This is a genomic window from Sinorhizobium meliloti (assembly GCF_017876815.1).
GTDB classification, from domain to species: domain Bacteria; phylum Pseudomonadota; class Alphaproteobacteria; order Rhizobiales; family Rhizobiaceae; genus Sinorhizobium; species Sinorhizobium meliloti.
The window spans coordinates 1479078-1536748 of the sequence record NZ_JAGIOS010000003.1; the positions used below are offsets into that span (position 1 = coordinate 1479078).

A 57671-nucleotide genomic window follows, 5' to 3' on the forward strand; every position below is an offset into this window, starting at 1 on the left:
ATGTTGTACTCGATCCCGGAAAATTCCATTAGGTGAAATAGGAAGAGTGGCGCATCGGCATAGGCAAAGGCGGCCTGGTTCATCAGCGAGCTTGCGCCGGATATGCGCGGATTGAGCTCGCCGAGATAGCCTTCGTTGTTCTCATCAATGAGGAAATCGAGGTTGAAATAGCCGCGATAGCCTTCCTTGCGCAACTGGTTGCCAAAGCGGAAGGCCATGTCGCGCGTCTTGGCGCGGACATTTTCGGAAAAGGCGCCGGCGAAGATTTCATTGCCAGCCCAGCCGCCCTTGTAGGGCGTCAGCTCCGGCTTGCCGACGACTTCGGTCATAAGTGGGCCGACGAGCGTGCCGGAGGCCGTGGTGCAGGCCTCCATGGTCGCGCTGCGGCAGTTGACGCGCTTCATGATCTTGACCTCCTCCTCGGCGGAAATCTCCGCGGCGTGACGGTTGTAGTCATCCTCGCTGGCGATCAAGAAGGTCGTGCGGCCGCTGTCGCCGAAGCCGGTCTGCACCACAAGATCGGTGCCGAGGCCACCCCTTCTCGCCGAACAAAGAAGTTCCTCATAGGTGCGGGCGGGGCCCAGCGTGTTGGGGACGGAGGGCACGCCCGCTTTGTTGCCGATGCGCACGGTCTCCATCTTGTTGTCGCAGCGCTGACGCAACTTGGCCTTAGGATGCCAGACCTCGATGCCGAGTTCCTTGCAAAGTTCTTCGGTCGTCTCGTCGAACATCAGGAAGACGGCGGCCGGGCGGCCGCCGCGCCTAGCGATATGGTCGATCACTTCCTTGCGCTGGAGCAGGTGGTTGTTGATGCCCTCAATGCTCTTGCATCGGGTATGGGGGATTTTGGAGGGAGCGAAGACGTTCGGATGCCGCCCGTCGAAGGGGTCGATGTAGTTGATGAACTTGAAGTTCCCCACCCATTCGTCGATCCCCATCAGATTGAAATTCGTCCCGGAGACGAAATAGATCGGGCGCTTGTTGCGGTGCATGACGAGGCGAATGTCGGCAATATTTCTGATGCGTTTCATGATTGGCCCTCCTTCTCTTCGAGTGTTGCGCATGATCGCGCTTCCTGTCTTCTTCTCTTCTTCGACATACCCTGCCCCTGATGTGCACACTTCCGGAGATTTTCACTGCCGTTTGGGCATAGGGAGATGGGGCCAAGACTGTCGAGATAGGCGGATGCGCCGCCTTTCTCGTAGGTCGAGGAGGCGACGTTGCGGTCGCAGAAGGACTTCAGCACCTGGCGCACCCGGAAATGGGGAGGAAGCATGGATCGACTCGCTAGCGCAAATCGGTACGCGCAGATGTGATTTGGTGCGTGAAAACCCATTGTTTGAGGGAGCACACTCAAGACGCGCCTCCATGCCCGGGAGACGGCTTTTGTGCGTCCAGAACTCTGGTAAGCGCTTTCTCCGTGAAAACCCGAAAACCCTGTTCCGGCCGGAAGCCGTGTATTTCGCGAACATCGAGCGCGCGCAGATATTGCAGTATCGCGGGACTTATGACCTGGCCCGGCACGAGAATGGGCGAGCCCGGTGGGTAAGGGGTAACGAGACGCGCAGAGACCAGTTCGCGGCCCCGTGCGATGGCGCCTTCGGCTTCGATGAGGTTGAGATACTCGCACTTTGCATTGTCATAGGACAGGTAATAGGCCGAGCGTATGTCGCCATCTCGGCTTCCCATGTTAGTAAAAGAGTCCGTCGCGCGGAACGCCGAATGGAAGGCTGAAAAGGTTGGCAGCGGCGGCTGTTTCTGCGTCAGCGAGAGAAACTGTTGATCGTGGATGCTGCGCTCGATCATGGAGAGATCGCGCACTTTATCGTCGATGTCGCGCGCGATCTTCACCAGCACCCCGATGAGATGGGCTAGGTCGGAGCGTGTGCAGCCGATATTCACTATGAACAACACCGTGTTGGGCGAGGTCTTGTTGATCTGGATCTTGTGTTCATCCATCAGCTTGTTCTTGAATGGGTCGCCACTGAGGCCTGTCGCGCCGATTTCCAGCGTTACGCGTGTCGGATCGAGCGCGAATTCGTCCGTCCGCCAGGCCGCCTCAAAATTGCTCCAGCCGGTCTTCTCGTCGAAACAGGATTCCGCGTTCGACTGGCGATATTTCGGCGGCACGAGATCGTCGCCGCCGAGGACTCGGAAATACTTCGTCAGCAGCGGATGGCGGAACATCTGCTCGCGCAGGCTCATGGCGAGTTCCAGCGTGCGCTGCACGAGTTTATAGCCTTCCATTTCCACCTGCCGGCGGCCGACGTCGAGCGACGCAAGGATCTGGTAGTTTGGTGAGGTCGAGGTGTGCGTCATATAGGCCTCGTGGAAGGCCTCCTCGGTCTTTTCCTTGAACTCCTGATCCCAGATGTGAATCATTGACCCCTGCCGCAGTGCCGTCAGCGTCTTGTGCGTCGACTGGGTTGCATAGACCCGCACCCGCGCCTTCGACGGATCTGGAAGGAGTTGCGTGTTCAGGATCCTTTCGTCGTCCTTCCAGGCCCCGGCGTCGAATTCGGCGCTGAAGGCCTCGTAGCGGGTGGCGTAGTCAGGAGCCTGCAGCATCGCGGTAAGATTGGCGGCAGCTTTCATAGCCGTGCGCTGCCGGAGTATCGGATGCGCGTAAGCGAAGGCGAACCAGGCCTCGTCCCACACGAAGACGAGATGCGGCGCGATCGCCAGGCACTCCATCATCACGCGCTCTACGTTATAGACGATGCCATCGAAGGTGCAGTTGGTGAGCAGCAGCAGACGAACACGGTCGAGCGTGCCGGCGTGCTTGTAGGCGAGAAGGGTCCGCTTCAGGTCCCGCAAGGGCACTCCGCCATATATGGAATAATCGTTCCGCGGATAGGGATCCAGATAGTCGACCCGCGCCCCCGCCAGCACCAGCCCGTAATGGTGTGATTTGTGGCAGTTGCGGTCGGCCAGCACCACGTCGCCTGGCCTGACAAGCGCCTGCAACACGACCTTGTTGGCGGTCGAAGTCCCGTTGGTGACAAAGAAGCTGCGCTTGGCGCCAAAGGCGCGCGCGGCATATACCTGCGCAAGCTTCAATGGGCCGGTCGGATCGAGCAGGGAATCCAGGCCGCCTGAGGTAGCGGAGGTCTCCGCCATGAACAGGTTGATGCCATAGAACCGCGCAAGATCGTCGATCCAACTCGAATTCACGATCGACTTGCCGCGGGAGACCGGCAAGGCATGGAAGACGCTTACCGGCTGTTTGGCGTGGTTGCGCACGGCATCGAAGAAGGGCGTCTGGTAGCGCAGCGCGACGCCGCGTGTGATGGAGTAATATAGTTCGTCTTGGTGCTCATCGCGGAAGAAGACGCGCCGGAACGTTTCGCCCATGCGCGCAGCGATGTCCTCGACATTGCCGTCAGTGACGAGATAGAGGTCGAGCTCTGGCCGAAGCTGCGCAATCTGGCGGCCGAGCAGCGGGCCGCGCTCGGATTCCGGAACGGCATCGATGCCGGCGACTAGCCCGTCGAGGACCCGACGCCACGTGGCCAGATGATGGTCCTGCGAGCGGGAGGGAAAACCGTAACGGACAACCACGGCCTGGAGGTCGAAGTTGACGAGCGTCGCGATCAGAGCGTCCTCGAAGGTCGGCACGATGACTATGTCAAAGACGAAGTCGTCATCGATGCAGCGTTTGCGCTGTACGCGCCGGCGTAGAGCCTCCTGCTCGGAGCCCGACATCTGGCCAACTATCAGCACCTCGAAATAGTGGCGAGCCTGCCGCTGTTCGTCAGTTTCGATCTGGGAGGGCAGGTCGCCTTCGGTCTCCGATAACACGCTTTGGCGGCGATAGGTCTGCCTGGCGAGCATCTTGTGAATCCGCCGCGCGGCGAGATGGGCCTGGACCAGTTCCCGTCGTTCGACCAACCCTTTCAGTTCGGCGAAGGAACGTGCACCGGGAAAAGCCCAGTAGGTCTCTATGGGGGACAGAGTCTTGATAGCGTGGGTCACCCGCTCAAGGGTTGTAATGAAATCGGAATGGTCCGGGGAAATAGTCGAGAGCAGCCCCAGATCGTCCACCAATAATGTCCAACTGTCAGAGCGAAGCTCCGCGATGCTGCGGCAGCTATGTAGCGATATTTCGACGGTATCCGTGGTGGCGATAGTCATGGTCTTCCAAGCTCCCGTCGGTGGCTGAGTGCGAGATGATGCCGCGACATCGGACGCGGCTGGTTCCCTCGAAGCAATGGACACGGCACCCGCTTGGGCTTGTGTTTCTTGCAGTGGAACGCGATCTGACGCAGAGCTGCCATCTTGCTTCCTTTGTTGTTTAATTATTTGGGTTGTTCGGAGGGTTGATCGTGCAAAAGTCATGCCAGGCCGCAGGAGTGACTGAAGCAATGCTAATTGCTTTCTTTCAGATGGTTAGATCGGGAAATTGACGACACGGTCGAAGGAACAATCGGTGTCGCAAAGCCGACAAAGGTGACGAACAATGTCGTATGGGTGGTCGTCACGCGTCCGAGCATGTGGAGGCGTGGGCGCTCTTCCGAAACTTTGTTTAGCTCACCGAGCGTGGTGCCGTCCTCTAAGTGCTGACGGCATCGGTCGGAACGCACAAGCCCGTCGCCGCATGCGCGACATGACGTTGATGCGGCTCTGGAAGAGCACTTCGTTATCCGACGGGAAGCCAAGGCTCTCGTCTTCGACGGTGGACTCAGTTATGGTCTTCACTGGAGTCTGTACGGCGCAGGAGGATTTGTGGAGGCCGTGGTGCTCCACGGAGCGGGGTCCATACCTGAATGCCAAGTGCGTCATCGATTCCCTGCTATGAGAGTTTTTGGATCTACAAGATGTTGCCGTCCGGTGAACCTTGGCGAACAGCGAACGTCGTCGGCTCATCGTCCGCGACACCAGCATCGTAGACGAGGCGTTCCCGTACCGAATTGTCTCGGTTAAATGTCAGCACCCGCGATTTGATCTCCGCGATCTGATTTTGCTCAATATAAGCGGAGGAGCAAATGATGACCTCATCTCCAACCTGGCAGGTGCGCGCAGCGGCCCCCTCGTAGACTTGCCGATACCCCCTTACCGTAGAACGCGATCTGACGCAGAGCTGCCATCTTGCTTCCTTTGTTGTTTAAACTAATTCGTTTGTTCGGGACAATTGAATGCGCACAGCATGCGCGCGCCACTGGGTGATCTTGCAAAAGTCGTGCCAGGCCGCAGGAGTTACTAGAGTAATGCTAATGGCTTTCTTTCACATGGTTAGATCGGGAAGTTGGCCGCATGGTTGAAGGAAATCTGTGTCGGGGAGCCGACAAGGGCGGCGGACAATGTCGTATGCTGTGCAGTCATCCGTTTCGACACCGGGGCTTCTTCGCCTACAGGATCGAGGTGATGGGGCGGAGAAATGCCGCGACATGAGTCAGGCGCAAATGCTGGAGGCTTTTTCGTCCGGGACGGTCGGGGTCTTTGCGTCCTACAGTGCAGCGCTCGGCCAGATTGAAAGCAGGTGGCGGGCAAATTTGCACTCAAGGCAGCGCCTTGGCCGATCATGTCTAAAGGTGGACGTGTTCCGGCAGGCGGTCGCGTGATCATGATTTATTCGAAGGATCCAAGCAAACAGAAGGCCGAAAACGCAAAACCTGCTCGCCACATCCTACGAGCTGAATCCAAATCAGCGAGCCGCGCTCGACTCCGTTACGCCTGACGAAATGGCTTTCGTATCCCGGTGACAATGGATCAATCAAGGTCAGCGAGGTCATTCGTGATCAGCTTCGGCGCATTCTTATCGGCCATGAGGAGCCGGCAGCTGTTCTGGCCAACAAAAGGCTGCCGTGCAGCCGCACGTTGCCGCAAACCAACCCCTCGTCCAAATAAAATCGGAACATAGAAGAGGCCCTGCAGGGGGCCTCTTGCGTTTTATTGTGTAGATTGTCCCGGTCGTCGATCATGTCCCAGGGAGTTCTCTAATCGCGGTTGTCAAGTTGATCGCAGAGGGTGTCACAGGTCAGGCTCATGGTTCTCTTCGAGGTCGGCACTTGGGCCGCCTCATCATGGCGTTGGATAGGCTCAGTCGACCAATGTGGTGTTCGCGGTTACCTGCATGAGCCGGCATTCGCATTCCTGGGATCGGTCTTGACTGCGCCATCGTCCTGACCGGACGATCTCGCTAATCTCAGCTAATCATGGACATCATTGTAATCATGCCAGCCCGCTCGGCTCTTGCGATGACCAACGGAAGGGTTCGCCGGATATCACATGGCGTGGAGGATGACGGCGAGCTTTCGGGCTACCGCCACCTTAGCCTTTCGATAGCCGCCTCGCCGCGCGATGCGCAGCCTCCAGCTCTTTAAAGCGGAGAACCGTGGAATACGAGTCAGCAGCGAATTGGCTGCCTCATACAGGCTGCCTCGAAGAAAGTCGGCGCCCCGTTTCGAGACGCGCCCGGATCTCATCGTCTCACCGGAGGCATAGATGCGAGGTGTCAGGCCAAGGTAAGCTCCGGTGCTGGACGATCGTTTGAATCGTGTCGGATCATCAATGGTCGCGGTGAAGCCGAGCGCAGTGATGGCGCAGACACCAGGGACCGACATTAGGCGTCTTACGACAGCGTTCTGCCGCGCTATCGAGCGAACCTTCGCATCGAGGAGACCCACTCGGAAGCGGGAGCTGGTGAGGGGCATGTGCCGAGATTGGATGATCTCGATCCGCGTAGTTGCGGTCCACTCGACTTTGATCCACCGACCTCTTCTTGCACTTCCGCGCCACAGCTATCGAGGTGATCCGTGACGCAAACGCTGCCACGGGTGTGCCGCCACGTTGGCTACCGAAAACGGTTAATGTCGATCAGGGTACGGAATTTGCGCCCCCGATCGCAACCTTTAGGCCTATGGACACGGGCGTGATCCTGGACTGCCACGGGTAAGCCTACGGACAGTGCCTACATCGAAGCATTCAACAGCCGGTTCAGAGCCGAGCGCCTGAACCAGTACTGGTTCCTGCCCCCTGCGAACGCTCGCGAAAAGATGGAGCATTGACACAGAGATCACAATGAGTTTCGGACACATGGTGGATCGGCAACAAAGCGCCGATCGCACCCTCCGGGAAGCGCCGCCAGTCCGCTTCCCTGAGAAGGCCGCCCAGTCCCTTGAGCCGTCTAAACAAGCGCAACGACAAGCGCTGCTGTTGGGGTGCAAGGCCGTTTGATTGCTACTCTTCCCGATTTCCTGAGATTTCCGAGGCGCGGACCTCAGCCGATGAATGCCGCCAATCTCAGCCGTATACGCCGATTATTTCTATTTCACGCATCTCGGCCGGCGTGACGAGCGGCTCGGCCAGGAATTTCTCGGCTTCCAGCGCCGCCATGCTTCCCATGCCGGCGGCGCTGATCGCCCGACGGAAGACCGGGTCGATTACATCACCGGCCGCGAGTATCCCCGGAACGGATGTCTTCGTCGACCAGGAGCCAACCTTGATGTAGCCGGCCCGGTCCATGTCCAACTGACCGCGAAACAAGGCGGTTGCTGGATCATGACCTATGAAGAGGCCGTGCGTGGGCAGTTCCTTCGCGTCGCCGGTATTCACGTCACGAATTCGAACGCCGGTCACCGACTTCCGCGGCTCGCGCTCGCCGATAACTTCATCGATGACGTGGTTCCAAATGACGTCAACATTCGGTCTGGCCAAAAGGCGGTCCTGCAAGATCGGCTCCGCTCGAAAACGATTTCGGCGATGGACGACTGTGACCTTGGAGGCAAGGTTCGACAGATAGAGCGCTTCCTCCACGGCTGTGTTCCCGCCGCCGACAACGACCACTTCCTTGTTTCGATAGAAAAAGCCATCAGAGGTTGCGCAGGCGGAGACGCCGAATCCAGCAAATATCTTCTCTGAGGGAAGGCCAAGCCATCGGGGCTGGGCTCCCGTCGCGATGATGAGTGCGTCGGCGAGATACGTGTCGCCGGAGTGAGCTTGGAGACGGAATGGCCGCTTCCAGAGATCGACAGAGGTGATGATGTCGTACATCAACTTGGTGCCGACATTTTCTGCCTGCTGCCGCATCTGCTCCATCAGCAAGGGACCTTTGACCGGCTCAGCGAAACCTGGGAAGTTCTCGACATAAGCCATGGTGGTGAGCTGGCCGCCGGCCTGCCGGCCGGTTACGAGGAGTGGCTTCAGGTTGGCAAGGGCAGCGCAGATGGCAGCGGTATAGCCCGCCGGTCCGGCCCCGATGATCAGGACCCTGGCGTGGTGGGTGTTCATGATGTGATCTCCTCCTACGTAACGGTCCGGTGGGTCGGCCGTGACGCGGCCTCGGGGTAGTTGGTGTAGCAAAGGCAGCTCCTTGCGCATTGTGAAGCACTCAGCAGATCGAAAGGGCTTGGGGCTTGGGGTTTGGGTTCTGCGTTGGGGCTGAGACAGCGGTTCTGAACCAATCTGGTGAGAGCAATCGTGTCGGCCGGGTTTCGCTGTGTGGTGACACAATGATGCTGCCAAGGGTGATATCGGACAGTGCCGCTGGTCAGCTTTGGAAATTGCAGTCTAATGCCGCATTGGCGCGCCCGCTTAGGCGCAACTTCAGTGGGACATCAGCACTGGCGCCCGAAGGGCGTACCGAGACGGCCTTGGGCCTCCCGATCGACGAGCAGCGTCACCGTGCGATCGGGACTGCGGAACAACCTCGCACGACTGATGTTGAGGACGGTCTCAGAGGTGGTCGCTATTTGAACGGGACGGTGAGCGGCCTCGATGACCTCGACATCCAAGATCGAGTGGTCGCACAAGACAATGGGAGACCAGGCGGGAGGGCACCCGATGGCCTTGCCTGTGACGGCCATGAGCGAAGATCCGAGCGGGAGGAGCGGCCCCCCGAGCGTACGATTATAGCCGGTGCTGCCGATTGGCGTCGTCAACACGAGACCATCCCCGTTGATGTTCATCGGGTCCCCATTTCCGCGGACGGCAACGCTTAACTTGGCTTGCTGGAATACCTGCCGCTCAAGGACGATCTCGTTGATAGCGAAAAGCTCTCGGCTGCGCCCTCCCACCTGCTCGATCTCGGCTTGCAGCACAGGCAGTTCCTCGCTGGAAGCCGCTTGCAATCGCTCCGTCAAATCATGCGTCCGTAGTGAATTGCAGAGAATTCCGGTGGAGCTGTCGGTACGCATGGCGAATACGGGCTTTGCCGGCATTGCCGGCATTGCCAGTGCCTCATGAAGCGCCTCCAATGCGGTACCGTCTCCACCGATGGCCACGATGAATTCGGCTTCTGCCGCCGGGGTCTGGCCGTAGCGCCCCGAAAGTTCCTTGAGTGCCCCCTGAGCGCGTGGTCTCGGTGATGCCCGGAATGCGATCTTCATGGTTGAGCCTTTAATTCAAGAAGGCTGACTTCCCCATTCAAAGGGGGGTTGAGCAAAGCTGGCTGGGCGCTAAGATCTCGCAACAAGCCGCGCTTAGACGCGACCATCCGTTGCCGCTGCTTCCCAATACGGATGAAAATATCAGCGCGAACTAAACACGCTTTTTTCAGCCACCTGATCATGCCGTTCTCACTCATGATTGCCTCCCTCTTTGTGGCCGTTGTAGGCGGCCACGCCATCAGCACCGTTTCGGGGCCTCAGCCCATGAGGAAATGCTGCGTGCCTTGCGCTTCAATGGCCTCCGCAAGCCGAGAGAGCGCGTGCACATAAGCGGCGCTGCGCAGGGTAATGCCTTTCTCCTGGGCGAGCGTCCAGACCGCGTCTCCTTCCTGCTCCATCCTTGTCTTCAGCCGCGCATGCACCTGCTCGATCGGCCAGGAATCGCCTTGCCGGTTCTGCACCCATTCGAAATACGAAACGGTGACACCACCCGCATTTGCCAAGATGTCAGGGAGCACAACGACGTTCTTGGCGTTGAGGATTTTATCAGCTTCAAGGGTTATCGGCGCGTTGGCGAGTTCGAGGATGACGTGAGCCTTTACGCGTGCGGCATTTCCTGCGTGAACCATGTCCTCCAGGGCGGCCAAAACGAGCAGCTCGCAATTGACAGAAACAAGCTCGTCGGCAGGAAGCGTGCAGACGCCGTCTGAGCCTGCAAGGCTGGTGACGCTCCCCTGCCGCTTTGCGGAAATGAGCTTATCGACGTCGAGTCCCGAGGAGCACTGGACCCCCCCCTTCGAGTCCGTGACCGCCACGATCTTGAATCCGGCGGCTCCAAGCAGCTGCGCAATGTGCTTGCCCGCATTGCCGAAGCCCTGAATCGCCACCCTCGCGCCAGGCCGCAATCCGAGCTTTTGCGCCTGGTGTAGGAGGAGATAGTAGCCGCCGCGGGCCGTCGCGTCCTCCCGTCCGAGCGAGCCGCCGAGGGCGATGGGCTTGCCGGTGATCACCGCCGGGGTCACCTCGCCAACGATAGCGGCGTATTCGTCGGCCATCCAGGCCATAATCGTCGAATTGGTATAGACGTCCGGCGCCGGAATGTCCCGGTTCGGACCGATGACCTTGGCGAAACATTGAACATACCGGCGGGCGAGGCGCTCCTGTTCGGTCGCGGACAGATTGTGAATATCCACCTGCACGCCGCCCTTGGCACCGCCAAGCGGCAACTTGATAACCGCGCACTTCATGGTCATCAGGAAGGCGAGCGTCTCGACCTCGTCGATAGTCACATCCGGGTGGAAGCGAATGCCGCCCTTGGTGGGGCCGAGCGTGTCGTCATAGCGGCAGCGCCAAGCGGGGTAGGACTTGCTCGCGCCGTCGTCCATGCGGATGACTAGACGGGCTTGCGTGGTCTCGCGCGGCGATTTGAGTTTCTCGAGAACGTCCGCGGTGATGTTGAGGTACCCGGCTGCTTCGTAGAGACGTGCCCGGGCTTGGTCTAGCATAGTCTTGGGGACCATTTGATTCCGTTCCTTGTGTTCGTTGCAGCTATCGCGGGTCTGGGCGACATGAGCGGCGGTTGGCAGCTGCCGCCCGCAAGAGTCGTTTTAAAAATTTCGTCGATTTGGCGGTCGAGCCTCAGAGGCATGTTCTGGTTATCCTTCAGGGACTTGCATGAGAGTTGGAAGACGTAGTCATTGTTTTCCCCCATGTCTGGCTGCGCTATCGTAGTTGTTAGCTGCTCGCGACGAGGCTGAGTCACTCGCGCCGCTGACGATGTCGGTTTCGACGACGGCGAGCGTTTTTGCTGACTATGTCCCAGTTTGTGGAACTCCATCTGAAGCAAACCTGACATCTCGTTCTCTCCTTCATTCATCGGATCGCGGGCGGCGTTAGGTGTTTCCGATTTTGCTGCCAAGTCAGGCGGCGAGCTAAAGACAGACGCCAAGGTTTTCTTTTCAGTTGCTTGCTTTAGGGTTTCCGCTTGGACTTACCACCACGGCCCTTGCCGAAATCGGTCTTGGCGTAATCGGCTTTGCCGAAACCGCCCTTGCCTTCCTTGAAGCTGCGGGCGGAACGCGGAAGCCGTCGCCGCCGCGCATGCTCGCCATGACCTTCATGCGGCTGTGGAAGTGCATCTCGTTTTTTGACGGGGAGCCGAGGCTGCGATCTTCGATGGGCGCGGTTACCGGCTGAGCCTTTCGCTTGGGCTTGCCGGTACCACCCTTGCCGTAGAACGCGATCTGACGCAGAGCTGCCATCTTGCTTCCTTTGTTGTTTAAACTATTTCGGTTGTTCGGACACATGAATGCGCAACAGCATACGCGCCCAGCAGGGCTGATCGTGCAAAAGTCGTGCCAGGACGAAGGACTGGCTGGAACGAAGCTAGTTGCTTTCTCTCAGACAGTTAGATCGGGAAATTGACGACACGGTTGAAGGAACAACCTGTGTCGAGGAGCCGACAAAGGTGATGGACAATGTCGGATGGCTGCGGCAGTCATCCGCTCGGCGCCGGGGCTTCTTCGCTTAGGGCGCTGAAATGATGGAGCGGAGAATGCGGCCCTTGCAACGGCGCTCACTTTGAAGAGAGCAGAGCATGTCAACTCGCCCGGCGGCTGACTGCGGGCCTCGCGGCGAGGGCGCGATGAAGGCCCCTCAAGGCGTGGGGGTTGATAGCGGTCGGCACGCCCTGGTGCATGATCGTGTTCGTCACCGGATGGATGCTATTTGCGCAGCATCCGGCGCCTGCTTGATACAGACTACGAGGTGCATGGTATGTCTCCCAGCTGCAATCATATGTGGCTAAGGTTTCCGTCTCTTCCAGCATCAACCGAGCCAACCACTGACGTGACCCACAAACCATTGATTTGATCGACGTATTTCCTTCTTTAGAGATTCCGGCGTGTTATAGTTTTGTCGTATTGCGTACAGGATCGTGTTCTTCTAACTGGCACTGCAAGGCGTAAGCGGTGAAGGCCCATCCTGACGATGTGAACCACTAACTTCTTTACCGGAACTGTTGGAGACCTGGCCAACTTCAAGAGCGATGCGGCAATTGGTCGTGCTTTCGTTTCGCACGCCTTCTGAAGGCCGCTACGCAGCTTGTTGACGACGGGCCTTGCAAGACTTCGCCTTCGGCTGCTCAGCGATAAGGAGCGACTTTGCCCGGCAGACGGCCGACAACGTCCGCTTCTTCCATTTGGCCCACCGTCTCTGATTGATGTCATAGCGCTCTGAAAGCGCCCTCACGCCGGCCTCACTATTTTGCATTGCTCGGCGACTGCCTGCAGCAGCGTTCAATCGATGCGGGGTTTGGTCCCGGTAGACCGAAATGCTGACAGAGCTTGGCAGCGATCGCATAGAACGCCTCCCTAGGGCTCGTAATGCTCGCGATCTCATGGGTCGCACCTATCCGGGAACATTCGCGGACAAGCGCATCGAGACTGCCGGTATCCACACTGACGGCCTCGATGTTTTCCGTTGCAAGATAGTCATACTGAGCTGGATCAGCTGACAGGACAATTGGATGCAATCCAAGACTCTTGGCCGCTTGGACGTAGAGCTGACCAAGACCTCTTATACCGCCTTCAACTAGGATGAGCACTTTCGTTGCCATTTGCTGTTAACCTCGATATTGTTTGTTTCACTGCGGTCCGAGAGCGGAGATCGGGATCAGCTGCGTTAGCCGCCCCCAGCTCGACAAGCGCGGCGAGTGTATTTTGGCAGGCCGTAGACTTGCCGATACCTCCTTACGTAGAACGCGATCTGACGCTGAGCTGCCATCTTGCTTCCTTTGTTGCTTAAACTAGTTCGGTTGTTCGGACACATGAAAGCGCGACAGATGCACGCCAAGGGGCGATCGTGCAAACGTCGTGCCGGACCGCAGGAGTGACCAAAATAAAGCTTATAGCCTTCTTTCAAATCGTTAGATCTGGAAATTGACCATATGGTTGAACGAACAACTTGTTCGTTCCGTTCCACGGCACATTGCCTGCCGATCAGCAGAAGATGCTGCTGAGCCCGTGCCATGCCGGTTAAGGTGAGCGCGAGAAGCTCCCGCGAACGCTCCTGGGCGCCCGAAGACGGCCAGTGTTGTTTCCGTGATGGCTTCGGCGAAAAAAGAATGGTTGGATCCCGCTTCGAAACCGAACATTCGCCTGGGAGGTGAAAGGATACGACCTGTCGGCGTCCATCTGAAAGGAGGCGGTAGACACGCACGGCTCCGGTCGAAACCTGATAGCACTTGTAGTTCAGATCACCGTGGGCATAGATCTCGCACCCCGGCTTGTAGGTGGCGACAAGATGGGGCCGAGGAATTGCGGCTGGTCCAAGGTGTTCGGCCTCGATGGACTGTGGTTTGGCTTGTGCAGCGGCGTACATGGACTATCCCCCGTTTGATGTGGGGACAGATTGGCAATTCGCGTGACTTGGAGAAATTCGGTTAGATCACTAAGCGTAACTACCTAGCTGCTTCAGAAACGGGGTTCTCGTCACGGGCCTGAGAATGCCTGACATGTCCGGCGAAGAGCTTCTGCGCAATCTCGACGATCACAAGATCAATATACCGTCGATCGTGATTACCGGGCACGGCGACGTGCCCATGGCGGTAGAGGCCATGAAAGCGGGGGCGGTGGATTTCATCGAAAAACCTCGCCCGTGAGTTGACGTTAAGGGCTCGCTCTTGTGGCTAAGGAGATTGGCAAATGACTTCGGCTGCTTTGGAATTCGTGTCCGTAACAAAACTTCCTTAGAAGAAGACAGCGGTCATATCTGGCCAGCGAGACGTTCGCCGGGCACCGAGTAAAATCTCGTCGCCGATGCCCGACGTAGCTATTGAAGAGAATATTTGACAGAAACTATGGAGACAATGTTCTAACTTTACATGGACCCACGAAACAACGATCTCCGTTGCTAGCGCCTGGGTATCGAATTCTCTAAGCCATCCAACTCTGGTTCTCCACAGGCGACACATGGCCTCAGCGTTCAGCCGTGCCGCCCGCTCGGGTCGCAGCAATCACGGAGCAACGACGCCCGGCCGGCCGCCTGTCCTGGAGGCGATCCTCACACTCCCGCTTGAGACTGACGCCATTTATTTCGGTTGGAATTCAAAACACGCAGCCCTTCGGCGGTCTCGGAGCGGCAGCTGGCGGAGATCGTGTCCGTCGAGATAGAGCGGATCAAGAGTATCCCTACGGGCAGAGCCGCCTTGTTTCATTGAGGAATTGAGGTTGTTTTCGTGAGGCTGGCGTTTCGCCACGTTGCTAACCACGAGGGGGTAGGGGCAGGATACGTGTAAAAACCGGTCATAGTGGCTCGGTCTACCGTCTGAGGTCTTCGATGCTGAGTTCTTTCCAGAGCCATAGAAAATCATAGGTTGCCATGGGGCCTTGCGGGTTTGGTCCGGCCGAGGACCGCAGTTCGAGATATTTGAGCCAGTCGGCAACTTTCAAGCGACCGTCTTTGGTGCGGGCTGCGGCGCGTGGGGAGATATCGCCGAGCATGGCGACGGGCTGGTCCAATGTGGCGCGATATTGCTTGTCGAACATGGCGTGGACGAGTGGGGTTGCGACTTCGGGCGGGATATCGTCTGCCGATGGCCTTCTGCCCTGATGCGCGGCCTTCAACTGTTCGATGGTCTGGATAGCGGAGAGAGGCGTGCGGACCATTTTTCCGAGGATGTTTTGCACGAGCTCGGCGCCCCTTTGGGCTCGCTCGGCAGAATTGACCATGAGGACGAGAAAACGTCCCTTGATTTCGAGGTTGCCGAGGACAGGCGTGCCGTCTTCCAATGTGACACCGGCGACAAGCGCATTCGGGTGTTCGGGCCTGGCTGGGCCCATGGCCGGCGGTCGGCCGAGCCAGTTCCAGAATTGCGGATTTTCCTGACGCAGGTCGTCCAATCCGGCAAAGCGGTCGGCGATGTCTTTCTCAGTGATGCCGACTTCGAGGGGGAAACGCACCTCATGAAACACGATGTTGTCGCCATCGCTGTTGCAGATGAACGGCTGAACCTCGCCGAGCACCCTGGGCAAGGTATCAAACAGCCAGGCATGAGTGAACAGCGGAGCTGCCGGGCGCAACGTGTCGTTGTCAAGGATCAGCTTTTTGCGGGATCGCTTCTTGCCGGACATTTCCCTGAGCCCTTCGAGAAGGGCTTCGGACGCCTCCGGCGAATAGGGCAGAATACCACCGGTTATGATGTTCGTGCCACCGACCTCCACGATGCGGGCGGCGATCTTTTCCCACTGCCGCAGGGTCTGGGTGGCGGTTCCCTCGCTGACCGTCACGGGGTCGCCGCCCCGCAAAAGGTCGCGCGCCAGGAAGGATTTGCCGGGCACGATCTCACAAACCTCGTAAAGGCTGATGACGGAGGTGCTGATCGCCTTCAAATAAGTCTTGCTACGTGCGGTTTCCTTGAATCCCCGGCTCTTGAGAAAGATATCGACGAAGGTCCGGCCGTCTGGTTCGAAGACCTGGGTGAGGAAATCCTCGAAGGCGCATCCCCAAAGGGTCATGGCCCAATGGTCGCCGAGAACCTCGCCAATCTCCTCGTGATCGAGGCCGAATTCGTCCATGACGGGCCAGAAGTGGTCGCCCATCACCTCCTCGAACTGAAGCGCCCAGTCGTCACGGCCGAGGAATTTGACAAGTGCGCTCAGATTGAAGCCGTTTGCGTTCATGGATGGTCCTCCGGCGCTATAGGGCGCGTGCCACTTTGATTGTGTGATCGTGCCTGTCTGACGATCTCGCCGATACGGCCCCGGCTGGCCCGACCATCGACTGCCTCCTGTATCTTGCGAATGCTGAGAACAGTGGATGTTGCGAGCGTCTCGATTTCCTCGACCAGACGGGAGCTAAGCCTTGGCCGGCCGAGATGCTTGCCGCGCGATCGGGCCGCCTGCATTCCGGCGGTGACGCGCTCGCTGATCAGGGATGATTCCAGTTCGGCCATGGCGCCGATGATAGTGAACATCGCCCGTCCCATGGGACTTGCGGTATCGATCTGGTCCTGCAGGCTGATGAAGCGCACGCCGAGATGGTCGAATTCCTCGAGCGCCGTCAGGAGATGGCGGGTAGAGCGGGCGAAACGGTCGAACTTCCAGACCAGAACGCAATCGAGTTCACGGTTCCTGGCGCGGGTCATCAGGGCGTTGAGCTTGGGGCGTCCTTCGCGGCGGCCGGAAACGGCGATGTCACAATATTCCCCGACGATGGTGAGGCCGGCGCGCTCGGCATAAGCACGCAGTCCGTCATATTGCAGGTCCGGTTTCTGGTCGGGCGTGGAAACGCGCAGATAGAGCGCCGCATGGTTTTTCTGCGGTGTGGATGTTGGGCTACGCCGTCCTTTAATGTATTCCTTTCCGGACGGCGGATCGCTATGTCCCGAAGCCTTTATTTTGCGCACTTTTTTCCATCCCTTCGGCAGACCCTTTTCTGGACATCTTATGACAGCGATCGACCGCACGGCCTACCCACGTTCTGCAGAGCGCCTCACCCGGCAGGAACTGGAGCACCGGTACAGCCTGAGCGAAGCCGATTTTGTCTTCATTGGTGGCAAGGCGCGTGGCCCTTCCGGTCGTCTGGCGTTGGCAGTTTTGCTGAAGGCTCGCCAGGATCTCGGTTTCTTTGCGTCGCCGGCCGACCTCCACGCAGAAACGATCGCACATTTGGCGACACAACTCGGTTTGACCGAGCCGCTGGCCTGCGTTGTTGAAGGCACCGGAGACAAGACGCTCTACCGGTATCGGATGGCGGTCCGGACCTTTCTCGATATCGTGGCCTACGACGAGGGGGGCGAGGATCTGTTGACGGCCGTTATCACGGAAGCGGCGTCGACGATGAGCGACCCGGCCGACCTGATCAATCTGGCGATCGAGGTTCTGGGCAAGGCATCGATCGATCTGCCGGCATTCAGCACATTGGATCGGCTCGCCAATCACCTGCGCACAAAGGTTCATACGACGATCTACGCCCGGACCGCGGAGCGTCTGGGCGAGGAAGATGCCACCTTGCTGGATGGGCTGCTGGTCGTTGCGCCCGGGGCGGTGACAACCAGCTTCAACCGTCTCAAGCACGCCCCAGGTCCCGCGCGCCCCGAAACCATCAAGCTTTGGACGGAACGGCTTGGATGGCTGACCGGCATGCTCGATCCCGATCCTCTCCTTCAGGACATAACCCACACCAAGCGCCGTCAGTTTGCCGCCGAAGCCCGCAGCATGGAGGTGAGTGATCTTCTGGACATCAGCCGACCTGGCAAGCGTCACACTCTTCTTCTCTGTCTGATCCAGCAGGCCCGCGCGCAGTGTCGCGACGAACTGATCGAGATGCTGCTGCGCCGGGTGCGCAAAACCCAGAACGCCGCCAGGGAAAAGCTCAAGGCCCTGCAGGACCAGCACCGGGAGATCGAGGAGAAACTGATCACGGTGTTGGGACAGGTGCTGGAGAACGCCAGGCAGAGCGAAAACGACACGGAAGTTGGCCGTCGAATCAGGGCCGTATTGGCGGAACGCGGCGGCCTCGATGCTTTGTCGGAGCAATGCGAGACTGTCTCGGCCTTTCACCACAACAACGACCTGCCGCTCTTGTGGTCGATCCATGCCAAGGTCCGTGCCCTGCTGTTCAGGCTGCTCGACCTCATGGACATCCGTTCGACGACGCAGGACCTCAGCCTGCTGGAAGCGCTGAGCATCGTCATCGATAACAGGAGCGCTCGCCGCGACGAACTGGCCTATGACATCGATCTGTCGTTCGCCTCGCAGCGATGGCAAAGCTTTGTGGTGAGACGGCGCAAGACGGGCGTCAATCTGGATCGGCGCGCGCTTGAAGTCTGTGTGTTCGTCCATCTGGCCGATGCGCTGCAAGCCGGCGATCTCTTTGTCGTCGGGGCCGAGACCTTCGATGATTACCGCACCCAGCTCCTGTCCTGGTCGGACTGCGCGGCACGCCTGGCCGACTATTGCACCGACCTTGGACTGCCGCGCTCCGGGGAGGAGTTTGCCACGTGGATGAAGGAGCAGCTGATGGCAGCAGCCACCGCGGTGGACGCAGGCTTTCCGGAAAATACGGAATTGAGCATCGACGCAGTCGGCGTGCCGCGCCTGAAACAACAGAAGGCATCCAGCCGGCCAGAAGGAGGTATGGTCTTCGAAGCCGAAGTTCATGCCCGCATGCGCGAACGGCACCTGCTCGATATTCTCAAGGACAGCACCAGCTGGACGGCCTTCACCCGCCACTTCGGCCCGCCATCGGGGGCCAATCCGAAGATTGCCAGGGCGCTGCAGCGCTACATTCTCACCGTGTTCGGGTATGGCTGCAACCTCGGTCCGGTCCAGACCGCCCGTCACGCTGTCGGCATCGCCAGCGCCGATACTTTGCGCCGGCTCAATGCCCAGCATATCGACGCGGCCAGGCTTGAGGCCGCGATGACCGATTTGATCAATGCCTATGTTCGTTTCGAACTGCCGAAGCTCTGGGGCGCCGGCCAGTCGGCGATCGCCGATGGCACGCATGTGCCGCTGCGCGAAAACAATCTCCTTGGGTCCCAGCATATCCGCTATGGCGCCTATGGTGGCATCGCTTACCACCACATCGCCGACAATTACGTCGCGTTGTTCACCACCTTCATTCCGTGCGGGGTCTGGGAAGCCATCCATATCCTGGACGGGCTTCTGAAGAACCGCTCCACCGTTCAGCCGGACACCCTGCACGCCGACACGCAAGGCCAGAGCGAGCCGGTCTTCGGTCTGGCGCGCCTGCTTGGGATCAAGCTGATGCCGCGCATGCGTAACTGGGGAGATGTTACCTTCTACCGTCCCGATAAATCGATGCGGTACGATCATATCGACGCGCTCCTCACGCGTGAGATCGACTGGAGGCTGATCGCAACGCACTGGCAGGATATGATGCAAGTGATCCTCTCCATTCAGGCGGGTCTGGTTCTGCCCTCGATGTTGCTGCGAAAACTCAGCTCGCACAACCGCAAAAACCGGCTCTACCAGGCCTTCCGGGAACTTGGCCGGGTAGAAAGGACACTGTTTCTGTTGCGCTATATCTCCGATCCGCAGGTCCGGCGCTCCATTCGCGCCGAAACGACCAAGATCGAATCCTTCAACGACTTTCTCGACTGGATTACCTTCGGTGGCCCCGTCATCAAGAGCGGCGATCCGGTTGAGCAGGAAAAGCAGGTCAAATATGCAAGCCTTGTCGCCAACGCCATCATGCTATCCAATGTCGCCGACCTGACGGACGTGATCAACTCCATGGCTGCCGACGGTCTGCCCGTCACGCCGGAGCTGGCTGCCTCCCTAAGCCCCTATGTTCGAGCGAAAATCCGACGCTTCGGGAAATACTCCATCGACATGGAGGATATACCAAAGCCGCTCGCCCCAGTCCCTCTGCCGTTCGATATGCCCGTGTGACCGGTTTTTACACGTATCCTGCGCCTACCCGCACCAAGCGCGACGTCGACCAGATCCGAAAGCAACCTCTGCGCAGAGGAGATTTCCCGCCTGGGCGCTCCATCCGCAGTGCGCCACCAATCCAGCGCCAGGTCTGCTTCCGTCCTGATGCTGCTGGGATCTCCGACCTTTAGCAGTCGAGACAGGCGGTACAGATTGCGCGAGATGCTTGCGGCGGGATGATGAGATTTCAGCAGCGCCTTGAGTTGTGGTGCTTGCTCCTGCAGCGCTTGAACTTCGTCATCACTAAGGTCCCCAACTTCGATAATTTTCGGGGTGCCGAGGGATGCAAGCGCATCGTTCGCGAGCCAAACCCGCTCAGCGATCGTCCTGAAGACCGATGATTTGCCAACGCCGGCATTGCCGCGCAGATGGATGAGCCTATGGCCATCCATTGCTTCATCGATCGCATCGACCACAACCTGCCGAGGCAAATGCACCCCCCCGACATCTCGTCCTATGTCTGCCAGGGCGTGAGTGCTGGCCTCAGCCAGTTTCGCCCTGGCTGGCGCGAGATTCCTGTCGCCTGACAAAGAATAATGCAGCCGGGTCAGCATTGCTTGGAGCTGTGCCTTGTCGAGCGAGCCGCCGGCTTTTCCCTGGGAGATCGCTATCTCGATTAAATTGCCCCAGAGTGCTTCTGTCCGATGCTGATCCTGCGCCGACAACACGTGACGAGCGACGAGCAGCGCGTGGTCGCGGGCCTGTGGTGCCCCAGATTCGAAATCAAATTCCAGTATCCGGAAGCGTCGCAATAGCTTCCAGATCGTCTGATCGTCATCAGCAATGCCATTCGCAACGACATTGGCGCGGAATGTAGTCACAAAGTCCCGCATTGCTTCAGATGCGATGCCGGTGGCGGACAATCTGGCAAAAAAGTCTGCACTGTTTGCGACTGCGCGGGCCCACTCCAGAACGTCCTGATAAGGCCCCGAAATCTTGGCGCTCGTCCGTTGGGTGGCGACCGCTAGAAGATGTCGATCCTCGGCGATGTCGGGGTTACCCGCCGTCTCGGCTATTTGCTGGCAGACGGCAAGGAAAACAGGGTCTTTGCCAGAGAATGTGATCGTGCGCTTGGACTGGATCTCAAGCACCAGCGGTCCATCAGATGACGAACAGTGCAGCACTAGGTCGTCGAGCGCGTATCCGGAATCGGCGGCCTGAAACTGGATGCGATTTATCGTGCCACCGGGCGCACCACGGGCCTCGTTGCCGGCGAGCATGGCCAGCATGTAATAGGCGCCAAGTTCCCCCTCGATGTAGGTGCCGGCTCCCCCTCGAGCGGCAGGCGCTCCGGAATATCTTGCTTCGTTCATAACCTGCCCTCTTTCGAGCAGATAACTTACGAAATACTCGCGTTAGCTTCAACTTGGGTTCGGTCCAGAGCGGTCATGGTCGCCGAGAATTCAAGGGAATTCTACGCAGATCTCTAGCGTCGTGAATTCCGCTGTGATCGACGTCCGCTTCCAGGCGTCGGTGTGGTTGCTCCAACGACCGAAATGGGCGCACACCCGCCGTCCGTGCTAACGAATTTATTGTCCGCTTCGGGTTACTAAATCGCGTCGGTAGCCAAAGTGCACGGTGTTTGAAGGGAGCCGTTCTTCACGAGCGGCGAACGGCTTGTTGCTAGGATGTTCACGTTCTGGGCCAAGAAGATCGCATAATGTATCGTCAGGAACACTCGGGGCTCAACGAACCACCAAACTGGATAGTAACATAGCATTTCAGCCGGCGGGGTCCGCAGTTCGAGTCCTTTCAAGACCCAGAAGGCTCGACGAGCAGTCCACGCATCATAGCATCGGTGATGGCACCGGTTCTGATGAAGCCAACCTTCTCAGGTAGTGGCATGATTACTCCGCCGCGGCTCGCGAACCAAGGGAAACGTCGGTCGTGTAGTTTTCGCGCAGGAATGCGATGAAATTGTCTTGGAACTGCCGCGTGTGGGCGTGCGCCAGTTCGTCAGCGCGCTCGACGTCCTTGGCCCTGATGGCTTCGAGCATCAGTTCGTGCTCGTCGGTCAGAAGATAACCGTCGCCGGTGCGCTCCAGGTATTCGAAATGCAGATGCAGCATGCGCTGCCCCTGGTTCAAAAGCCGCTCGTAGAACGAGGCGAGATAGGGATTCTTGCCTGCATAGGCGATGGCCATATGAAACTGCTTGTTGGCTTCCGACATCTTCAGATGCACGTTGGTTTTCACCGCGGCCTCGAATTCCTTCTGCCGTTTGGCGATGATCTTCAGGTCCGCGTCAGTGCGTAAGGCCGCGGCAAGGCGTGTGTTCATGCGCTGGGCGACGTCGAGGGCCTCGACGTATTTCGGGAAGCTCGCCACCTCTATTGGCGCGACGATGGTGCTGCGGTTGGAGAGCGTCACCACGAGGTCTTCGCCGGCCAGCCGGATCAGCGCCTCACGCACCGGTGAGCGCGACATGTCGAAGCGTTCCGCGAGTGTGGTCTCGTCGAGCAGTTGGCCCGGCGGCAGGCTCAGCGCTAGGATCTCGCCCCGGAGCGTCTCGTAGACATTTTTCCAACCGGTGCCGCGCACCCGTTTCGATTCAAGTTCCTCAGACACTTACGTCCCTTTTCGTCAGCGGCGGGCATTGGGCCAGAAAATCAGGCCGTCATCAATCGTAAAATTTCTGCTTGACTTTGTCGACAGCGAGACGACATATTTTTACCAGTCGACACGGAGCCGACAAAAAACGACCGCAAGAACGGCCGAAGCCGACGGGTGGAACGCGCTTACAGCGCTTAAAATGGGGAATGCACATGCTTTCAAAGATGATGACGTCCGCTCTGCGGGCGACGGCGGCGCTCGCCCTGACGTTGGGTGTTTCGACTGCGACTGCCTCGGCTCAGACGGCAGAAGGCTATTGGCAGGGCGTTCAGAAATCCGGCACGCTGCGCTGCGGCGCCGCGGTTGCCCCGCCCTATGTGATGCGTGATCCGGCCAGCGGTGAGTATTCCGGCTTCTTCGCCGATCTCTGCCGCGAATTCGCTGAAGTGCTGCAGGTGAAGCCAGAATTCGTCGATACGACTTGGGACAACATTGTCGCGGGGCTTCAGGCCGGCAAATGGGATCTCTCCCTGGCGCTGAATCGCACGCCGGCGCGCGCCATGGCGGTGCAGTTTTCGATCCCGGCGATGGAGTACCAGATCTCTCTCGCGTACAACAAGGACAATCCGAAGATTCCGGCGGGCGCCACCTCGGTTGCCGACATCGACAAGGCCGATGTTACGCTCGCCGTCATGTCCGGCACGGCCCAGGACAAGGCGATTTCAGCCGCAGTCAAAACCGCGACGATCCTGCGTCTTCCGACTAATGACGAAACGCGTCTCGCCGTGGTCTCCCGTCGGGCCGACGTTCTCGTCGATGCCTCAGATACCAACCAGTTGTTCACCCAATCGAACCCGGATTGGGCGGTTGCGATGAACCCGACGCCGGCCCTCGCAAAGCAGGGCGTTGCCTTTGGCCTGCCGCATCAACTCTCCGCCGCGGATGTTGAAGTGGTCAATATCTTCCTCGAAGAGCGGGTCGCGACCGGCCACGTCGAGGAACTGATCCGCAAGGCCGTCGACCAGGTCCTGAAGGCCAGCAACTGAACCGTGCCGGGGCCGCCTCCCGGCGGCTCCGCTCCCTGTCTTAAGGAGGAGAGTTGGGACGATGTCGGACACAGCTGCGCTGGTCAAAATCGAGGGACTGCACAAGAGCTATGGCGGCGTCATACAGGTGCTGCAAGGCCTGGATATCGAGATGAAGGCCGGCGACCGTGTCGTCGTCATCGGCCCCTCCGGCGGTGGCAAGTCGACTCTTCTTCGGGTGTTAATGGGGCTCGAGCAAATCGATAGCGGCTCGATCCTCTTCGGCGGTAAGCCCTACATCTCCGCAAACGGCTCCGGCAAGACCGTCATCGATGCCAAGGTGCGACGCTCGATCGGCATGGTGTTCCAGCACTACACGCTGTTTCCGCATCTCGACGTGATCAGTAACCTGATCCTAGCACCGACGAAGGTGAGGGGCGAAAACAAGGCGGTAGCTCGCGAACGGGCGATGGCGCTGCTCACCCGCTTTGGACTGGCGGCCAAGGCCAATGCCTATCCGGCCCAGCTATCAGGCGGCCAGAAACAGCGCGTGGCGATCGCCCGTGCCCTGATGCTCGATCCAAGGCTGATGTTGTTCGATGAGGTGACCTCGGCGCTCGATCCCGAGCTCGTCGCCGAAGTCGAGCAGGTGATCATGCAGCTCGCCCAGCAGCAGATGCCGATGGTCATCGTTACTCACGACATGTGGTTCGCCAAGAACATTGCCTCCCGCGTGATCTTCTGCGCCGGTGGCGTGGTCGTCGAGGATGGTCCGCCGGAACAGGTGCTGGGGGCGCCGAAAGAGGAACGCACCCGCGAATTTATCGAGCGCGTCTTCCACATCAAACACTGAGGAGCGACGTCATGAATTACAGTTTCGACTTCGCGTCCGTGTTTCGCAATTTCGGACCGCTCTGGGAAGGCCTCTGGGTTACGGTTCAACTCACGATCGCGGCCAACGTCATTGGGCTGACGCTCGGTTTCCTGCTTGCACTGCTCGTCATGAGCCGCTGGGCAGTGATACGGCTCCCTGTCACCCTCTTCATCGAATTCTTCCGCTGCACGCCGGCGATCATCCAGATCGTCTGGTTCTTCTATTGCGTCCCGATGCTGTTCAATGTTTTCCTCGGCTCGGTGACGATGGGCATCATGGCGCTTGGCCTCAATCTCGCGGCCTTCAATGCCGAGGCCTATCGCGCCTCGATCCAGGCTGTTCCCCGAGAGCAGCTGGATGCGGGTATAGCGCTCGGCCTCAACCCGTTCCAACGGATCCTCTACATTGTCCTGCCGACGGCGGTCCGCAGTTCAATCCCGGTCCTGCTCACCAACGGGATCGGCATCTTCCAACAATCCGCACTGGTCGCGATCGTGGCCGTTCAGGACCTAATGTATCAGGGCAAGACACTCGCAACGCAGACCTATCGTCCGATCGAAACCTTCACCATCGTCGCGCTCGTCTATTTTGCCCTGTCGTTTCCGGTCTCGCAGATCGTCGGCTATCTGGAACGCCGCCGCGAAGCCATGGCAAGCTGAGGAGACCAACGATGATGAGCTTCAACTTCGCGATCGTGCTCAAGTTCCAGGAGGCTCTCCTTCTCGGCCTCTGGACCACACTCAAGCTCACCCTGATCTGCATCGTGCTCGGCTGCGTTCTCGGCTTCCTGCTGGCGCTTGCCCGCACATCGAAAAGAGCCATGCTGCGGGGCGTTTCCGGCATCTACGTAGAATTCTTCCGCGGCACACCCGTGCTCGTGCAGTTGTTCTGGATCTTCTTCTGCCTGCCGCTGATCCTCGGCGTTGAACTCTCCAACATGGCGTCGGGCATCATTGCCCTTACGCTCTACATGGGCGCGATCAGCAGCGAGACGTTCCGGGCATCGCTCAAATCCGTTGGCCGTGAGCAACTGGACGCATGTGTGGCGCTGGGGCTTTCTCCTTGGGTCCGGACGACGAGCGTCGTTCTCCCGCAGGCGGTGCTGCGCGCGGCACCCACGCTGCTTTCCAATTGCGTCAGCCTCTTCAAGGAAAGCGCGCTCGTCTCGGCCGTCGGCATGGCGGACCTGATGTTCGTTGGCCAGAACATCTCCAACAACACGGCGCGGCCGGTCGAGGTGCTGACCGTCGTCGCGCTGATCTACTTCGTCATCGCCTTTCCGCTAACGCGTGCCGTCACGGTTGTCGAACAACGCATTCTCAAGCGGCTGGCCGTCTGAACGCGCCAACCGCCTGGACCCAAAATGGAGACCCTCATGAAACTCTCAGGCGTCATGCCCGCACTCGTCACCCCCTTCGATGCCAAGGGCAAGATCGACTTCAAGGCATTGGAAAAGCTGCTTGTCCACCTGCGCGACGCGGGGGTTACAGGCTGGGTGCCGAACGGCTCGACCGGGGAATATTTCAGCCAGTCGACGGCGGAGCGTCGGGAAGTTCTCCAGGTCGTCAAGGACTTCGCCAAGCCGGGTGAAATTTTGATCGCCGGCACGAACGCACCTGCCACGCGCGAAGTCATTGAACAGACCGCGATGGCAAAGGAGATCGGCTACGACACGGTCCTGCTCGCGCCTCCCTTCTACACACGCCCGACCCAGGAAGAGCTCATCAAGCATTACGAGACCGTGCTTTCCGCAGTCGATGTCAATCTCGTGCTCTACAGCTACCCCGCAAAGGATGGCTCGGACATCAGCTTCGAACTGATGGATCATTTCGCGGACAATCCGCGCGTTATCGGCATCAAGGAAAGCTCCGGCGTCTTGCAGCGCGCGATCGACATCGCAAGCCGCTATGAGGGTAAGATCCAGCTCGTCAGCGGGTCGGACGACATCGCGCTCGATTTCATGTTCTGGGGTGCGGACAGCTGGATCTGCGGCCCGTCCAACTGCATGGCCAAGGCCTGCTGCGATCTCGACCGAACCTACAAGTCGGGGGATTTGGACAAGGGCCGCGAGATGATGAAGACGCTCTACCGCGCGATGAATATCCTCGAGTCCGGCAAGTTCGTCCAGAAGATCAAATATGGCTGCGAATTGCAGGACCTGCCGGTCGGCGAGTGCCGCGCGCCGCTTGGGCCCCTCACGGATGACGAAAAGGCCGAGTTCCGCGCCGCTATGGAACCGATCCTGAACTGGTGAGCCGCCATGGCCGGGCGGCTCGCGCCCGGCCGATCTTGAAGCCTGACGGGAGAGCGCAGCATGACCACCGTCGTTATCGGCGCGGGCATTATCGGTACGACCATCGCCTACGAACTGCAAAAGCGTGGGCGGCGGGTCGTCCTGCTCGACAAGGGCGAGGTCGGATGTGGCGCGTCCTACGGCAACATGGCGTCGATCGCCGTGACGGAGTTCATGCCGGCCTCGCGCCCGTCGATCTGGAAACAGATCCCGGGCTGGATGCTTGATCCGGAAGGACCGGTTCGGGTCCGCCCCGGTTACATGCCGAAACTACTTCCCTGGTTCGCTCGCTTCGTTGCGGCGTCTCGGCCCAGCAAGCTGCGTCAACTTGAGGCCCAGGGGGCGGTTCTTTGTAAGCGCGTCTATGAGGACCTGCTGCCGCTGCTGCGCGAGACGGGACTGGAGGGTGAGCTGACGGAGGAGGGCTGCCTCTCGCTCTATAGCAGCGAGGCGGAGTTCCGCGCCGACCGCGAGCATATCGAAATACTGGAGCATTTCGACTTACCGCACCGGCGGCTGACGGGCACTCAAGCGCGGGAACTGGAGCCGGAACTCTCCGAGAGCATTGGTATCGCCGTGCTCTTGCCACAAAACCGGAGCCTTCGCGACCCGTTTCGCCTTGTGCAGAGCCTTGCGCAGCGCTTCACCGCGCTCGGCGGCGAGTTTCGGCGCGGTGCGGTGGGCGGTTTCGACCGCTCCGACCGCATCTCCGCCGTCCGGCTTGTCGGCGGCGATCCTATTGCCGCCGATGAGGTGGTGATCTGCGCTGGGGCTCATAGCGGCTTGCTGTCGAAGATGCTGGGCGAACCGATGCCGCTCGAAACCGAGCGCGGCTATCACACGCAGATCATGTCGCCCGGCATTTCCATGCGTCACTCAATCATCTGGCCTGCCCGGGCCTTCATGGTCACACCGACGGCGGGCGGCATCCGCGTCGGCGGAACGGTCGAGATGGCGGGTCTCGATGCCGCACCCGACTATCGGCGTTCAAAGATTACCGTTCGGCGGGCGCAGACGGCGTTGCCCAACCTGCGCTGTGAGGACTTTTCCGAGTGGATGGGCCATCGCCCGGCCTTCCCGGATACCGTTCCAGTCATTTCGGCATCGGCGAAGACACCAGGTGTCTTCTACGCCACCGGTCACGGTCACCTGGGCGTCACCTATGCGGCAACCACCGCGCGGCTGATGGGCGATCTGATCACCGGCGCGACACCGCCCGTCGATATACGTCCCTATCGCATCGACCGGTTTTGAAAGGAGTTCTCGATGACCGATAAGGTTTGCCTGATCACCGGTGGCGGCAGAGGCATGGGCGCGGCGGTGGCGCGTGAGATGCACGCGCGCGGCTACAAGCTCGTCCTGATGTCGCCTTCGGAAAATTGCGAAACGCTGGCCGCAGAGCTCGGCGGCATCGCCCGCCGTGGCGTGGCGCAAAGCGCTGCTGATCTCAAGGGCATCGCCGATCTCGCCATGTCCACTTATGGCAGGATCGACGCGGTACTGAACCATACCGGCCATCCCCCAAAAGGCGACCTTCTCGAGATCACCGACGAAAACTGGGATCTCGCCAATGACATGATCGCCAAGTCGGTCATCAGAATGGCACGGCTGGTGACACCGGTGATGGAGGCGCAGGGCGGTGGTTCGATCGTCAACATCACGACTTATGCGGCGTTCGAGCCGTCACTTTGGTTTCCTGCGTCCTGTGTCTATCGCGCCGGGGTCTCCTCCTTCACCAAGCTCTATTCGGACCGCTACGGTCCGAAGAACATCCGCATGAACTGCCTTCTCCCAGGCTTCACCGACAGTCTCGATGTCGGCAAATTTGCAGATCTGACAGCGCTCAAGAGGATCGGCCGGGTTGAAGAACAGGCCAAGGCTGCGGCTTTCCTGCTCAGCGACGATTCCAGCTACATCACCGGCCAGAGCCTTCGAGTCGATGGCGGGCTGACGCGTCACATGTGAGGACACCATGCAGAACAAGCTTTTCATCGATGGCCAGTGGGTCGCTCCAGTCGACGGGGCCATGCTTCCGGTGATCGATCCAGCGACTGAGGAGGTTTTCCACCACATCGCCGCGGCCGGCGCTGCGGAAGCGGAGATGGCGGTGAAAGCGTCACGCGAAGCCTTCGACAATGGCCCCTGGCCGCGCCTTTCGGGCAAGGAGCGCGCAAAATATCTACGTGCGATGGCGCGAGAGATCCGTGATCGCCTGCCGGAATTGGCGCGCATGGAAACCCGCGACAACGGCAAGCCGTTACCCGAGTCCGAATGGGACCTGACGGACGCTGCCGGCTGCTTTGATTTCTATGCCAACCTTGCCGAGGAGCTGGATGGCGAGGTCGAAGAGGTGAAGCTTTCGGATGTGCGCTTCGTCTCGAAGGCCGTGCGCGAGCCGCTCGGTGTCGCCGTTGCCATTGTTCCCTGGAACTATCCGCTCCTCATGGCCTCGTGGAAAGTCGCGCCAGCGCTGGCGGCCGGCTGCACCATGATCCTGAAGCCCGCCGAAACCACTTCGCTGACGGCGCTGGAGCTCGGCGTCATTGCCGAGGCGGTTGGCCTGCCGAGAGGCGTTTTGAACATCCTTTCGGGTAAAGGCTCTGTCGTTGGACAGGCGCTGATCGAACATCCTCAAGTCGACAAGGTCGCCTTCACCGGTTCGGGCACAGTCGGCTCGCGCATTATGGCCGCCGGCGCGCGGGACATCAAACGCATCAGCCTGGAACTCGGCGGCAAGTCGCCGTTCGTCGTCTTCGCCGACAGCGATATCGAGAAGGCGGTCGAATGGATCATGTTCGGCATTTCCTGGAACCAGGGCCAGGTCTGCTCGGCCACCTCGCGCGTTCTTGTGGAAGCCCCGCTCTATCCGCAGCTCTTGGAGCGTCTGGTGGAGGAAGCCAAGAAGGTCAAGATGGGCAACGGACTTGAGGCAGGCACGCTGCTCGGCCCACTCGTCAACAAAGGGCAATACGATGATGTCCTCCGCCATGTCGCCCGCGCCGTCGAGCAGGGGGCGACCGTCGCCTGCGGCGGCAAGTATGACGGCTTCGACAAAGGCTTTTGGGTGGCGCCGACCATCGTCACTGACATGGCGCTCGACAGCGATGCCTGGCTGGAGGAAATCTTTGGGCCCGTCGTCTGCATCCGGCCCTTCCAAACCGAAGAGGAAGCGATCCGTCTTGCCAATGGTTCGCGCTTTGGCCTTGCCGCCGCGGTCATGTCGGCCGACGATGAACGCTGCGAGCGCGTCGCTACCGCCTTTCGCGCCGGGATCGTGTGGATCAACTGCTCGCAACCGACTTTCACCGAAGCACCATGGGGTGGCTACAAACAGTCCGGCATCGGCCGTGAACTCGGCCGCTGGGGCCTCGACAACTATCTCGAGACCAAGCAGATCACGCGTCTGGTCAGCGACGAGCCGTGGGGATGGTATCTGAAATGATCTTCGACAAGGCGCTCGATATACTACTGGTCCATTGCCAAGGGGAAAGCGGCAACGTCCTTGTCAGTGGGGCACCGGAAATCCCGGGCGCGACGATCCTCGACAAGATGAACCATCTGAACAATGTAGACCCGTCGCTGCGTCTGTTCCTGACGCGAGAACCGCGCGCGCAGGTCGTCCACACCACGAACCTGCTGCTGCCTCCGACCCGGTCGGATGCTGATGCGGCCTTTATCGTGCTGCAGCCCGATCGCGCCCACCCGATGTCCGGTTCCAACTGCATCTGCGTGGTAACCGCGCTTCTGGAAACTGGTCGGGTCGCCATGACGGAGCCCGAGACGATTGTCCGGCTGGATACGGCCGCCGGGCTAATCGTCGCCCGCGCACTATGCAAAGGCGGACGGTGCTTGTCGGTCAGCCTCGACAATGTGCCGGCCTTCGTCCATCAGCTCGACGTTGCGATCGAGACGCCGAAATGGGGCCTTATCACCGGCGACATTGCCTTCGGTGGCGTGTTCTACGCCCAGATCGATGTCGATCAAATCGGGCTACGGATCGTGCCTGAGGCAGCTCGTGCGCTGGCCGAGGCGGGGACCGAAATCAAGGCTCTGCTGGCCGAGCAGGTCGCGGTGTGTCATCCGGAGATCCCAAGCCTGAATGAGATCGCCTATGTGATGTTTCGCGACTATCAGCCGGACGGCTCGGTTGTCACATGTACGACACTGAAGCCGGGCCGCGTGGACCGTTCGCCCTGCGGCACGGGCTCATCGGCCAATCTGGCGATCCTGCACGCGAGGGGGCAGGCAAGAACCGGCGACAAGCGGTTTTCGCGCAGCATTATCGGCGGTACCTTCACGGCTGAGATCCTGGGCGAGACCACGGTTGGGGGCCGCCCCGCTATTCTGCCGCGCATCACCGGCCAGGGCTATGTCTTCGGTCTCCAGCAATTGCGGCTCGATCCGCAGGATCCGTTTCAGCAAGGGTTTGCAATGTCGGACACCTGGGGTCCGCAGGTGGGCGAGCTATGAAACTTGCTGAACAAACCATCCTCGTCACCGGCGCGACTGGCGCCATCGGGCAGGCGATTTGCTGCGCTCTTGCTGCGGACGGCGCGAATGTCGTCGTCCACTATGGCCGCAATCGCGATGCCGCAGAGGCGCTGGTGAAGATGCTGGATGGCAGGGGCTGGGCTGTATCGGCCGATCTTTCGAATCCAGTCGGTCCACAGGAGTTGTGGGATCAGGCCATCGCAGCCGCCGGCACGCTGACGGGCCTGGTCAACAACGCTGGCATCCGCTCGGAGGTCGCGGTCGACGCGCCAATGGACGAATGGCAGCAGGTCTGGGCCCGCGAAATGCGAGTCAATTTTCTGTCGGCGGTCGATCTGTCGAAGCTCGCCATCCAGCATTTTCGCGCCAATGGCGGCGGCCGGATTGTCAATATGGCGAGCCGGGCGGGTCAGCGCGGCTACACCTCCAGCGCCATGGCCTACGGTGCCTCGAAAGCCGCCCTGATCAATCTCACCAAATCCATCGCGCAAAGCCATGGGCATGAGAGTGTGACCTCGGTTGCGCTGGCGCCCGGCTGGGTGCGCACAGAAATGGCCGAAGCCTATATCGCCGAGCACGGCGATGCAGCAGCCCTGGCCGGCATCCCCATCGCCCGGATGGCCGACCCGCAAGAAATCGGCGAGATTACCGCCTTCGTTTTCCGCCCCTCGCAGGCTTCGCTCAACGGCGCCGTGCTGGACGTGAACGGCGGCAGCTACATGAGGTAATTGCATGCGTTTTAAGGACAAGGTTGTCATCGTCACCGGCGCCGCCGGTGGTATCGGAGGTGCCGTCAGCGCCCGCTTCGCCTCTGAAGGAGCCCAGGTCATCGCCGCAGATATGAACAGCGAGGGTGCGGACGCAATCGTCTCCCAGATCGTGTCCGAGGGAGGCAGGGCGCGGGTGTTCGCCAGTGACATCTCGACCGCAGACGGCTGCCGGGCGATCATCGAGAATGTCATCGCGACCGAGGGCCGCATCAATGTGCTCTGCAACAATGCTGGCATAAACCGCCGTGGCAACCTCCTGTCGCTGACGCCCGAGGACTGGCGGCTGAGCTTTGCGGTCAATGTCGATTCGATGTTTCACCTGTGCCAGGCCGCACTTCCGCACATGATCGAGGCCGGCGGCGGCGCGATCGTCAACACCGCCTCCCAATGGGGGCTCTACCCGGCTCCGAACCACATCGCCTACAACGTGACCAAGGCGGCAGTGGCGAGCTTTACGCAAAACCTCGCCCGCGACTATGCGCCGAACAAGATCCGCGTCAACGCCGTCTGCCCGGGTGAAATTCACACGCCAATGCTGGAGGCCGGGGTTAAGCGGTCGGGCCGCACCATCGCGGACCTCGACAAACTCGTTCCATTCGGCCGGATCGGAAAGCCGGAGGAAGTGGCCGCTCTCGTCGCCTTTCTCGCCTCGGACGAGGCCGCCTTCATGTGCGGCTCGCTTGTCGAGATAACCGGGGCTCAGGCGGTGGCCTAAGTAGGCGAACGTGCGCCTTTGCGCTGCGAAATCGCACATGTATCAACGGGAACCCCTTGATGCCGAGCCTGAAGAGACCGCTCCCACTGGACGGGTTCGCCTCACCTCAGCGAAACACCTTGCGATCCGGCGATGGGCACTCTATATTCAAGTTTAAATGGATTGGGGTTCGTTCCCGGTCGGCGTCGTGGCCTCGGCTAGTCCGGGGCCTTTCGCTTTTTCATGGGAACACCTTGAGCCCGTACCACATGCTGTTGTTTTCCGGCCCTCTCCAAATCTTCCGCTGAATTATTTCGAAGGCTCGGTTTGGCTGGGTGGGACGTAGGATCCGAAGGCCGATGGGCCTAGCGATGAGATCGGCCAACTGTAGACCAGCGCTATTTGCCTGCTTTGACACAAAGTTGATCTCGAAATCGGGCATCGCAACGCCGGAAGATTGCAGAAAATGTTGGCCCGCGACAATTCTGCGGAACTCCACTTCGAGTTCCAGATCTTCTTTGCCCCGCCCAGGTTTTTCACGGGGACTGCGAGATTCGCAAACCACGTGACATTCGCCTCTGTCATCATGAAAACGTAGGAACTCGTTGGCTTTTTCCAAGCAGAACAGCAGTGCGAGCTGATATGGATTCTCTGGATTGGTGTACCGCCGCTTCAAGGCATCTTTTCGTATGACAGCTGCAATCACCGTCATCGGCGTCGTTTCCAGTACCGCGGAGAGATCGTTCAGAAAGCGTTCTCGAATGTCATCGAACTGTAGGAAGCCGAACGGGAATCTCCTCTTCACTATGTCGCTTTCATGCAGCACAAAGCTATCGTGCCCAAACCATCTAAACTTGAAGTCCTGCAGGTCTCGACTTGCTTGCGCAGAGTATTGGGCCTTTTCGAAGATACAGAACGAGAGCACAAAAACGGGATAATTCTCATCGATGGATGTGAGGCTATGGTCGCCGCTCTCGTCGACATAGATGATGAAATTGCTGAAGCTCATCCCCTTCGTTTAGCTGAGTCGTTCAAAAGGTTCATCAATGATGGCGGGCTCGGAGATTCGAATCTGTTCAAGGCGGACAGGCTGAGTACTGGGCTCCGCAACTTCGATCGCCGCTCAAGGTTTGGACCTGATGATCTGTGTGCTCGAGCATTTATGTTGCGCAGTAATCTGCAGTTGCACCCACCCTTTTCCTGCTGTGACAATCAGCATCTGACCAAGCGGGTGGCTATGCCACGCTGTTCGAGCACCGGGTGCGAACGTGACAAGTCCGGATGACGCTGGCGTCGATAGTGAAGTAGGCAGAAGCATATCGACGACGACGTGGCCTGTGAAGTTCTTCGCATGCGCGAGGACAGACGCTGCGGCGCCTACGGGGTTGACGGTAATGCTTCGGATCTTGCGGCCGGCGCGTCGACTAATGCCATGGTGGAAAGGGTGGCAGCGATGAGGGCGTTCTTCATGGATCAATCCTGCCTGTTCGGTATGACTTTCTTCGCTCACTGCTGGCGCTTCTTGAGCACTTCGGCAACGACAGGCCCTGCCGAGAGAGCATTCGGCCAGCCGGCGTAGAAGGCAATCTGCGTCACGACCTCGCCCGCCTGCTCGGGAGTGAGGCCGTTGTCGAGCGCCCTGTTGAGGTGCCCTGCGAGCTGAGCCACCTGGCCGTTGGCCATTAGGGACGTGATGGTCACGAGACTGCGGCCACGCGGCGAGAGATCCGGTCGCAGCCAGACATCCTTGAACAGCGGATCCGTCGTGAAGTCTGCCAGCCCAGGCGATGCATGGCCCAGTAGGCCTTCGACCGCCTTTTGACGTGCAGCCTCACCCTCCTGGTAGAGCGGCATGAGATCCGGAGAAGCTTCAGGCAACTGATCTGCGCCTATGTTCCGCTCGGCGAAGATGTCATGGGCGACAGCCACCGCCGACGTGGCGTTCGTCCAGCCCGCATAAAATGCAAGATGCGAGATGATCTCGGAAAGCTCCTTCGGCGTGACGCCGTTGTCGAGCGCGAGGCTCATGTAGTGTGGAAGATCGGCAGTCTGGCTGCGGGCGATAAGGGTGGCGACCGTGACGACGCTACGATCGCGGAGGGAAAGCTGCGGGCGGGCCCACAGGCCTTCGACGACGTCCTCCTTCTCGTATCGCCCGAGAGCGGGGGAAACGCTCCGGATCTCGTCCGAAGACACGCTTGTCGATCTGGTCATGGTCGAGCTCTGCTGGGAGAAGGCGGGTGAAGATGCGATGGTCGCAAGAGTGAGGGTGGCGGCTGCCAGAAGTTTCACGGTCGTCATCCTTTCGATGGTGTACCAACCACCATGAGATAGGAGCGAGGAAACGCAGGATTAGAACGCCGTTTCTGATAGGGTTTATCCGATCTCGACATCAAACGTCAGCGACACTGCAAAGACGAAGACGGCCGAGGGGCTGTCCTTCGGCCGTCTTGGGTCAAGTCGGAAACCGCCGCCGGGCGGTCAAAAGGCTGGTTTAAAGTTCCTGCGCCGTCGGACGGAACAGGATCTCATTCACCGCGACATCCTCGGGTTCGTTGATTGCAAAGGCAACCATCCTGGCAAACGTGTCGGCTGGGACGCCGACCTGACCTACGTAATCCTGGTTCGCCTGCTGCACGTCCTTCTCACTGATGTGGTCCAGCAGCTCCGTCTTGACGGCGCCGGGCGAGATAATCGTCGTGCGGATGTTGTACGGCGCCATCTCCTGCCGCAGCCCCTCCGACAATGCCCTCACTGCGAATTTGGTGGCCGAGTATACTGCCGAGCCCCCGAAGAGCTTGTGGCCGGCCACGGAGGATAGATTGATAATGTGGCCCGACCTCTGCTCCTTCATATGAGGGAGCGCTGCGGCGATGCCGTACAAGACGCCTTTGACGTTGACGTCGATCATCTGGTCCCATTCGTCCACCTTCAAACGATCCATGGGCGAAAGCGGCATGACGCCCGCGTTGTTGATGAGCACGTCGACCCGTCCATAGATCTCAACGGCCGCGTCGATCAACTTCCGCAGGTCCTCTTGCCTCGTCACGTCGGTGACTACAGCAGTGGCCTTGTGGCCGGCTTCGTTGAGTTCGGCGGCTAGGGCGTCGATCCGATCTGAGCGGCGCGCTCCAAGGACTACGTTGGAGCCCTTGGTTGCGAGATACCGGGCGGCTGCGGCACCCATGCCGCTCGAGGCGCCTGTGATCACGATGGTCTTGCCAGCGATGTTGTCTGTCATTTCGTGTCTCCTGACGAGAAGCGAGACGGCGTTGTGACCAGAAGGTCACCTCGCCGCCTACGATTAGTTCGACCGGCGAGTTTGGCTTATGCCAGATGTTGACCGAAGAACTCGGCCATCCGGTCGAAGGGGATCTTGTCCATGCGGTCGTAAAGGTCGGTATGGTTTGCGTCCGGAATGATCATCAGTTCCTTCGGCTCCGCGGCGGCTGCGAAGGCGGTTTCGCTGAAGTAGCGTGAGTGAGCCTTCTCGCCGTGGATGAACAGTACCGGACGCGGCGAGATCTCCGCGATGTAGGTCAGAATCGGCATGTTCATGAACGAGATCGGCGTGGTCTGCGACCAGGCGTTGCCCGAGTTGACAGCGCGCTTATGATAACCGCGCGGCGTCGAATAGTAGTCGTGGTAATCGACCATGAACTGCGGTGCATCTGGACCGACCTCGGCGTTATACGCCGGCTGATAGGCGGGTGTGTCCTTCTCGGCATCGACCCATCGCTGACGGCTCAACTGCTCCAAGGTCTTGGTGCGCTGTTCCAGTGTGACTGTGTCGTTGTACCCCTTGGACATGACGCGCGTCATGTCGTACATGGTGCTGGCGACGACTGCCTTGACGCGCTTGTCGACGGCAACGGCATTCAAAGCCATGCCGCCCCAGCCGCAGACGCCGATCACGCCGATCCGTTCGCGGTTCACTTCTGACCGCAGCCCGATGAAGTCCACCGCGGCACTGAAGTCCTCGGTGTTGATGTCCGGCGAGGCGATGTTACGCGGTTCACCGCCGCTCTCTCCGGTATATGATGGATCGAAGGCAAGCGTCGCGAATCCACGTTCTGCCATCGTCTGCGCGTAAAGCCCGGACGACTGTTCCTTCACCGCGCCGAACGGCCCGCTGACGACGATGGCGGCCAGCTTGCTGTTGCCTCGCTCCTTGGGGAGGTAGAGATCTCCCGCCAGCGTGATGCCATATCGGTTCTTGAACGAGACCTTTTGATGGACGACCTTGTCGCTCTTCGGGAACGTCTTGTCCCATTCCGTGGTCTGAGCCAGGGCCTGGGTGCCGGCAGCCGCCGGGATGAGGCTCATGGCCGCGACGGCGATACCGGTTGCTTTCATCAGGCCGCGCCTGCTCGAATTGAAGCCGTCCTGCCTCTCAATGTGCTTGCTCATTTGGAAATCTCCTGTCTGGATGAGTTGAGTGTCACTGGATGCGCTCGATGCGCAGCGGGAATTCCCCAGGGACGTGAAGCGCTTCATAGCCGTCTTCGAAGCGACCGAGGCGGACGAGGCCCGGATGCTTGTAGTCGGCGTAGAACATCACGAGATTTCCCCAGGGCATGTAGTAGCAGAGGTCGTATGGCCGCTCGTCGGAGAAGGGTCCGTGTCCTTCGACCGTCAGTTTGCGTGGCAGGTATGCGATCTTCTCGTTCGATCCGAAGCCCTTGATCTCGAGATCGAGTGGAAGCAGGAGGCGAAGTCACGGGCGGACGGATTGTCGTAAAGTGTCGCCGTCATCGTGTGGTGGCCGAAGGTAAGCCTTATCTTCACGTCAGTCGGCTCCTGTTGTTGGGTTCGGTGCGACCCAGGCCTGGCAGTTGCAAGGACGGCAGCAACTAGCACCAGGGTCCGGCGCGACATGAAGGGCGGCCGATAGCTCATGAGGCTCTCCTGACGGTGTACCAGGCGGCGATCGACGCGAGAGACGAGCCGACAAGCAAGGCTGCGCTGAGGGCAAAGGCGGACCACCAACCGACCGTGTCGAAGAGGAGGCCGCCGATCGATGCTCCTGCCGTGATCGCGAGCTGGATGACCGCGACCTGCAACCCTCCTCCCGCCTCGGCGTCATCGGCGAGATATCGGCTGAGCCAGGTTCCCCACCCGACAGGAGCGGCAGTCCCGAAGAGGCCCCAGCCAACGAGTGCGGCGAACACGGGAAGCTCCCTGTCTCCAAAAGCGATCAGGAACAAGGCGATTCCTGCCATCACCAAGGGTATGACAACAAGGATGCTGAACAGACGCTGCCTCAGCAGTCTACCGATCAACCAGGTGCCACCCGCCCCAGCGAGGCCCATCACGAGCAGGCTGAGCGAAAGCGTCTCGATGCCGAGATCAGTTACCTGCTCCAGGAAAGGACGCAGATAGGTGAAGAGCGCGAACTGTCCCATGAACAGGAGCAGGATCGCCATCATCCCCGCGATGACAGGGGGTTGCCGGAGCAACCTCAACACGTTCGGCGAAGACTGGCCGGCCCGGACAGGCAGCGAAGGAAGGCTGATAAACTGCCAGAGGATCGCAAGAAGGCTCACCGGAACAACGAGGAAGAACGCGCCTCTCCAGCCGACGTATGCGCCCAGGAGGCTGCCGGCCGGAGCCGAGATGGTCGCGGCGATCGCATTCCCGGCGTTGAGCAGGGCCAGCGCTGCAGGCACCTGGCTCCCTGATACAAGCCGCATGACGATCGCTGTCGACATGGACCAGAAGCCTCCGATCGAGATGCCAAGCAGCGCGCGGCCGATCATGAGGACGGGATATGTTGGCGCGCACGTCACGATAATGCCGGAGACCGTCAGAAGAGCGGTCAGTCCGAGAACCACGATCCTCCGGTCGAGCCGACGGGTGATCGTCGCGATGAAGAGGCTTGTGATGACTGCGAAGACGCCGGAGATCGAGATTGCCTGCCCGGCCTGTCCCTCGGAGATGCTCAGGCTCGACGCAATGGGTGTCAGAAGACTGACCGGCATGAACTCGGAGGCGATCAGAACGAAGACGCAAAGCGTCATGGAGAATACTGCTCCCCAAGCGGCCTTCTGGCTCTCGATGCCATCTTGAAAGGTTATGCTCATGTCATGGATCCTTGCGTGCTCGCGTTTCGCGACTTGCAGGAGAAAGATATTGCCGAGGGACTTTGCCAACAATCCGTGCTAATCCGCATGAAGTTATCGATACGGAACATCAATAGGAGCCTAGCTGGTCATGCTGCGGGAGGATGTGAAGGATCTGTTGTGGTTCATCGAGGTGGCGAGGGAGCAGAGCTTCACCAAGGCCGCGGCCACGCTCGGCACCTCCCAGTCGACCCTCAGCCATACGATCAAGCAGTTGGAGGCGCGGCTGGGCGTCCGCCTGCTGACGCGGACGACCCGCAGCGTGGCAACAACGGAGGCTGGCGAACGCCTGCTACAGTCGCTTGCTCCAAGATTCGAGGGGATCGAGGCAGATCTTGCAGATCTGGTGGCTTTCCGGGAGAAGCCGTCAGGCACTGTGCGCCTGACGCTATCAGATCATGCTCTCCAGACAACGGTCTGGCCTAAGCTCAGCCGCATCCTGGCCGATAATCCCGACGTCAAGGTCGAGCTCTACAGCGACAACGGGATGCGCAACATCGTTGAGGAGCGTTTCGACGCCGGCGTCCGGCTCGGCGAGAGCGTCGACAAGGACATGATCGCCGTGCGTATCGGCCCCGATTGGCGGCTGCGCGCCGTAGCCTCCCCGGAATATCTCGCCAGGCACGGGATCCCCGAGACCCCGCAGGACCTCGTCAGCCATGTCTGCATCAACACGCGCCAAGCCACTTGGGGCGGATTCTATGCCTGGGAGTTCGAGAAGGACGGGAGGGAGCTTCGGGTCCGGGTCGAGGGGCAGCTCAGCTTCAATTCCTCGATCTCCCAGATCGACGCCGCCGCCAAAGGATACGGGATCGCCTACATTCCGGAGGACCTCGTGGAAGAACACATCCAGGTGGGAGCGCTGCAGGCTGTCCTCGACGATTGGAGTGAGCCGTTCGCGGGATACCATCTCTATTATCCCAGCCGACGCCAGATGTCCCCCGCGATGGCACTGATCGTCGATGCTCTGAGACATCGGAGCTGAACACGCGCCGCTTGCTTGTGTGAGCCTTCCACGGCAGAAGCCCTATCTGCCGCTCCGGCTAGTTCGTCTCGGAGATCAGGTGTAGGCTAGAAGCCGTCCGGCGAAGATGATGCCCGTCCATGCGGTCAATGATATTGCTGCCCCGAGGCGGGCGGCGACGGGAGGCACCGCAACATCCGTCCAGTTATCCACGCTCCGGTAGATGCCGCCGTGGAAGACAGCTACATTGACGCCGGCAAGAACTAGCAGACCGAACTTCCATGGTGCGGCTCCGGCGCTGGCGATCACAGTCGCCTGCGCACTCATCAGTGCGACGCCAGTTGTAGCGGCGATGGCCAGGCCCGCGTGGGAGACCGGGAGCAGATAGCGCGCCGTTGTGGTGACGGAAACGGTACGGTGTCCCAAACCCAGAAGGCGGAAGTCGAAGGTGAAAGCGGGACCGACCAGAAGAGCGATCCCAATGATGTGGATGGCCTCAAGCACGGGATAGAGGTAACGGGCATTCCGTACCACATCGCCGAGGGCCGAACTCTGCAACATCATCAGCAGAGAGCTGAGCAGATCAAGCATATCCGTTCACGTCCATTCCGAGGGTGATGGCGCAGGTGAAAGGATCTTCCCACGCCTGCTGAGATGACGGCGAGCAGGATCGCCTCACGCCGTCTGTAGCGGCCGAAGCCTACTTCGGAAGGGGGGCTCGTACCGGAAGCGTGTTGCCCAGCACTTGGTTCACCGGCACATTGTCATCGCCGTACCAGAACACGACCGGACGAAACAGGCCGTCGTTCGTCCGATTGATGTAGCCGACGGCCCGGAAGCGCTCGCCGATCTTCAGCGCACGGCCCAGGCCCCACCTGCCCGACCACGCAGGAGGAGCAATGATGATTTCCAGCTCCTTATGGGGACCTTTATATGAGCGAGCAGCATCGACTCGGCTGCTATCCTCAGGATCTTGCAACTCCTCCGGAATCCTCAGATCAGGAGTGTCGGCAGGCATGCTGCTGTCCAGTGTGACGTCGAACTGGGAGTGCGGGTTCCCCCAGACGCCGTCCGAAGAAACCGTTCCCGAGATATAAATGAGGCGATCGGTCTCGAAGCCAGGCCATCCATGATGCGCGGCAGCAGGAGACACCGGACCCAGAACGGCTCCAAGCGCGATCAAGCCGGCAATCCCTGACGTGGTTAGCTGCCGTAGTCCCCTAATGACACTAGGCGTATTAAAGATCATGCTTTTCATCTGGCGCTCCTTCCTTGCTGCACGCGTCATCGCGCTGCGCGGCATCGGATGCGAAAGGAGATATCACTGCGTGGCGCGCCCGATTAGCTGCCGTAGATCGCATGTGCTTATTGGAACGGGACATAAATGGGCGCGAACACATGCGAGGTGTAATCGGCGTCGGGCGACCTTAGCTGTCACCCGCCCTTTGCTTCCACTCTGAAACATCGTGAGCAACGGCCCTCGGAGGCAGTATCGCCCTTTAACAATGCCGGACCGGTTGAGAGAAAGTCGATCAGCACCGAATGCTCCTGTCGGGCGGGCGCGATAATGGCGTCTATGACCGACATGGGGCGCAAACCCGCCGTCCCTGCGTAACGAATTGATTGTCCGCTTCGGATTACCAAATCGTGTCCGAAGCCAAAGTGCACAGTGATTGAAGGGATCCGTTCTTCACGAGCGCGTTGGACGGCTGGTTGCTAGGATGTTCACGTTCTGGGCCCAACGAGACCGCATAATGTATCAGGCCCTTATCAACCAAAGACAGCGACTGCTGATTTGACGATGATCCCACCATCCGGACTTCTGCAGTTGACGGCCGGTCGCGGCGCGAAAGATTTGCAGCAATTGCAGCGCCGGCGGCACTCGCGACCACAGGGTTTCATGCGTTCCCTGCCATTTCGGGTTTTCCGAACTGCCTGGCCCGTCACAATGCGCTGTGACCAGCGGAAACCGATCTCGTGGAAATACAGGTCGGCGTGCTGCGGGCTGATATGATGAAAGACACCGGCAATTGTGCGGCGGACGCGGGCATTGAAACCTTCGACCGAATTGACATGAACGGCGTCACGAACGTATTCGCGGCTGGAGTGCTTCACGGTGTCATGCCTGGCATAGTTCTCGCCAAGGGCCATGAACGCTGTCGCCTCATCGCTCATCAAATAGGCGTCGGGGTCGATCTGCGCTTCGGCCGCGCGCGCCGCTGCACGGAGCGAAAGACCAGTCACCACCGCAGCACGCGCGTCACCGGCCGGAGTGCCGGGCGTGACGTCATCTGGCCGTTGAACGATCACCATGACAGGCGTCTTCTGCGTATTCGGCAGACCTTTTCGGCCTCGTCCAGGCGGTGGATCGTTCGGATTTATTCTTGCTCGCCCACCGAGGTAAAAATGGTCGATCTCCACCGTGCCATCGAGCATGTGCTCGCGCGCCGCCATGAGGCGCAGCGCGTGTCCCATCCGCCAGGCCGTCGGTTGGCTTACCCCCAGAGCCTCGGCCAGACGCACCGAGGACAAACCTTTATCCGACTGCAGCATCAGCCACATGCCCTTCAGCCAGACACTCAAAGGAAGCTTTGTGGAATGCAGCGGCGTGTGTGTCGTCACCGTAAACTGGAACCGGCAATCGCTGCTGGAGCATTGATAGAGACCGGGACGCGCACGCCGCATGCCCATATCGCGCCCGGCGATCGCGATCGAGCGTTTGTAACCACAGGCAGGGCAAACTCTCCCACCCGGCCACACCATGCTTTCCAGCAACCGCCGACACTGCTCCTCATCGCGAAACGCCACGACCATATCTTCCGCGGTCCGAATGTTGGTAAGCGCTGCAAGCATCTCCGACATTCTCATCTCCTTCGGATCATGCCCGAAGAATCGCACGATAGCCCTTGAGCATCAAGCTTTTTGCTGTCTTTGGTTGATAAAGGCCATGTATCAATGGGAACACAGCGTCGGCCTTGGCCGGGGTCCCTACGCCCGCCTGTTGCTTACCATTGGGAGAACGCTGTCACCAGCCTAACCCGACGTCGCGCGAAGGCCCTCTAGCTCGCAAGTTGCAAAAGAGCAGTGCGCGACGGGGCACACGAATGAAACTGATCGTTCCCGCGTTCGCATGGCGCCAGCCCATTACGTACCCTCGTCGACATCCTTCACATGTGTCAGGAGACCCTGGCCGCCGCGCTCGATATCCTCACGGATGGCATCACGCGCGCCTTCTCCGTCGCCGGCCTGTAGCGCCGCGATTACGCGTAAGTGTGGGTGCGGCTCCCAGTCCGGCAGTCCGGCGTCGTAGAGATGCGACAGGATCGGCCCGCAGCGCACCCAAAGCCCTTCGACGATATCGTAGACGATCGGCATGCGTCCGAGGCGGCACAGGCCCAGGTGGAACTCGGTATTGAGGTCGACCGCCTTTTCGAACTGTTGCGAAAGATGGCACTGTGAGATCTGCCGATGGATAGCCTCCAGCCCGTCGATTTCCTGCTTGGACGCAAATCTGGCCGCGGCCGCGGCCGCGCGCCCCTCCAGATCGGTCCGAACCGCGCGGATCTCGAGCAACTGGTCAAGCGTGAGGGTGGGGACAACCACGGTTCCGCGTGCGTCGAGGGTCAACGCCTTCTCGCTCACGAGCCGCAGCAGCGCCTCGCGCATCGGCGTCGCGCTGATCCCGAATCGTGCCGACATCGGCCGTAGGCGCAGGAGCGCGCCCGGTCGCAACTGCCCGCGCATCAGCGCTTGGCGCAGGTCGGAATAGGCGCGATCGCTGAGGTTCTCCTTGACGATCGGCTGCACCCAGTCGGCCTCTTCCAGGGTCTTCGCACTATTTTCTTGCAGGCTTCTTGACACGCGTCACCTTCTTCGCGGATAGTGTTATAACAAATTACATATATCACAAACTTCGGCTTGTGCGAGCGGAAATCGTACACAGGGACGGGCGAGGAGGCCAGTCGCCGGAGCAAAAGCGGAGGACAAGCATGATCGCGCTGCGCAAAACCGTGGCCGCGTTCGGCGCCGAACTCGTATCGCTCGGCGTTGCGCAGGCGCCCGGCTATGGCGAACTGGCCATCGAGGTAGCGGCCGCCGGCATCTGCGGCAGCGATATCCATGCCTATGAGTGGACAGCTGGGTACGAGTTCATGACCGCAGTCATGCCGGTCACGATCGGACACGAGTTCTCCGGCGTGGTGCAATCCGTCGGGGAGGGGGTAAGCGGCTTTCGAGCCGGCGATCGCGTCACCTGCTGGCCGACAAAGACCTGCGGCAAATGTCATGCCTGCAGCGCCGGGCGGCCGCAGGACTGCGGCCACCGCAGCATCATAGGTCTTCACTGCGACGGCGGCTTTGCGGAGAGAGTCACGGTGCCGGCTTCCAACTGCCGCCGCATTCCTGACGGGCTGGATCTCGAGATTGCCGCCCTGACCGAGCCGCTGTCGATTGCTGTCAACGCCCTCGATGTCGCCGAGGTGGCGCCCGGCGACTGTACCGTCGTGCTCGGGCCGGGACCGATCGGCCTCGGTGTTGCCTGGGTTGCCGCCAATCGCGGTGCCGATGTCCTGCTGGCCGGCTTCAACGACGCGGTTCGCCTCTCCCTCGCCCGTGAGATGGGCATTCCTCACATCGCCGATCTCGCCGAAACCAGTCTTGCCGACGCTGTGACCGAGGCCTTCGGTCAGCCGGCCGATCGAGTGATCGAAGCCACGGGTGTCGCGCAATCTGTCGCCGACGGTCTTATGGTGTTGCGCTCCAGCGGCATTCTGGTTGCCGCCGGCATCCACTCGTCGCCGCTCCAGCTCGACCTCACCCGCTTCGTTCGCGAGAAGAAGCAGTTACGTGCGGCCCATGACACGACATCGAAGGCGCTCGAGGAGGCGATCCGACTGCTTGCAGAGAATGCCGAGACGCTCTCGTGTCTCATCACCCATCGGCGCCCGCTTTCCCAAGCCGTCGAAGCCTTCGAACTCGCCCGCAGCCGACAGGCGGTGAAAGTGCTACTGCTGCCGGGTGCTTTGCCCAGCCAGTTCAACGGAGAAGAGGCATGAGCGCCACCACCCGTGCCGTAATCGCATCCAGGCCCGGCGGCCCCGAGGTTCTCCAGATCGTGGAGCGACTCCGCCCCGTTCCGGGTGAAGGCGAGATGCTCGTGCGCGTCAGCGCCGCCGGCATCAACCGACCGGACGTGATGCAGCGTCAGGGCAACTATCCTCCGCCGCCCGGTGCCTCCGACATACTCGGGCTGGAACTCGCGGGTGTGGTCGAGAGCCTGGGGTCCGGAGTACGCCGCTTCAAACCCGGCAACCGGGTGATGGCTCTGGTCCATAGCGGCGCTTATGCCGAGTGGGCGGTCGTGCAGGAGGCCTCCGCGCTGCCGGTGCCCGACGGCATGTCCTTGGTGGAGGCCGGCGCCTTTCCCGAAACCTATTTCACGGTGTGGAGCAATGTCTTCGAGCGGGCGGGCCTAAAGCCGGGCGAGACGCTGCTTATCCATGGTGGCACGTCAGGCATCGGCACCACGGCACTGATGCTCGCGAAGGCCATCGGCGCCAAGGTAATTGTCACCGCCGGATCGCCCGAGAAATGCGAGGCATGCCTGAAACTCGCGCCGATGGCGCGATCGATTACCGCCGCCAGGACTTCGTGGCCGTTTCGAAGGAGCTTACAGGCGGTCGCGGTCCCGATGTCATCCTCGACATGGTCGGCGGCGACTATATCGCCCGCAACCTCGAAGCCGTCGCCGTCGACGGCCGCATCGCCCAGATCGCATTCCAGAAGGGCTCGAAGGCGGAGGTCGATTTCCTGCCGCTCCTGATGAAGCGGATCACACTAACCGGTTCGACGCTGCGCGCCCGTCCGCTAGCCATGAAGGCGAAGCTGGCTGCGTCGCTCCAGGAGCACGTGCTGCCGGTTCTCGCGCGCGGCGAGGCACGGCCGCTGATCGACTCCACCTATCCCTTTGAACAGGTCGCCGATGCCCATGCCCGCATGGATAGCGGCAGCCATACCGGCAAGATCGTTCTCGTTATGGACACGCAGGCATAGGCCTGCCCTCCGAAAGGCCAGGAAAGGAAATTAGCATGAACGTTATGAGCAGGTCACAGGCGACATCGGCCGCCGATAACATGACCGGCGCCCATCTGCTCGCCGCAGCCCTTCAGCGCCACGGCGTGAAGGAGATCTTCGGTCAGAGCATTCCCTCCGCCCTGTTCCTGGCCGCGCCCGATTACGGCATCCGCCAGATCGGCTACCGCACCGAAAATGCCGGCGCCGCCATGGCGGACGCGTTTGCGCGAGTCTCCGGCAAGGTCTCTGTCGTCACCGCCCAGAACGGGCCTGCAGCGACCCTGCTGGTGCCCGGCCTTGCCGAGGCGCTGAAGGCATCGACACCGGTCGTCGCGATCGTACAGGACGTGTCCCGCCGTTTTATCGACAAGAACGCATTCCAGGAGCTCGACCATTTTGCGCTGTTTTCGGGTGTCGCGAAATGGGTCCGCCGCGTGGCCGATCCGGCCCGCATCGACGACTATGTCGACATGGCCTTCACCGCTGCCGCAACCGGCCGCGCAGGCCCCGCGGTTCTCCTCGTCCCGCTCGACGTCCTGGACGAGCGTCCGGAGATCGATCCCGCACAACCGCGCCGCAGCGCGAACCTTGGAACGTTCCCGCTCGACCGCACCGCTGCTGATCCGGCCCGGATCGCAGAGGCCGCTTGTCTTATCGCAAAGGCCAAAGCCCCGATCGTGATCGCCGGCGGCGGCGTGCATGCCTCGCAGGCATCCGCGGAGCTCTCTGCATTGCAGGCGCTCGGCCTGCCGGTCGCCACCACCGTCATGGGCAAGGGCTCGGTCGACGAGACCCATCCGCTCTCGCTCGGTGTCGTCGGCTATTTCATGGCCCCGCGCGGCCGCACCTCGCATCTGCGCAGTCTCGTGACCGACGCCGACGTCGTGCTTCTCATTGGCAACCGCACCAACCAGAACGGAACCGACAGCTGGTCGCTCTACCCGAAGGGCGCAACCTATATCCATCTCGACGTGGACGGCGGCGAGATCGGCCGCAACTACGAGGCACTGCGTCTTGCGGGCGATGCCAAGCTCACGCTCGCGGCGCTGAAGCAAGCGCTAGACAAAGAGGACCTGTCGGCACTTTCCACTCGCCGTAAGGCGCTCGAGGAGAAGATCGCCGAGGGCTTGGCCGCTCATCGCGAAGACATGAAGAGACTCGTCGACATGGACGCAGCGCCCCTGCGCCCGGAGCGCCTGATGGCGGACCTCGACAGCGTGCTGACGCCGGAAAGCATCGTCGTCGCCGATGCCAGCTATTCGTCGATCTGGATCGCCAACTTCCTGACCGCCCGCAAGGCCGGCCAGCGCTTCATCACGCCGCGCGGCATCGCCGGCCTCGGCTGGGGCCTTCCCTATGCGCTCGGCGCCAAGGCGGCGCGTCCGGACGCGCCGGTCGTCTGCCTCACCGGCGACGGCGGCTTCGGTCATGTCTGGTCGGAGATGGAGACGGCGCGCCGCATGAAGCTGCCGGTCGTCGTCATTGTGTTGAACAACCAGATCCTCGGCTACCAGAAACATGCCGAGCTCAGCCTGTTCGGCAATTTCACCGATGTCTGCGACTTCGAGGCGGTCGACCATGCGGCCATCGCACGGGCCATTGGCTGCAACGGCGTTCGCGTCGACCGGCCGGAAGACTTTCTGCCGGCCCTGAAGGAAGCACTGTCTCGCGACGAACTCACCGTCATCGACGTCATCACCGACGAGCGGGCGCATCCGCCGATCACCAGCTTTCAGGGGAAGGATGCCCTGAACTACTGAGACCTTGAGACCATCGTAACCAACGGCATTTCCGGGAGGAGAACATGAAACTGTCGTATCTTCTGAAGACCACCGTCGCAGCCATCGTGCTGTCGGCAACCGCTGCGCATGCCGATGTGAAGTTCGGGGCGCTTTATCCCTTCAGTGGCCAGCTCGCGCTTCTCGGGGAGGAGAGCGCACGCGGCCTGGAGATCGCGGTTGACGAGATCAATGCAGCCGGCGGCATCCAGGGCGAAAAGGTCGTCCTGGTTCGCGGTGACGCGGTCGACAACAATCAGGCGATCGGCGAAGCCCGCCGCCTGATCTCGCTCGAGCAGGTGGCGGCGATATTCGGCACCTATTCGTCGGCGCGATCTATCGCAGCAAGCCAGGTTGCCGAGCTTTCCGGCATTCCTTATTTCGAACTCGGTGCGGTCGCCGACGAGGTGACTGGCCGCGGCCTCAAGTACCTGTTCCGCACCAACCCTTACGCCGCCGACATGGGCAAGATGATCGTCGACATGGTCGCGGACAAGATCGCACCTGGCATCAGCAAGAAGCCGGAAGAGCTGAAGATCGGCATCATCTACGAAGACTCGAGCTACGGCACCTCCGTCTCGACACACCAGGCCAACTACGCCAAGGAGAGGGGCTTGAACGTTGCTGTTTCCTCCGGCTATCCGGCGGCGACCGTCGACATGTCCTCGTTGGTGCTGGAGCTGAAGCAAGCCGGCGTCGACGTGGTGCTGCAGACTTCCTACCAGAACGACTCCGTCCTGTTCCTGCAGCAGGCCAACGAGGCAGGCTACAAGCCTGCGGCCGTCATCGGTGGCGGTGGCGGCTATTCTATGCAGCCGACTGCCGATGCTGTGGGCCATGATGTGATTGACGGCGTTCTCGACGTGGACTTCACCCAATACCTCGTCAACACCAAGGCGACGCCTGGCCTTGACGCCTTCGTCGAGGCCTATAAGGCGAAGTATGGCAGCGCCCCGCGCTCCGGTCACTCGTTGAACAACTATGTCGGCGCCAAGGCCTTGCTCGAAGCGATCGACAAGGCGAAGGGCTTCGAGCCTGACACTATCGTCGAGGCGGTCAAGGCCATGGACATTCCGGACGGCGCGACCGCGGCCGGATACGGCATCAAGTTCGGCGAGAACAACCAGAACGAACGCGCCTCTATGATGGGTATGCAGTGGCAGGGTGGCAAACTCGTCACCGTCTATCCCGACGCGGCCGCGACGGCGCCGATCCAATTCGCCGACTGAGGCGACCTCCCGAGCGGAAGGCGCATCATGCCGGTTGCGCCTTCCGCCGCAGTTCTCCTTGGGTAGCACGCTGCGTTTCGGGTCATCGTGGCCCCGATCGCCGTGCCCAACAGACAGTGAGGCGTTGATGGATACGTTTCTACAAGTGCTTGCCAGCGGCCTGATGCTCGGCGCCCTCTTCGCCATCGTCAGTATCGGCCTCACTCTGATCTTCGGGATCGTCAAGGTCGTGAATTTCGCGCATGGCGAGTTCCTGATGATCGGGATGTACCTTGTCTACCTGATCACGGCCAAGCTCGGTCTCCATCCGCTCGTAACCGTCGTGGCGGTCGCGCCGCTCTTGTTCCTGGTGGGCGTCGCCACGCAGCGCTTCATCATCCAGCCGCTGATGAGTGCGCGCGACGACCATATCCAGATCTTCGCCACCGTGGGTCTCTCCACGGCATTGATCAATCTGGCGCTCCTGATCTTCGGCGCCGATATCGCCAACACGCCTCCGGGTGGCCTGCGCATGCCCATTCAGATCGGGCCCGTCCGCGTGCTGCTCGGGCAGATGATCATTCTGCTCGCTTCTGCGGCGCTCGTGGTCGGACTGCGGATGTTCCTGCAGCGGACGCAGACCGGCCGAGCCATTCGCGCGGTAGCGCAGAACCGCGCCGCCGCCCAGCTCATGGGTATCAATGTCAACCGCATCTACATGCTGACCTTCGGCATCGGCGCCGCTTGCGTAGGCTTCGCTGCCGCCATGGTCGCGCCCCTCTATCCGACGTCCCCGACCATCGGCACCTACTTCGTGCTGACCGCCTTCGTGGTTGTGGTGCTCGGTGGCCTCGGTTCGATCGGCGGCGCCTTTGCCGGTGCGATGATTATTGGCCTGATCGACAGCTTTGCTGGCTTCTACATCGGATCCGATCTGCGTGAGGTCGCCGTCTTCGGCGTGTTCCTGCTGATCCTGATCCTCAAGCCATCGGGTCTCTTCAGCGAGCGCCTCAACCTCTCGCACGTATCGCCATGAGGAAAGCCATGACAGATACCACGCTCGACAACACCGTACCCGCCGCGCGCACGAGTCCGTTTCCGCTGAAGAAGGCTGCGGCGCTGGGCGCGCTCTTGCTGGCGCTGCTGGCGGCTCCGATTGCCATCGGCGACCAGTTCATCTCGCACATCTTCATCACCATCTTCATCTTCGCCGGTCTTTCGACCGCCTGGAACATCGTCGGGGGCTATGCCGGACAGCTCTCGCTCGGTCACGCCATCTTCTATGGCATTGGCGCCTATGCCGGCGTGATGCTGATGAACATGGGCATTTCCCCTTGGCTCGGCATGTTTGCCGGTGCGGCGGTGTCCGTCGTCGTCGCCGTTGCGATCAGTTATCCCTGCTTCCGCCTGCGCGGCCCGTTCTTCTCGCTCGCGACGATCGCATTCCTCGAGGTATTCCGGGTGCTCGCGCTGCACCTTCGCGAGTTCACGGGCGGCGCGACGGGCCTGATGATCCCGCTGAAATTCGGCTGGGAATGGATGGTTTTCCGCGACCGTACACCGGCGCTTCTCATCGCCTTCGGCTTGCTGGTCGTGGCGCTGGCCGTCGCCTGGTGGATCCGTTCGCACCGCCTGGGTTTCTACCTGGTCGCCACACGCGAGCGCCAGAGCGCCGCCCAAGCCGCCGGCGTGAACACGGTCAAGGTGCGCCTGATCGCGGTCTCGGCCTCGGCCGCGCTCACCGCTTTCATCGGCACGTTCCACGCCATGTATCTCACTTTCATCGAACCGGCGGCGATGTTCTCGTTGACCATGTCGATACAGATCGCGATGTTCGCGCTCATCGGAGGTCTCGGTACCGTCATCGGACCGCTCGTCGGCGCCTTATTCCTCGTGCCGCTCTCCGAACTCGCCCGTGGCTGGCTCGGCGCCCAGGCGCTCGGCCTGCACGGCTTCGTTTACGGCGTCGTGCTGGTTCTTGTCGTGCTCTTCATGCCGAACGGTCTGATGGGCATCCTCTCACGCTACCTTGGCAACGCGACACCGCAGCGCGGAACTCAGTCAGCTTCGGTTGCCGCTACCCCACGCGCCGCCGAGCGTCCGCCGATCGGCAACGACATCCTGATTGCGGACCATCTGGACAAGCACTTCGCCGGCCTGCACGTCACCAACGACGTCAGCTTCTCGCTGAAGGAAGGCGAGATCCTCGGCCTGATCGGCCCGAACGGCGCCGGCAAGACCACCGTGTTCAACATGCTTTCCGGCTTTCTCAAACCCGACAGCGGCTCGGTCAAAGTTCGGACGGAGGACGGCTCCTGGCAGGCGCCGCTGACGCCGGGGGATTTCGCCGCGATCGGCGTCGGCCGGACTTTCCAGATCGTCCAGCCCTTCGCGGCGATGACGGTCGAGGAAAACATCATGGTCGGCGCCTTCCACCGCTACCGCGACGTCAATGACGCCCGCGAGGCGGCGCGCGAGACGGCCTTCCGCATGGGTCTCGGTCCCTGGCTCCACGCCGAAGCAAGAGGTCTTACGATCGGCGGGCTGAAGCGGCTGGAAGTCGCCCGCGTCATGGCCATGAAGCCGCGGATCCTGCTCCTGGACGAGGTCATGGCCGGCATCAATCAGACCGACGTCCGCCGTGCCATCGACCTCATGCTCTCCATTCGTGACAGCGGTGTCTCGATCATCGCCATCGAACACGTGATGCAAGCGGTGATGTCGCTGTCGGATCGTGTGGTGGTGCTGAACTCCGGCCAGATCATCGCAGAGGGCAAGCCCCAGAATGTCGTGCGCGATCCGCATGTGATCGAAGCCTATCTCGGAAAGGAATTCACCCATGCTCAGGCTTGAAGGCATTCACGCCGGATACGGCGCGACAACCATCTTGCACGGCATCTCGCTCAACGTTCAGGCGGGCGAGGTCGTAACCATTGTCGGAGCCAACGGCGCCGGCAAGACGACGACGCTGCGCACCGTCGCCGGCCTGATCAAGCCAACCGCCGGCCGTATCACCTTCGAGGGGCGGGATATCACCAGACTTCCCGCGCATGAGGTCGTCGATCTCGGTATCACGCTCATCCCGGAAGGCAGGCAACTCTTTGCGGATATGACCGTGCATGAAAACCTCCTGATGGGCGCCTATCGCGCGGAGGCGCGTGCGAAGCAAAAGGATACACTCGACCAGGTGCTATCGCTCTTTCCCCGTGTACGGGAACGGCTGAGCCAGAGTGCCGGCTCACTGTCGGGAGGCGAGCAGCAGATGGTGGCGATCGCAAGGGGCATGATGGCCCGCCCGAGACTCCTGATGTTCGACGAGCCCTCGTTGGGTCTCGCGCCGATCATTGTGCAACAGGTGTTCGACGTCATTGACACGATCGTCAGGACGGGTGCCACGGTCCTGATCGTCGAGCAGAACGTCTTCCATACGCTCAAGGCCGCCGACCGCGGCTATGTCCTCGAAAACGGCGAGATTGTTCTCTCCGACAGCTCTGATGCGCTGCTTACGAACGATCACGTCCGTCAAGCCTATTTGGGAATTTGATGATGCCTGCAAGAGAAGACAACCCTCGCTCCATCTCCTACCGTCCGAGCCACGCCGGCCGCCGCGTGCTCGTCACCGGTGCCGGTCGCGGCATCGGACGGGCGATCGCGCTCGGCTTTGCTGCCCGCGGCGCGACCGTCGGCGTCGCCGACATGAACGCGGACGACATCGCCGAAACCGTGGCGCTCATCAAGGCCGATGGTCACGGCGAGGGTCTGCCGCTTCTTCTCGACGTTGCAGACTATGACGCGGTCGAAGCAGGGCTTGCCGATGCGGCGAGGGCCATAGGCGAAGCCTTCGACACCGTCGTCAACAATGCCGGCATTTCGCCGAAGCACGATGGGGTTGCGCACAAGGTCTGGGAGATGGATCCCGCGGAATGGAGCCGCGTGGTTGCCGTCAACCTCTCCGGCCCGTTCAATACGATCCGCGCGCTCACGCCATCGATGCGCAGGGCCGAACGCGGCTGGATCGTCAATATGTCGTCGGTGGCGGGCAAGACCTATTCGCCGATCGTTGCCTGCCACTATGCGGCGACGAAATCGGCGCTTATCGGCTTCACCAAGCATCTTGCGGCGGAACTCGGCCCCTATGGCATCCGCGTCAACGCGCTGGCGCCGGGCCGCATCGAGACCCCGATGGTGCGCGGCGTCGCGCGCGAGATCAACGAGGAGCAGGTGAAGCTGACGCCAATGGGCAGGCTCGGCCAGCCGGAGGAGGTGGCGGATACCGCCGTTTATCTAACCTCGGCCGAATCAAGCTTCGTCACCGGCCAAACGATCGACGTCGCCGGCGGTCTTTATATGACGTGAGGGCAGGCTCCGCGCCCACCGCAACAGACGAGATCAAAGATGTCGTTACAGAACGTATTCGCCGCACAATGGCGTTCGGCGTCCAATGCCTGGCGTCAGACCAATCCTTCTAACGTCCGAGCGACACGGAGCATGGCATGACGGATGCACCCGCCCATCGGATCACGGGCAAGACCCGCATCTACGGTATTCTCGCCGATCCGATCCATCACGTGAAGACGCCGGAGGTCATGGCCGAGGTCTTTGCCCGTCACGGCGTGGACGCGGTGCTGATCCCCTTCCATGTCCAGCCCGAAGGGCTGGTGACGCTGGTGTCCGGCCTCAAGGCGATGGAGAATTTCGGCGGGTTCATTGCGACCGTGCCGCACAAGCCGGCCATGCTCGGGCTCTGCGACGGGGTAACCGAAGAAGCCCGCAACATCGGCGCTGTCAATTGCGTCCGGCGCGAGGCGGACGGCCGTATGGTGGGGACGATGCTCGACGGCATCGGCTTCGTCGTGGCGCTTAGGACGGTAACCGGCTTCGAGCCGGAGGGCAAAAGCGCCTACGTGGCCGGTGCCGGGGGTGCAGCCTGCGCGATTGCGTTTGCCCTGGCCGATGCCGGCGTCAGCCACCTCACCATCGCCAATCGCACCATCGACAAGGCCGAGGCTCTTGCTGCGCGGCTGCGGCGGGCGCATCCCGGCCTCTCGCTCTCGACCGACGCCGCTTCGGTGGCCGACCACGAACTCGTCGTCAACGGCACATCGCTCGGCATGAAGGAGACCGACGCGCCGCCCCTCGATCTTTCCAGTCTCTCTGCCAGTCAGGTCGTCGCAGACGCGATCATGGACCCGGTGATGACGCCGCTTCTGAAAGCGGCCGAGGCGTTCGGGTGCCGCATCCAGTGCGGCCTACCGATGCTGCAATGCCAGATCGAACTCATGGCAAAGCACATGGGGGCGATCGCGTAATGGCCGAGCAGGGCGCGCTTCTCGATCAACTGCGGACGATCTGCAACCCTGCGGCAGTGCTGACGGCGCCGGGCGACATCGAGCCCTATGCCGTCGACTGGAAGCGGAGCTTCGTCGGGAGCCCCTTCTGTGTCGTGCGTCCGGGCAATACCGGCGAGGTGGCGAAGGTCGTCGCCGCCTGCCGCAAGCACGGCACATCGATCGTGCCGCAGGGCGGCAACACGGGCCTTGCCGGTGGAGCGACGCCCGACGCCAGTTCGTCGCAGGTGCTGCTGTCGCTCAACCGCTTGACCAGGATCCGCAGCCTGGACCCCATCGGCATGACCGTGGAGGTCGAGGCCGGTGCGATCCTGCAGTCCGTCAAGGAGGAAGCCGCGAAAAAGGAGCGGCTGCTGCCCGTCAGTCTCGCGGCCGAGGGGTCGGCCACCATCGGCGGCATCGTTTCCACCAATGCCGGCGGCGTCAATGTGCTGCGCCATGGCATGACGCGCGCTCTCGTGCTCGGGCTCGAGGTCGTGCTTGCCGACGGCACGATCGTCAACGGCCTCCGGCACCTGCGGAAGGATAATGCGGGCTACGACTGGAAGCAGCTCTTCATCGGCGCCGAAGGAACGCTCGGCATCGTCACGGCCGCCGTCCTCCGGCTCGTGCCGGCGCCGCGCCACAGCGTCACCGCGCTGCTCTCAGTCGCAGACGTGGAGACGGCGATCGCGCTCTACGCAAAGGCCCAGAGCGAGATCGGCGATGCGCTTTCCGCCTTCGAGCTCATCTCGGGGGATTCGATTGCGCTCGTCGAGAGGCACGCCGGCCTGAAAAGTCCGATCGCCGCGGGCGAGTGGTTTCTGCTGATCGAAGCCGCGTCCAGCCTGACCGGCCTCGAGGCGGCGATGCAGGTGCTGCTTGCCGCCGCTTTCGAGGAGGAACTCGCCCTCGACGGCGTGGTAGCCGCGAGTCACCAGCAGGCGCAATCGCTGTGGGCGCTGCGTGAACACGTGACGGAGGCAGAGGCGCGGGAGGGCCGCGGCCTGAAGCACGACATCTCCGTGCCGCTCAGCGTCATGCCTGCCTATCTCGCGGACGCACGTGCCGCGGTAGCGGCCGTCTCGCGCACGGCGCGGCTCAACGTTTTCGGGCATCTCGGCGATGGCAACCTGCACTACAACGTGCTGCTGGGACCCGAGGACCATCCGGCTGCGGTCAATCGCGCGGTTCATGATGCGGTCGTTCGCCATCGCGGTTCGATCTCGGCCGAACATGGGCTCGGCCAATATCGCGTGGGCGAGTGGCAGCGCACCAAGCCGGCCGCTGAACAGGCGCTCGCCCATACCATCAAGCAGGCGATCGATCCCGCCGGTCTCTTCAATCCCGGAAAGGTGCTGGCCGCGCCGAACAAAGGAGGTGCGGCGTGAACGCTGCTGCGGAAACCTTCGACTACATCATCGTCGGCGGCGGCAATGCCGGCTGCGTACTCGCCAACCGTCTGACGGAATCGGGCCGCCACAGCGTGCTTCTGCTCGAGGCCGGCGGCGTCGGTCGTAGCCCGTGGATCGGTATCCCCGCCGGCTTCTCGAAGCTGCTGGTCGATCCGACTTACAATTGGCGCTTCAAGTCCGAACCGGAAGAGGCGACAAAGAACCGCGTCATCGCCGTGCCGCGCGGCAAGGGCCTCGGCGGCTCGACGCTGATCAACGGCATGATCTATGTGCGCGGCCAGCCCCAAGATTATGACGGCTGGGCCCAGGCAGGCTGCCGTGGCTGGAGTTTCGACGATGTCCTGCCTTTCTTTCGGCGCATCGAAGATTATGACGGCCCCGCAAACGATCTACGGGCGCATGGAGGTCTCTTGCCGCTCAGCACCGTCGCACTCCGCCCGGGAATCGGCGAGGCCTTCATCAGGGCTGCCGAAAAGGCCGGTTATGCGCGCAATCCCGACTACAACGGCGAAAGCCAGGATGGCTTCGGCTACTATCAGGTGAACCAGCGCGGCGGCCGCCGCGTCAGTGCCGCCGAAGCCTATCTGAAGCCGGCAATGAAGCGCCAGAACCTCAGCGTCCGGACCGGGGCGCATGTCCTTTCCGTCGATCTCGATGGAAAGCGGGCAGCCGGGGTCACCGCGCGTATTGGCGATGCGAATCTCCGTTTCAAGGCGAGGGCGGAGGTCATTCTTGCGGCGGGTGCGGCGCAGACGCCGCAATTGCTGGAACTTTCCGGCATCGGCAATCCGGGCATCCTGCAGAACCTCGGCGTCCAGGTGGCCCATGCCCTTCCGGGGGTCGGGGAAAACTACATCGACCACTTCTGCACCCGCATGAACTGGCGGGTAAAACAGCCGGTCACGCTGAACGAGCAGACGCGCGGGGCGAAGCTCGCAATGGCCGTTGCGCAATATGCCGCCACCCGTCGCGGTATACTTACGCTCGGTACCGGCCTCGTTCACGGTTTCGTGCGGACCCGCGAAGGGCTGGAAGGCCCGGATGTTCAGTACTTCTTCATGCATGCAAGCTATGCGAACGCCGCCGAACGGGTGCTTGACCGCATGCCCGGCATGACCATCGGCGTGACGCAATTGCGACCGCAGTCGCGTGGCGTCATTCATGCGGTCTCCCCGGATCCGTTTGTGGCCCCTTCGATCCGGCCGAACTTCCTCGCGGAGGAAGAGGACCGCCGCGTCATTGTCGAGGGCATGAAGATCGCCCGCCATATCGTCGAACAGGCGCCGATGGACGTCTTCCGCGACATGGAAATGAACCCCGGACCCAATTGCCGCACGGATGCGGACTGGCTGGATTTCGCCCGTTCCAATGGCCAGACGATCTATCATATCTGCGGCACATGCCGGATGGGATCGGACGAGAAAGCGGTGGCGGACCCGACGCTGAAGCTGCGCGGCATTGGAGGCCTCCGCATCGTAGACGCCTCGATCATGCCGACGATGGTATCCGGAAACATCCAGGCGGCTGTCTTCATGATCGCGGAAAAGGCGGCGGACATGATCCTGGCTGATGCTGCAACATAGATTAGCCCTAAAATTGAAGTGCGAGGCGTGGCCCGCTAAGGCGATGCGTTTTTCGCCTTATGTCTCGCTTGTGCGTCCATGATCGCATAATGTATCGACCGGAACCGATGCGGGTGCAGGGGCGGGTTGTGAAGATCCGAAATTTAGGGAGTGATAAGCGAACCGCTGCAATCTGCTAGCGGATGGCGACGGCGCCGCGATGAGACCCTCGTGATTTTTTCGCCGACCCACTCGGAAAGATCGGTGCAAAGCTGATCCAGCCCCACCTGGCGAGCGATCTCGATGATCTGCTGATAGGAGATCGGCCTAATCGCGGCTTGGCCGCCGCCCAGCCTGGCATCAAACAGGCCCAGTTTTGCCTTCCGGGCCGTCGGGAACCAAGAGCCACGCGACCGGGCTGCCTTGGCTGGCATTCTTTTCGATACAGCCGAGATAGCCCTTATTATTCTCCCGTTGATGCTATTTCATTCTATTCAGCTGTTGGTGCTGGCCGTCGCTTCCCAGCGCAGTGCCATACCCTATCAGGCAGGCTAGCGTTGGGCAGGTTCAGAGCATTAAGACACCTGGAGTGGACCGCTGAACTATGCGTCGGGACCCGGCTAATCGAACTGGAAGGCAGAACTCGGCTTGCAACCAAACAGCGCAGTTCATAGCGTGATGCGGAAGATCGCTCGACACACTTGGGTCTGCGGGTTTAGCGTGTCCCCCAATGCATAA

General features: G+C 60.8%; 45 protein-coding genes and 7 pseudogenes (1 of these 52 only partly in view). 26 read left to right on the plus strand and 26 right to left on the minus strand.

Annotated features, from left to right (window positions below):
* The 4 genes from JOH52_RS33690 to JOH52_RS36750 form a co-directional block, all read right to left on the minus strand.
* Nucleotides 1-1031, minus strand: partial view of a biotin carboxylase gene (locus JOH52_RS33690; protein ID WP_014531132.1) — the 5' portion only. It extends 409 nt beyond the left edge of the window; only the first 1031 of its 1440 coding nucleotides appear in the window; its start codon is at nt 1029-1031; its stop codon lies beyond the left edge, outside the window.
* Nucleotides 1032-1353: 322 nt separating this feature from the next.
* A complete protein-coding gene (locus JOH52_RS33695) occupies nt 1354-4134 on the minus strand; it encodes an aminotransferase class I/II-fold pyridoxal phosphate-dependent enzyme (protein WP_014531133.1) in 2781 nt (926 codons plus the stop codon).
* A 676-nt stretch (nt 4135-4810) separates the two neighbouring features.
* Nucleotides 4811-4990 carry a hypothetical protein gene (locus JOH52_RS35745; protein WP_080567560.1) on the minus strand — a complete coding sequence of 60 codons (180 nt, stop codon included), beginning with the start codon at nt 4988-4990 and terminating at the stop codon, nt 4811-4813.
* A gap of 1234 nt (nt 4991-6224) precedes the next feature.
* Entirely contained in the window at nt 6225-6653 is a 429-nt protein-coding gene (locus JOH52_RS36750; protein ID WP_017266837.1) for an IS110 family transposase, read from the minus strand.
* A 261-nt stretch (nt 6654-6914) separates the two neighbouring features.
* Here JOH52_RS36750 and JOH52_RS33710 point away from each other — a divergent pair, with 261 nt between their 5' ends.
* Entirely contained in the window at nt 6915-7007 is a 93-nt protein-coding gene (locus JOH52_RS33710; protein ID WP_080567603.1) for a hypothetical protein, read from the plus strand.
* Between the two features lie 235 nt (nt 7008-7242).
* Here JOH52_RS33710 and trxB read toward each other — a convergent pair whose 3' ends face one another.
* From trxB to JOH52_RS33745, 7 genes and pseudogenes are all read right to left on the minus strand, one after another.
* Nucleotides 7243-8229, minus strand: coding sequence for a thioredoxin-disulfide reductase (trxB, locus tag JOH52_RS33715; RefSeq protein ID WP_014531137.1), 987 nt, complete (start codon nt 8227-8229; stop codon nt 7243-7245).
* A gap of 326 nt (nt 8230-8555) precedes the next feature.
* Entirely contained in the window at nt 8556-9326 is a 771-nt protein-coding gene (locus JOH52_RS33720; RefSeq protein WP_017266838.1) for a diacylglycerol kinase catalytic domain-containing protein, read from the minus strand.
* Nucleotides 9323-9523 (minus strand): hypothetical protein, encoded by a 201-nt coding sequence (locus JOH52_RS33725; RefSeq protein ID WP_020479580.1) that lies wholly within the window; start codon nt 9521-9523, stop codon nt 9323-9325. Before JOH52_RS33725 ends, JOH52_RS33720 begins: the two co-directional genes overlap by 4 nt.
* A 60-nt stretch (nt 9524-9583) precedes the next feature.
* On the minus strand, nt 9584-10846 hold the full coding sequence (locus JOH52_RS33730; RefSeq protein ID WP_014531139.1) for a Glu/Leu/Phe/Val family dehydrogenase: 1263 nt from the start codon (nt 10844-10846) through the stop codon (nt 9584-9586).
* Nucleotides 10847-11284: 438 nt separating this feature from the next.
* Nucleotides 11285-11587 (minus strand): hypothetical protein, encoded by a 303-nt coding sequence (locus JOH52_RS33735; RefSeq protein ID WP_234705645.1) that lies wholly within the window; start codon nt 11585-11587, stop codon nt 11285-11287.
* Between the two features lie 1025 nt (nt 11588-12612).
* A pseudogene (locus tag JOH52_RS33740) lies at nt 12613-12942 on the minus strand (hypothetical protein); the annotation flags it as partial.
* A gap of 356 nt (nt 12943-13298) precedes the next feature.
* Nucleotides 13299-13706 (minus strand): annotated as a pseudogene (locus JOH52_RS33745) (cyclic nucleotide-binding domain-containing protein); the annotation flags it as partial.
* Nucleotides 13707-13800: 94 nt separating this feature from the next.
* On the opposite strand from JOH52_RS33745, the pseudogene JOH52_RS33750 reads away from it, so the two are divergent.
* Nucleotides 13801-13977: pseudogene (locus JOH52_RS33750) on the plus strand (response regulator); the annotation flags it as partial.
* 667 nt (nt 13978-14644) lie between these two features.
* On the opposite strand, the gene JOH52_RS33755 reads toward JOH52_RS33750, so the two are convergent.
* The gene (locus JOH52_RS33755; protein ID WP_012881183.1) at nt 14645-16006 is read right to left on the minus strand and encodes a DUF7986 domain-containing protein; all 1362 of its coding nucleotides are present in this window, start codon (nt 16004-16006) and stop codon (nt 14645-14647) included.
* Nucleotides 16003-16731: a recombinase family protein gene (locus JOH52_RS33760; protein ID WP_012881182.1), complete on the minus strand. Its 729-nt coding sequence runs from the start codon at nt 16729-16731 to the stop codon at nt 16003-16005. Before JOH52_RS33760 ends, JOH52_RS33755 begins: the two co-directional genes overlap by 4 nt.
* Nucleotides 16732-16771: 40 nt before the next feature.
* On the opposite strand from JOH52_RS33760, the gene JOH52_RS33765 reads away from it, so the two are divergent.
* Nucleotides 16772-19744 (plus strand): Tn3 family transposase, encoded by a 2973-nt coding sequence (locus JOH52_RS33765; RefSeq protein WP_012881181.1) that lies wholly within the window; start codon nt 16772-16774, stop codon nt 19742-19744.
* Here JOH52_RS33765 and JOH52_RS33770 read toward each other — a convergent pair.
* The 3 genes and pseudogenes from JOH52_RS33770 to JOH52_RS33775 all read right to left on the minus strand — a co-directional run bounded on the left by JOH52_RS33770 (nt 19639) and on the right by JOH52_RS33775 (nt 22353).
* Nucleotides 19639-21099 (minus strand): hypothetical protein, encoded by a 1461-nt coding sequence (locus tag JOH52_RS33770; protein WP_017266172.1) that lies wholly within the window; start codon nt 21097-21099, stop codon nt 19639-19641. The two genes, JOH52_RS33765 and JOH52_RS33770, sit on opposite strands and share 106 nt — an antisense overlap.
* A gap of 448 nt (nt 21100-21547) precedes the next feature.
* Nucleotides 21548-21631, minus strand: a pseudogene (locus JOH52_RS36400) (pyrroline-5-carboxylate reductase); the annotation flags it as partial.
* A 2-nt stretch (nt 21632-21633) separates the two neighbouring features.
* Nucleotides 21634-22353, minus strand: coding sequence for a GntR family transcriptional regulator (locus JOH52_RS33775; RefSeq protein ID WP_014531197.1), 720 nt, complete (start codon nt 22351-22353; stop codon nt 21634-21636).
* A gap of 197 nt (nt 22354-22550) precedes the next feature.
* Between JOH52_RS33775 and JOH52_RS33780 the strand changes: the two genes are divergently transcribed.
* The 11 genes from JOH52_RS33780 (at nt 22551) to JOH52_RS33830 (ending at nt 32506) form a co-directional block, all read left to right on the plus strand.
* Nucleotides 22551-23384, plus strand: coding sequence for a substrate-binding periplasmic protein (locus JOH52_RS33780; RefSeq protein WP_014531198.1), 834 nt, complete (start codon nt 22551-22553; stop codon nt 23382-23384).
* Nucleotides 23385-23445: 61 nt separating this feature from the next.
* Nucleotides 23446-24216 carry an amino acid ABC transporter ATP-binding protein gene (locus tag JOH52_RS33785; RefSeq protein ID WP_014531199.1) on the plus strand — a complete coding sequence of 257 codons (771 nt, stop codon included), beginning with the start codon at nt 23446-23448 and terminating at the stop codon, nt 24214-24216.
* Between the two features lie 11 nt (nt 24217-24227).
* The gene (locus JOH52_RS33790) at nt 24228-24896 is read left to right on the plus strand and encodes an amino acid ABC transporter permease (protein ID WP_014531200.1); all 669 of its coding nucleotides are present in this window, start codon (nt 24228-24230) and stop codon (nt 24894-24896) included.
* An 11-nt stretch (nt 24897-24907) separates the two neighbouring features.
* Nucleotides 24908-25576, plus strand: coding sequence for an amino acid ABC transporter permease (locus JOH52_RS33795; protein WP_014531201.1), 669 nt, complete (start codon nt 24908-24910; stop codon nt 25574-25576).
* Between the two features lie 36 nt (nt 25577-25612).
* On the plus strand, nt 25613-26491 hold the full coding sequence (locus JOH52_RS33800; protein WP_014531202.1) for a dihydrodipicolinate synthase family protein: 879 nt from the start codon (nt 25613-25615) through the stop codon (nt 26489-26491).
* Nucleotides 26492-26551: 60 nt separating this feature from the next.
* Complete coding sequence (locus JOH52_RS33805; protein WP_014531203.1) at nt 26552-27784, plus strand: NAD(P)/FAD-dependent oxidoreductase; 1233 nt, start codon at nt 26552-26554, stop codon at nt 27782-27784.
* A 12-nt stretch (nt 27785-27796) separates the two neighbouring features.
* Nucleotides 27797-28495 (plus strand): SDR family oxidoreductase, encoded by a 699-nt coding sequence (locus tag JOH52_RS33810; protein WP_014531204.1) that lies wholly within the window; start codon nt 27797-27799, stop codon nt 28493-28495.
* A gap of 7 nt (nt 28496-28502) precedes the next feature.
* A complete protein-coding gene (locus tag JOH52_RS33815) occupies nt 28503-29972 on the plus strand; it encodes an aldehyde dehydrogenase family protein (protein ID WP_107010538.1) in 1470 nt (489 codons plus the stop codon).
* On the plus strand, nt 29969-31000 hold the full coding sequence (locus JOH52_RS33820) for a proline racemase family protein (RefSeq protein ID WP_107010539.1): 1032 nt from the start codon (nt 29969-29971) through the stop codon (nt 30998-31000). Before JOH52_RS33815 ends, JOH52_RS33820 begins: the two co-directional genes overlap by 4 nt.
* Nucleotides 30997-31749, plus strand: a complete 753-nt coding sequence (locus JOH52_RS33825) for an SDR family NAD(P)-dependent oxidoreductase (protein WP_014531207.1) — start codon at nt 30997-30999, stop codon at nt 31747-31749. The genes JOH52_RS33820 and JOH52_RS33825 overlap by 4 nt, the downstream gene beginning before the upstream one ends.
* A gap of 4 nt (nt 31750-31753) precedes the next feature.
* A complete protein-coding gene (locus JOH52_RS33830) occupies nt 31754-32506 on the plus strand; it encodes an SDR family NAD(P)-dependent oxidoreductase (protein ID WP_014531208.1) in 753 nt (250 codons plus the stop codon).
* Nucleotides 32507-32726: 220 nt separating this feature from the next.
* Here JOH52_RS33830 and JOH52_RS33835 read toward each other — a convergent pair whose 3' ends face one another.
* The 6 genes and pseudogenes from JOH52_RS33835 to JOH52_RS33860 form a co-directional block, all read right to left on the minus strand.
* Entirely contained in the window at nt 32727-33494 is a 768-nt protein-coding gene (locus tag JOH52_RS33835; protein ID WP_014531209.1) for a DUF3800 domain-containing protein, read from the minus strand.
* Nucleotides 33495-33991: 497 nt separating this feature from the next.
* Nucleotides 33992-34786, minus strand: a complete 795-nt coding sequence (locus JOH52_RS33840; protein WP_017265564.1) for a carboxymuconolactone decarboxylase family protein — start codon at nt 34784-34786, stop codon at nt 33992-33994.
* 193 nt (nt 34787-34979) lie between these two features.
* Entirely contained in the window at nt 34980-35726 is a 747-nt protein-coding gene (locus JOH52_RS33845) for an SDR family oxidoreductase (protein WP_014531211.1), read from the minus strand.
* An 86-nt stretch (nt 35727-35812) separates the two neighbouring features.
* Nucleotides 35813-36895 (minus strand): alpha/beta hydrolase, encoded by a 1083-nt coding sequence (locus JOH52_RS33850; protein ID WP_014531212.1) that lies wholly within the window; start codon nt 36893-36895, stop codon nt 35813-35815.
* A gap of 31 nt (nt 36896-36926) precedes the next feature.
* Nucleotides 36927-37384 (minus strand): annotated as a pseudogene (locus JOH52_RS33855) (cyclophilin-like fold protein).
* A complete protein-coding gene (locus JOH52_RS33860) occupies nt 37381-38568 on the minus strand; it encodes an MFS transporter (RefSeq protein WP_026030436.1) in 1188 nt (395 codons plus the stop codon). Before JOH52_RS33860 ends, JOH52_RS33855 begins: the two are co-directional and overlap by 4 nt.
* Nucleotides 38569-38698: 130 nt before the next feature.
* Here JOH52_RS33860 and JOH52_RS33865 point away from each other — a divergent pair, with 130 nt between their 5' ends.
* On the plus strand, nt 38699-39592 hold the full coding sequence (locus JOH52_RS33865; protein WP_014531215.1) for a LysR family transcriptional regulator: 894 nt from the start codon (nt 38699-38701) through the stop codon (nt 39590-39592).
* 75 nt (nt 39593-39667) lie between these two features.
* Here the strand turns inward: JOH52_RS33865 and JOH52_RS33870 are convergent, their stop codons facing one another.
* From JOH52_RS33870 to JOH52_RS33885, 4 genes and pseudogenes are all read right to left on the minus strand, one after another.
* Nucleotides 39668-40162, minus strand: a complete 495-nt coding sequence (locus tag JOH52_RS33870) for a hypothetical protein (RefSeq protein WP_014531216.1) — start codon at nt 40160-40162, stop codon at nt 39668-39670.
* A gap of 109 nt (nt 40163-40271) precedes the next feature.
* On the minus strand, nt 40272-40829 hold the full coding sequence (locus JOH52_RS33875) for a hypothetical protein (protein ID WP_014531217.1): 558 nt from the start codon (nt 40827-40829) through the stop codon (nt 40272-40274).
* Nucleotides 40830-41341: 512 nt separating this feature from the next.
* Nucleotides 41342-42433: pseudogene (locus JOH52_RS33880) on the minus strand (IS1595 family transposase).
* A 282-nt stretch (nt 42434-42715) separates the two neighbouring features.
* Nucleotides 42716-43432 carry a GntR family transcriptional regulator gene (locus JOH52_RS33885; protein WP_014531219.1) on the minus strand — a complete coding sequence of 239 codons (717 nt, stop codon included), beginning with the start codon at nt 43430-43432 and terminating at the stop codon, nt 42716-42718.
* A gap of 128 nt (nt 43433-43560) precedes the next feature.
* On the opposite strand from JOH52_RS33885, the gene JOH52_RS33890 reads away from it, so the two are divergent.
* The 11 genes and pseudogenes from JOH52_RS33890 to JOH52_RS33940 all read left to right on the plus strand — a co-directional run bounded on the left by JOH52_RS33890 (nt 43561) and on the right by JOH52_RS33940 (nt 56954).
* Nucleotides 43561-44625 (plus strand): zinc-dependent alcohol dehydrogenase, encoded by a 1065-nt coding sequence (locus tag JOH52_RS33890; protein WP_014531220.1) that lies wholly within the window; start codon nt 43561-43563, stop codon nt 44623-44625.
* A pseudogene (locus JOH52_RS33895) lies at nt 44622-45622 on the plus strand (NAD(P)H-quinone oxidoreductase). Before JOH52_RS33890 ends, JOH52_RS33895 begins: the two are co-directional and overlap by 4 nt.
* Before the next feature lie 35 nt (nt 45623-45657).
* Entirely contained in the window at nt 45658-47403 is a 1746-nt protein-coding gene (locus tag JOH52_RS33900) for an acetolactate synthase catalytic subunit (RefSeq protein ID WP_014531222.1), read from the plus strand.
* A 44-nt stretch (nt 47404-47447) separates the two neighbouring features.
* Complete coding sequence (locus JOH52_RS33905; protein WP_014531223.1) at nt 47448-48650, plus strand: ABC transporter substrate-binding protein; 1203 nt, start codon at nt 47448-47450, stop codon at nt 48648-48650.
* 127 nt (nt 48651-48777) lie between these two features.
* On the plus strand, nt 48778-49665 hold the full coding sequence (locus JOH52_RS33910; RefSeq protein WP_014531224.1) for a branched-chain amino acid ABC transporter permease: 888 nt from the start codon (nt 48778-48780) through the stop codon (nt 49663-49665).
* Nucleotides 49662-51482 (plus strand): branched-chain amino acid ABC transporter ATP-binding protein/permease, encoded by a 1821-nt coding sequence (locus tag JOH52_RS33915; RefSeq protein WP_373865760.1) that lies wholly within the window; start codon nt 49662-49664, stop codon nt 51480-51482. Before JOH52_RS33910 ends, JOH52_RS33915 begins: the two co-directional genes overlap by 4 nt.
* Nucleotides 51469-52173 carry an ABC transporter ATP-binding protein gene (locus JOH52_RS33920; protein WP_014531226.1) on the plus strand — a complete coding sequence of 235 codons (705 nt, stop codon included), beginning with the start codon at nt 51469-51471 and terminating at the stop codon, nt 52171-52173. The genes JOH52_RS33915 and JOH52_RS33920 overlap by 14 nt, the downstream gene beginning before the upstream one ends.
* A 2-nt stretch (nt 52174-52175) precedes the next feature.
* A complete protein-coding gene (fabG, locus tag JOH52_RS33925; RefSeq protein WP_014989715.1) occupies nt 52176-52985 on the plus strand; it encodes a 3-oxoacyl-ACP reductase FabG in 810 nt (269 codons plus the stop codon).
* 137 nt (nt 52986-53122) lie between these two features.
* The gene (locus JOH52_RS33930; RefSeq protein ID WP_014531228.1) at nt 53123-53938 is read left to right on the plus strand and encodes a shikimate dehydrogenase family protein; all 816 of its coding nucleotides are present in this window, start codon (nt 53123-53125) and stop codon (nt 53936-53938) included.
* Nucleotides 53938-55347, plus strand: a complete 1410-nt coding sequence (locus JOH52_RS33935) for an FAD-binding oxidoreductase (RefSeq protein ID WP_014531229.1) — start codon at nt 53938-53940, stop codon at nt 55345-55347. The genes JOH52_RS33930 and JOH52_RS33935 overlap by 1 nt, the downstream gene beginning before the upstream one ends.
* Complete coding sequence (locus JOH52_RS33940; RefSeq protein ID WP_014531230.1) at nt 55344-56954, plus strand: GMC family oxidoreductase; 1611 nt, start codon at nt 55344-55346, stop codon at nt 56952-56954. The genes JOH52_RS33935 and JOH52_RS33940 overlap by 4 nt, the downstream gene beginning before the upstream one ends.
* Nucleotides 56955-57671: the final 717 nt, after the last annotated feature.

Bases quoted from the DNA above. Each gene is read 5' to 3' on its own strand.
- JOH52_RS33730 (WP_014531139.1), bottom strand. From the start codon at position 10,846: ATGGTCCCCAAGACTATGCTAGACCAAGCCCGGGCACGTCTCTACGAA.
- JOH52_RS33900 (WP_014531222.1), top strand. From the start codon at position 45,658: ATGAACGTTATGAGCAGGTCACAGGCGACATCGGCCGCCGATAACATG.
- JOH52_RS33805 (WP_014531203.1), top strand. From the start codon at position 26,552: ATGACCACCGTCGTTATCGGCGCGGGCATTATCGGTACGACCATCGCC.
- JOH52_RS33810 (WP_014531204.1), top strand. From the start codon at position 27,797: ATGACCGATAAGGTTTGCCTGATCACCGGTGGCGGCAGAGGCATGGGC.
- JOH52_RS33910 (WP_014531224.1), top strand. From the start codon at position 48,778: ATGGATACGTTTCTACAAGTGCTTGCCAGCGGCCTGATGCTCGGCGCC.
- JOH52_RS33840 (WP_017265564.1), bottom strand. From the start codon at position 34,786: ATGACGACCGTGAAACTTCTGGCAGCCGCCACCCTCACTCTTGCGACC.
- JOH52_RS33905 (WP_014531223.1), top strand. From the start codon at position 47,448: ATGAAACTGTCGTATCTTCTGAAGACCACCGTCGCAGCCATCGTGCTG.
- JOH52_RS33845 (WP_014531211.1), bottom strand. From the start codon at position 35,726: ATGACAGACAACATCGCTGGCAAGACCATCGTGATCACAGGCGCCTCG.
- JOH52_RS33875 (WP_014531217.1), bottom strand. From the start codon at position 40,829: ATGAAAAGCATGATCTTTAATACGCCTAGTGTCATTAGGGGACTACGG.
- JOH52_RS33785 (WP_014531199.1), top strand. From the start codon at position 23,446: ATGTCGGACACAGCTGCGCTGGTCAAAATCGAGGGACTGCACAAGAGC.
- JOH52_RS33790 (WP_014531200.1), top strand. From the start codon at position 24,228: ATGAATTACAGTTTCGACTTCGCGTCCGTGTTTCGCAATTTCGGACCG.
- JOH52_RS33920 (WP_014531226.1), top strand. From the start codon at position 51,469: ATGCTCAGGCTTGAAGGCATTCACGCCGGATACGGCGCGACAACCATC.
- JOH52_RS33735 (WP_234705645.1), bottom strand. From the start codon at position 11,587: ATGGCAGCTCTGCGTCAGATCGCGTTCTACGGCAAGGGTGGTACCGGC.
- JOH52_RS33835 (WP_014531209.1), bottom strand. From the start codon at position 33,494: ATGAGCTTCAGCAATTTCATCATCTATGTCGACGAGAGCGGCGACCAT.
- fabG (WP_014989715.1), top strand. From the start codon at position 52,176: ATGCCTGCAAGAGAAGACAACCCTCGCTCCATCTCCTACCGTCCGAGC.
- JOH52_RS33695 (WP_014531133.1), bottom strand. From the start codon at position 4,134: ATGACTATCGCCACCACGGATACCGTCGAAATATCGCTACATAGCTGC.
- JOH52_RS33720 (WP_017266838.1), bottom strand. From the start codon at position 9,326: ATGAAGATCGCATTCCGGGCATCACCGAGACCACGCGCTCAGGGGGCA.
- JOH52_RS33815 (WP_107010538.1), top strand. From the start codon at position 28,503: ATGCAGAACAAGCTTTTCATCGATGGCCAGTGGGTCGCTCCAGTCGAC.
- JOH52_RS33725 (WP_020479580.1), bottom strand. From the start codon at position 9,523: ATGAGTGAGAACGGCATGATCAGGTGGCTGAAAAAAGCGTGTTTAGTT.
- JOH52_RS33780 (WP_014531198.1), top strand. From the start codon at position 22,551: ATGCTTTCAAAGATGATGACGTCCGCTCTGCGGGCGACGGCGGCGCTC.
- trxB (WP_014531137.1), bottom strand. From the start codon at position 8,229: ATGAACACCCACCACGCCAGGGTCCTGATCATCGGGGCCGGACCGGCG.
- JOH52_RS33795 (WP_014531201.1), top strand. From the start codon at position 24,908: ATGATGAGCTTCAACTTCGCGATCGTGCTCAAGTTCCAGGAGGCTCTC.
- JOH52_RS33770 (WP_017266172.1), bottom strand. From the start codon at position 21,099: ATGAACGAAGCAAGATATTCCGGAGCGCCTGCCGCTCGAGGGGGAGCC.
- JOH52_RS33935 (WP_014531229.1), top strand. From the start codon at position 53,938: ATGGCCGAGCAGGGCGCGCTTCTCGATCAACTGCGGACGATCTGCAAC.
- JOH52_RS33865 (WP_014531215.1), top strand. From the start codon at position 38,699: ATGCTGCGGGAGGATGTGAAGGATCTGTTGTGGTTCATCGAGGTGGCG.
- JOH52_RS33930 (WP_014531228.1), top strand. From the start codon at position 53,123: ATGACGGATGCACCCGCCCATCGGATCACGGGCAAGACCCGCATCTAC.
- JOH52_RS33755 (WP_012881183.1), bottom strand. From the start codon at position 16,006: ATGAACGCAAACGGCTTCAATCTGAGCGCACTTGTCAAATTCCTCGGC.
- JOH52_RS33830 (WP_014531208.1), top strand. From the start codon at position 31,754: ATGCGTTTTAAGGACAAGGTTGTCATCGTCACCGGCGCCGCCGGTGGT.
- JOH52_RS33870 (WP_014531216.1), bottom strand. From the start codon at position 40,162: ATGCTTGATCTGCTCAGCTCTCTGCTGATGATGTTGCAGAGTTCGGCC.
- JOH52_RS33915 (WP_373865760.1), top strand. From the start codon at position 49,662: ATGAGGAAAGCCATGACAGATACCACGCTCGACAACACCGTACCCGCC.
- JOH52_RS33765 (WP_012881181.1), top strand. From the start codon at position 16,772: ATGACAGCGATCGACCGCACGGCCTACCCACGTTCTGCAGAGCGCCTC.
- JOH52_RS33820 (WP_107010539.1), top strand. From the start codon at position 29,969: ATGATCTTCGACAAGGCGCTCGATATACTACTGGTCCATTGCCAAGGG.
- JOH52_RS36750 (WP_017266837.1), bottom strand. From the start codon at position 6,653: ATGCCCCTCACCAGCTCCCGCTTCCGAGTGGGTCTCCTCGATGCGAAG.
- JOH52_RS33850 (WP_014531212.1), bottom strand. From the start codon at position 36,895: ATGAGCAAGCACATTGAGAGGCAGGACGGCTTCAATTCGAGCAGGCGC.
- JOH52_RS33800 (WP_014531202.1), top strand. From the start codon at position 25,613: ATGAAACTCTCAGGCGTCATGCCCGCACTCGTCACCCCCTTCGATGCC.
- JOH52_RS33825 (WP_014531207.1), top strand. From the start codon at position 30,997: ATGAAACTTGCTGAACAAACCATCCTCGTCACCGGCGCGACTGGCGCC.
- JOH52_RS33860 (WP_026030436.1), bottom strand. From the start codon at position 38,568: ATGAGCATAACCTTTCAAGATGGCATCGAGAGCCAGAAGGCCGCTTGG.
- JOH52_RS33890 (WP_014531220.1), top strand. From the start codon at position 43,561: ATGATCGCGCTGCGCAAAACCGTGGCCGCGTTCGGCGCCGAACTCGTA.